The sequence below is a fragment of the Ruegeria sp. YKSF57 genome (genome assembly GCF_059612585.1).
On sequence record NZ_JBXWQW010000026.1, the window covers coordinates 1 to 55,773 of the forward strand.

Consider the following 55,773-nt stretch of genomic DNA (forward strand, 5'->3'; position numbering starts at 1 on the left):
ATGGCGAAACCAGATCGAACAGCAGAGAGCGGGCTTCGTCTACCGTAATCATTTCGCCTCGTAACGACCGGATTTTCCACCATCTTTCAAAAGAACGCGTATACCGCCGATTTCCATCGCCTTATCGACGGCCTTGGCCATGTCATACACGGTGAGCGCGGCTGTCGAAGCAGCCGTCAGCGCCTCCATCTCGACGCCTGTCTGGCCAGATGTCTTGACCGTTGCCTCGATGCGCACGCCGGGAAGTCCAGGGTCCAGCGTCAGTTCGACGGCAACCTTCGTAACCGGCAGCGGATGGCAAAGCGGGATCAGATCCGGTGTTTTCTTTGCCCCCATAATGCCTGCAAGCCGAGCGACACCCAGAACATCACCCTTTTTTGCGCGACCTTCTGAAATGATTTCAAAGGTTTCCTGCGCCATCTTGATGTGAGCTTCGGCTACGGCCACCCGGTCAGTCACCGCCTTGTCCGAGACGTCCACCATATGAGCGTCGCCCTTGCTATCAAAATGCGTGAGTGACATTACATCGTACCTCGCACCAGAGGGTTGGCCAGCAGACTGCGCGTCGCCTCGGCAACATCTTCCTGGCGCATCAGGCTTTCCCCGATCAGAAAGCTGCGCGCACCATAGCGGGCGATATCGGCCAGATCCTCTGGCGTGTTCAGGCCGCTTTCACACACAATCATCCGGTCGACCGGAACAAGTTTCGACAATCTGCGCGTCGTATCAAGAGTGGTCTCAAAGGTCTTGAGATTGCGGTTATTTATTCCGATCAACGGGCTTTTGAGGTCGGTCGCACGCTCAAGTTCCGCCTCATCATGCACCTCGATCAAAACGTCCATGTCCCAATCAAAGGCGGTCTGTTCCAGCTCTGCCGCCTGCCCATCGTCGACCGAGGCCATGATGATCAGAATACAGTCCGCCCCAAGCGCCCGTGCTTCGGCGACCTGATAGGGATCGTACATGAAATCCTTGCGCAATGCGGGCAGGTCACATGCAGCACGTGCCGCCGTCAGGTATTCCTTTGCACCCTGAAAGCTGGGCGTATCGGTCAACACCGACAAACAGGACGCCCCGCCGGCTTCATACGCCTGAGCCAGGGAAGGAGGATCGAAGTCTGCACGGATCAACCCTTTGGATGGACTTGCTTTTTTGATTTCGGCAATCAACCCGTACCCGGATCGGGCCGCAGTTGTCAGCGCCTTGGCGAAACCGCGAACCGCGTCGGCATCACGTGCTTCGGCCTCGACCTCTTGCAGAGATTTTCGTGCTTTGTCAGCGGCAACTTCTTCAAGCTTATAGGCTTTGATCTTGTCCAGTATCGTCTCGGTCATGCGCCTTCCTGTGTAATTCGGGCCAGTGCGGCGGTCTTTTCCTTTGCCTTGCCGCTGTCGATGCTCTCAGCCGCCATGGCAACGCCGTCGCGCAAGTCGCTAACCTTGTCGGCCACAACCAGTGCCGCAGCCGCGTTCAGCAACACCGCGTCGCGATAGGCCGAGGGTGCGCCATCCAGAAGCGCGCGGAAGGCGACTGCGTTCTCCTCTGGCGTGCCGCCAAGGATGTCTTCGAAAGGGTGTACGGCAAGCCCGGCATCTTCGGGATGCAACTCAACATCCTTGACCGCCCCGTCCTCCAACGCGGAAACCCAGCTGACACCGGTAATGGTCAACTCGTCGGTGCCGTCCGAACCGTGAACCAGCCAAGCGCGCTCTGCCCCCAGAACGCCAAGCGTTTCGGCCATGGGGCGGATCAGGTCGCGGCTAAAGGCCCCGGTCAACTGGCGCTTGACGCCTGCAGGGTTGGTCAAAGGACCCAGAATATTGAAGATTGTGCGTGTGCCCAGTTCCTGCCGGGTTGGCATCACATTGGCGATCGACGGATGGTGCATGGGTGCCATCATGAACCCGATCCCGACCTCATTCAACGCTTTTTCAACAACTTGCGGACCAACCATCACGTTGATGCCCAACTGTCCCAACGCATCCGCCGCACCCGATTTCGAGCTGAGATTGCGGTTTCCGTGTTTGGCGACCGTCACCCCCGCGCCAGCTACGACAAATGCGGTGGCCGTCGAGATGTTCAGAGTACCCTTGCCGTCACCCCCGGTCCCCACAATGTCCATCGCGCCCTGGGGCGCTTTTACGGCGTGGCATTTCGCTCGCATCACGGCGGCGGCGGCGGCGTATTCATCCACCGTTTCGCCCCGGGTGCGCATGGCCATCAGCAGGCCGCCGATCTGGCTGGGCGTGGCCTCACCTTCGAACAGGATGGAAAAGGCGGCCTCGGCCTCGGCCCGGGTCAGGGCGCGGTCGGCGGCCGCCCCGATCAGCGGTTTCAGCGCATCGCTCATGCAGGGACTTTCATTTCTTTCAGGAAGTTTTCGAGCAAAGCATGACCATGCTCGGAGGCAATCGATTCGGGGTGGAACTGTACGCCGTGGATCGGCAGTTCCTTGTGCTGAAGGCCCATGATGGTTCCATCTTCGAGCTCGGCGGTGATTTCCAGGCAATCCGGCAGGCTTTCGCGCTCGACCACCAGGGAATGATACCGCGTGGCTTCAAACGGAGAGGGCAGGCCAGCAAACAAACCCTTGCCGGTGTGATGCATCATTCCCATCTTGCCGTGAACGATTTCATGGCAACGCACCACCTTGCCGCCAAAAGCCTGACCGATTGTCTGATGGCCAAGGCAGACGCCCATCAAGGGTGTTCGTGTTTCCGCGGCAGCTTCGGTGAGGGCGAGACAAATGCCTGCCTGATCGGGATCACAGGGGCCCGGGCTGAGCAAAATGCCCGCCGGGTTCATCGCCATCGCCTCCTGTACATCCAGCGCGTCATTTCGGCGCACGACCATCTCGGCGCCCAACTCTCCGAGATAGTGAACGAGGTTGTAGGTAAACGAGTCGTAGTTGTCGATCAGCAGCAGCATCTTGGTACGTGTCTTGACTTGGGCATATTGGGACTGGCGTTGCGGTCCCGGGCCACATTACAATGTTCGGGACATACATGCTCAGGCTTGTGCGGCAGCGTCAAGGGCACTTACGTCCCTTGCATCCGCGCAGGTCAGGGCCGCATAACGCGGTGAAACCGGAATTGGCGACAGACCAGGATAGGGGCAAGCAGAGATGCAAGGTTTTCTGGGAGGGGTTCTAGTAGGCGCGGCCATGCTGGTGGGCGCGGGGGTTTATCTGTCGCTGACGTCTCCGATGGCGCGCAACCCCGAAGTGGGCAGCGTCACACCGGTCCCCGCTTCGGTCGAGCAAGCATCAACAGACGAGACGGTGGACAAGGCCGGGGCGGATGCCGATGTGGTGGAGCTTGCACCGCGCGCTCTGGACCCCGAGCCGGTGGACGACGATAATGTCACGGTTCTCGAAGAGACAGACAAAACGCCGATTTCACGTCCGGAACTTGCAACAGATACCAATGCGATCACCTCGCCGGAGATTTCGACAGACGTCGCCGTAAACGTTGCGCCGGTGGCCCCGGTCGAACCGGTCCAGCCGGCTGCCCTGCCAACATTCCCCCAGCATGACGTCGAGTTGGTTCAGGTTGATGAAAGCCCTGCGCAGCCGTCGCCTGCAAAAGCACCTGAGGTGGCGGAAATTCCGCCGCGACAGAATGATATTCCCGCACCATTGTCTGTTCCGACAGCAGAGACTGAGTTGCCCGAGGCCGACACCGAAGTGGCGGCCCTGCAGCCGGAAAACGCTGAGCCCGACTTTTCTGCAGAACAAATAGAGCCGGAACAACAACCGGTACCTGAAACGCCCGATCTCCCCAAGGTGCGTGAGTTACCGCAGATCGGAGGCGATGATGCGGCCTCTACCGCGTCAGGCGTGGGCACTCCGGTGGTTCCGCTGACTGAACGGGACGACGAACCGCAACAACAGTCCGACGGAGCAACGGCGCAGGAAGCGGCCGGTCCACCGATCGAGGAATATGCCGCTGACTTTGAAAATCCGGGCGGTCGGCCGTTGATGGCAATCGTTCTGATCGACGATATCGGGTCCTTGGGTGCCGAGGCATTGGCGGACTTTCCCTATCCACTTACCTTTGCGATCAGCCCGGTCGATCCGGAAGCCAGTGAAAAAATGGCCCTTTACCGGACGGCCGGTTTCGAAGTCATGATGATGACCGATATGCCACTGGAAGCGACCGCAAAAGATGCCGAGGTTTCGCTGGCGGTCTGGCTTGAAACCTTGCCCGAAACGGTCGGCATTCTCGAAGGCACGTTGACCGGTGTCCAGGGCAACCGGGACCTTGCCGAACAGGTCACGGCCATTGCGGGCGGCACCGGGCGCGGAGTGGTCATGCAGGACAATGGCTTGAACACCGCACAGAAACTTGCGGCGCGTAACGGCGTTCCCTCGGCAGTGGTGTTCCGGGATTTTGACGGTGCGGGTCAAGAGCCCAAGGTGATGCGGCGTTTTCTGGATCAGGCGGCATTCCGGGCCGGGCAGGAAGGTTCCGTGATCATGTTGGGTCGGGTGCGCCCTGACACCATCTCGGCGCTGGTGCTTTGGGGCCTCCAGGACCGCGCGAGCCGGGTTTCTCTGGCGCCGGTCTCAGCGGTTCTGAAAAGCGGGGCCGGGGGGTGATGCAGGGCTGGCGGGTGCTCTCAATTCTTTGGTGAATTCACGGCTCGCAATTCGACGCACAGTGCCGTTGCGCCCGGATCCAATGCAACGTCATCGTTCGGTTCAAGAACGAAGGACCCGGACTTCAGTTTGATACTGCCTATGCCAGCCTGCCCCGAAACCATATACACCCCACAAGGGTGGTCCGGAAAACGCAAACGCTCCGGCCCACTGTGACACGTGACGCGGGGACAAAGCCGGGTGGGGTCAAAGATCAGATTGAAGTTTCGTACCGGCCCACTCCGCAGCCTTCCGCAAAGTTCAATATCACCTGAAAAAGTGAGCGGCGAAAAAGGTGGCGCAGGCAGGTTCCCCTGTACGCCTTCCAAGACCATACCGGCGCCCGAGACAACCGTGAGAATGCGGTGCAGGCCCGGAAAAACCGAAAACGGCCCGTCCCGGTCGACCTCAGCCAGGCTCAGCCGCCAAAGCAGGTGACCGTCCTGATTACCGCGCGCAATTTCATGCGTGATGCCACCACCATTTTTCCACCGCGACGTAACGTACTGATCTGGCGTGAATATCTGCATGCCCAAACCGGATGTCACCGGTTGCCATTACCCGTGAACCGGGACGCGTCTGCAGCAGCGCGGCGGATCGCGTTGGATTTGTGCACGGTTTCCATATATTCCGCCTCGGGGTCGCTGTCATAGACAACACCACCGCCTGCCTGGATATAGAGCTTGCGATCCTTCACGATGGCGGTACGCAGGGCGATGCACATATCCATGTCGCCGCCAGCCGAGAAATAACCGACCCCGCCGCCATAGATGCCGCGCTTTTCCGGCTCCAGTTCGTCGATGATCTCCATCGCGCGCACCTTGGGCGCACCGGAGACGGTGCCTGCAGGCATTCCAGCAAAAAACGCATCCAGCGCGTCTTTGTCCTCGGCCAGTTCACCAACGACGTTCGACACGATGTGCATCACGTGGCTGTAGCGTTCGATGATGAACTTTTCAGTCGGGCGAACTGTGCCGATCCTGGCGACGCGTCCGGTGTCGTTTCGACCCAGATCCAGCAGCATCAGGTGTTCGGCCAGTTCCTTTTGATCCGCCAGCAGATCGGCCTCGAGTGCGCGGTCCTCCTCGGGGGTGGCACCGCGGGGGCGGGTGCCCGCGATGGGGCGGATGGTCACCTCGCTGCCAAAAACCCGCACAAGGATCTCGGGCGATGCACCGATGACCTGAAAGCCGCCAAAGTTGAAATAGAACATGAAGGGCGACGGATTGGTGCGCCGCAGCGAACGGTAGAGCGCAAAAGGAGGCAGCGGGAATTCCTGTGTCCAGCGCTGCGCCGGAACCACCTGAAAGATGTCTCCTGCGCGGATGTATTCCTTGGCCTTTTCGACCGCCTCCATATAGCCGGATTTGGTGAAATTCGACACCGGCGGAGCGACTTCCTGTGCGTCGCCCAGATCACGCGTTTCGGCGGGCATGGCGCGCTCCAGATCGCGAACCGCGTCCATCACCCGCTCGGCGGCCTGGGCATATGCTGCCTTGGCGGTTTGCCCCTCGCTGATCCATGCGGGCGAGACCACCGTGACTTCGCCCTTGACTCCGTCGAGCACCGCCACAACCGAAGGGCGCATCATCACCGCGTCCGGCAGACCCAGCGGATCGGGATTTACGTCCGGCAGATTTTCGACCAGACGCACCATGTCATAACCCAGATAGCCGAACAGACCCGCCGCCGCCTGTGGCAGGTCATCCGGCAGGTCGATGCGACTCTCGGCCAACAGGGCGCGCAGGTTGTCCATCGGGTTGCCGTCCTGCGGATCAAAGGCATCCGCATCAAAGCGGGCCGAACGGTTCAGCGCGGATTGCTGACCATGACAGCGCCAGATCAGGTCCGGTTTCATACCGATGATGGAATAACGCCCGCGCACCTCTCCACCCGTCACGGATTCAAGCATGAAGGCGTCTTTCTGCGCGCCAGTCAGCTTGAGCATCAGCGACACAGGCGTGTCCAGATCCGCGGCCAGCCTGGCATAGACGACCTGATTTTCGCCGGCCTCATAGGCGCGCGCAAAGGTTTCGAAGTCGGGGGTCAGGGCCATGTCAGTCTCGTGTCAGAAATTGGATTGCACGGCATTCAGGGCGCGTTGATCCAGCGTCGGACGCGCGCGGGTCTGAGCGTCGCGCACATAGATGTCAAAGACGTTTTGCGCCAGCGCCTGATTGAGCTGTTCGCCCAACGCCGCACGCATCTGTTTCAGATCATCGGTGTCCGCTGGTGGCAGGACATCGTCAAGCCGCACGATCAGGGCGGTACCGGCGCCAGAAAGCACACGCAGTTCACCCGGCTCCATCTCGAATACCTGATTCATAAAATCGACCGGAGTTCCGTCCAGATAGGCGGAACGGGTCAACCCGTTTTCAACCCGGAACGGCAGGCCGATGGCGGCGAAATCTCCGTCGGTCGCTAGCTGTGCCAGCACCGTGTTCGCCTGCTCTCCAAGAACCTTGGCGGTTTCCGCCTGCACCCACGCAGCTATGACCTTGTCGCGTGCGCTGTCCAGCGGTTCGGGTCTCGGGCCAAGCTCCTCGTCCAGACGCAGCGCAAAGATCGAGCCGTCTTCGAGAAAGGCGATCTCGGGAAAATCACCTTCCTGCACGGCTTCGGCAGCATCGCGGAACCCGTTGTAAGCCGCTACGCCATCGCTGCTTTCTTCGGTCCAGTCAATCTGGCCAAGCTCCATCCCGGTCTCACCTGCCAGCTCCTCAAGCGTTGCTCCGCCCGCCAGCAGGTCATTGATGTCCTCGGATTGCGCCTCTATCTGGCGACGCGCGCGGTCAGCGGCCAGTTCATCGCGCAACTCGGCCTCGGCCTGTTCAAAGGTCACGATCTGTTCGGCCAGTGATCCGTTGATCCGGAACAGCGCCGGGCCGAGATCGGAGGGCAGGGGGCCGACCACTTTGCCGACTTCGGCTGCAAAAACGGTATCGACCGCAGCGCCAAGATCGTCAGCTGTCACGTCGCCCAGATCAATATCGCGTAGTTCCAAGCCTCGATCCTGTACCAGTTGCTCGAAACTCGCACCCCCCACTTCGATCTGGGCCATAGCGCTTTTGGCGGCTTCTTCGTCGCCAAAAACCAGCCGCTCGACCAGGCGGCGCTCGGGCTGGCGGAATTCTGCTTCGCGCTGAGAGTACAGGTTTCGCACCGCATCCTCGTCCACTTCGATCGTGTCCAGCAGCATCTCGGGCGACAGCAGTGCATATGTCAGCCGCTTGGTGCGTGGCAGGGTGAACTGGTCAGGGTTCTCGTCGTAATAACCCTGAACCTGTGCATCGGTCGGCGCAGGAACCGGAGCTTCGAGGTTTTCCGCGCCCAAGGTGGCCATCGTAAAGCTGCGGCGCGCGCCGATGTAATCGACCAGCGTGTCAACCATTGTGTCCGGCATGGTTACCCCTGCCATGACGGCGCCCTGCACCAATGTCCGCGCAGTTTCCTTGCGAATGTCTGCTTCGAACTCCGCCTCGCTCAACCCGACCTGCTCAAGCTGAAAACGATAGGCTTCGCGATCGAAAGATCCGTCGATACCCTGAAAAGCCGGGATCTGAACGATCTCTTTTTGCAGGTTCTCGTCGCCAACCGACACACCCATTTGCGCCACTTCGTTGTCGAGTGAAGCAAGAGCAACGAGACGGGCCAGTGCCAACTGGTCGAGGCCGAGTTCGCGTGCTTGCGACATCTGCATGGGTTGGCCTGTCTGCGCCTCGACCGCGCGAATTTCTCGCTGCAGTTCTCGGGCGTAGGCATCGACCGAGATGGATTCATCCCCGACCTGAGCCACCGTGCGGATCGTGCCGCTGAGGTTGACCGCGCCGAACCCGGCAAGACCCAGCATAAGCAGGCCCATCAGGATCCAGACAAAGGTTTTAGACAAGCTCTTGATGCGCGCGGCCATGATGCCCCCTAGTCTTGCGGCGTTATTCTGCCCTTTTCGTTGCGGCCCTGAATACGACGCGCACTGGCGGGGGGCAAGATCAGAAGGTGACCGCCTGTAACCGCTGGAACAACTGTCCGATCCCGGCCCGATCCAGATTGGCAAACGCGACGCGAACCTGACTTTGGCCCGCGCTGTCGTGGGCAGGCATGAACATGGTGCCGGGCAGCAGCAGAACGCCTGCCTTCCTGACCAGTTCACGTGCCAGTTCGTCTGACGGCATGTCGAAGGGGTGCTCAAGATAGGCGAAATAGGCACCCAGGCCCAGCAATTTCCAGCCTTTATTCTCCAGCGCAGGCATCCCTTCGGTAATCGCGGCACGGCGGTCAAGAATTTCAGCACGTTCACCGGCCAGCCACTGCGACAGGTTCTGCATCCCCCAATGGGCTGCAAACTGACCGATCTGGCTGGGGCAGATCGCAACCGTATCCAGGAATTTTTCGATCTCGGCCAACAAGGCTGGGCTGCTGGCCAAAGCCCCGACGCGATGGCCGGTCAGACGATAGGCCTTGGAGAAGGAATAGAGATGCACCAGCGTTTCGTCCCAGTCGGGGTCGGTGAAAAGGTCGTGCGGTGCGCCGCTGCGGCTGTCGAAATCGCGATAGGTTTCGTCCACCAGCAAGCGAATGCCGTATTCCCTGGCAAGATCGTAAAAGGCGCGCACCAACTCCGCCGGGTATTCGACGCCGCCGGGATTGTTGGGTGTCACCAACGAAATTGCCCGGGTCTTGTCCGTGATCAGCAACCGCGCCTGTTCGGGATCGGGCAGCAAATCATCCCCGGTACGCAGGTCCACCGCGCGAACGCCCGCCATATCAAGCCACATCTTGTGATTGAAATACCAAGGCGTAGGCAGAATCACTTCGTCGCCTTCACCGGTAATGGCGGAAATCGCGGCAGAGAACGCCTGATTGCAGCCGCTGGTGATCGCGACTTGGGTCGCTTTGACAGAGCCGCAATAGTGTTCAGATATCTGACTGGCCAGTTCCGTGCGCAGATCGTCATTGCCCAGAACAGGACCATAAAGGTGGGCGCCATCCTCGTTGATCGCAAACTCGGCCATGGCGCGACGCAATGGTTCGGGTGGAGGGTCGACCGGGGCTGCTTGGCTGACATTGATCAGCGGTCGGTCCGCTGGAAATTCGACCCCTTGTATCCAGCGACGCGCTTCCATGACCGGCGGCGCGAATGTAGCGGCGGTTCGGGTCTGTGTCATTGTGAATCCGTCCTGGAGTGTTTCGGTATGCGCCGATGGTCCAAAAAAACGCGCCCGGTTGGGCGCGTCTCGGTTTCAATCCGTGCCGCGATAGGGCTCGACATATTGCAGGGCCATGTCCCACGGGAAAAAGATCCAGGTGTCCTGGCTTACCTCGGTGATGAAGGTATCCACCATCGGGCGGCCTTTGGGTTTGGCGTAGACGGTTGCGAAATGTGCCTTGGGATACATCTTGCGCACGAGCTCCAGCGTTTTGCCACTGTCCACCAGATCGTCGATGATCAGAACGCCTTCACCATCCCCCATCAAATCGCCATCGGGCGATTTCAGCACTTCGGCTTCACCCTGGGCCTGATGGTGATAGGACTTGACGCTGATCGTGTCGACCGTGCGGATATCCAGTTCTCGGCTGACGATCATCGCGGGCGCCATGCCGCCACGGGTGATTGCCACCACAGCGCGCCACGCGCCGTCATCCGGGCCTTGTCCGTCCAGGCGCCAGGCCAGTGCGCGGGAATCGCGGTGAATCTGGTCCCAGCTTATGTGAAAGCCCTTTTCGTGCGGCAGTCGATCCTTGGCGCTCATGCCGGTTATCCCTTTTCAACATCGGGCGCATCGACGGCCTTCATGCCGACGATGTGATAACCCGAATCCACGTGCAGGTTTTCACCGGTCACGCCGCTGCTGAGATCGCTGAGCAGATAGAGCGCCGACTTGCCTACGTCATCGATTGTTACGTTGCGGCGCAGCGGCGAGTTATACTCGTTCCACTTCATGATATAGCGGAAGTCGCCGATGCCGGATGCGGCAAGCGTCTTGATTGGGCCGGCCGAGATCGAATTGACGCGGATTCCATCCTTGCCCAGATCCTCGGCCAGGTATTTCACCGATGCTTCAAGCGCTGCCTTGGCAACGCCCATGACATTATAATGCGGCATCACCTGTTCGGCACCGTAATATGTCAGCGTTATTGCGCTGCCGCCATCAGTCATCAGCTTTTCGGCGCGCTGCATAACGGCGGTGAAGGAATAGACCGACACGTCCATAGTCAGTTTGAAATTGGCCCGGCTGGTATCGACATATCGCCCGCGCAATTCGTTCTTGTCGGAAAATCCGATGGCATGCACGACAATATCCAGCTGCCCCCATTTTTCACCCAATGCCGAAAAAAGAGCATCGATCGAGTCCTCGTCGCTCACGTCGCAGGGCAGGACAATTTCACTGCCAAGCTGTGCGGCCAGCGGATCGACCCGTTTCTTCAATGCATCCCCCTGGTAAGAGAATGCAAGCTCGGCCCCGGCCTCGGACAAGGCGCGGGCGATGCCCCACGCGATGGATTTGTCATTGGCCAGTCCCATGATGAGGCCGCGCTTGCCGGCCATCAACTGATTTGACATGTTCGGTTCTCCGCCTGTCGTCGCGTTGTGTTGATGTGGTTTATGCCATTGGTCTGATTGCTTCAAGGCCGCTGGCTATTGCTTGAGCGGAGTTCTCGCCGTAGGGTCACCGCCAAGTCGTTCAAGGGGATGGAAATGAGCGAGCGTGATGGCATCTTTGCCGGTGCCGATCCGTTTGAAATAGCGGGCCGGTGGCTGCACGAGGCCGAACAGTCAGAACCGAACGATCCGAACGCGATCGCGCTGTCCACCGTGGATTCGAGTGGCCTGCCGAATGTGCGCATGGTTCTCCTGAAAGATATCGAGCCTGATGCGTTTGTTTTTTATACGAATTATGAAAGCGCCAAGGCGAAGGAACTGGAAACTGCCGGAAAAGCGGCCTTTGTGATACACTGGAAATCACTGCGACGTCAGATTCGCGTTCGTGGAACCATTTCCCGCGAAGAGGGGCCAATGGCTGACGAATACTACGCTTCGCGCTCCCTCAAGAGCAGATTGGGCGCATGGGCCTCGCGCCAGTCGCAACCATTGTCCAGCCGAGCGGCCCTGATGGCAGAAGTGGCGAAGGTGACGGCAAAGCTGGGTCCCAATCCACCGCGCCCTCCGTTTTGGGGCGGATACCGGTTGGTCCCGACTGAAATCGAGTTCTGGGCAGATGGCGCGTTTCGGTTGCATGATCGGTTCGTATGGCGTCGACAGGATATGGTGTCAGAGTGGTTAGTGCAGAGGTTAAATCCATGACGTTTGCGTGTCGTGAAATGCAGAACGCTGAAAAGGCTAGAGTTTTTCAGCTTGAATTTACCAACCAATTCCATACACATCGTCAGCCTATGGGATGGGCAGAAGTCACGTTGGGAAGCAAGTGCCGGAAGATTTGAACAACATGCAACGAGTCCGCGGACACGTAAAATGGTTCGACCCCGCCAAGGGGTACGGATTTGTCGTGTCCGACGCAGGCGGGCCGGATATCTTGTTGCACGTGAACGTACTTAGGAACTTTGGCCAGAGTTCGGTCGCCGACGGGGCGGGCATTGAGATTATGACCCACCGCACCGACCGGGGTGTGCAGGCCGTCGAGGTTGTTGCCATCGCACCGCCCGAACGGGCCGAATCGATGCTGCTTTCCGATTTTGCAGACCTGTCGCCCGATGCGATTGAACAGGCGCCGCTGGAAGCCGCGCGTGTGAAATGGTTCGACAAGGGCAAGGGTTTTGGCTTTGCCAACGTATTCGGTCGTGACGAGGATGTGTTTCTGCATATCGAAGTCCTGCGCCGTTCGGGGCTTTCCGATCTTCAGCCGGGCGAAGCGCTTGCCATGCGGGTGATCGACGGTAAACGTGGTCGAATGGCGGCCCAGGTTCTGGCCTGGGAAGCGGCCGTCGACCATTGATTCCGCGGTGTTGAAGAAACTACTCCTGTTTTTGGGGCTGTTTCTGGCGCTCCGGGCCGAAACCGCGTTGGCGCAATGCGCGCCGACGGTGCTTGACCTCAAGAACGACACCTCTCAGATCCGCTTCAACATCGAACTTGCCGTGACACCTCAGGAACGGTCCAAAGGTCTGATGTTCCGCGAAGAGATGCCGGATCGCTCGGGCATGCTTTTCGTGTTCGACCCGCCGCAACCGGTCGTGTTCTGGATGAGGAATACGTTGATTCCGCTGGATATGATTTTCGTTGATCGAACCGGTATCGTGCAACGGGTTCACGAGAACGCAATCCCCCATGACGAAACCGCGATCTTTGGCGGTGATGACATATATGCGGTGTTCGAAATCAATGCTGGGCTGGCCCGTCGTTATGGAATTTCGCCGGGAACCCGCTTGCGGCACGAAATTTTTTCGGGTGGGCCCGCAATCTGGCCCTGTTAGGTCTTTTCAAATCAGAAACACATCGCTAGGAAGGCGCACGGTCCGGGGCGTGGCGCAGTCTGGTAGCGCACCTGTTTTGGGTACAGGGGGTCGTAGGTTCGAATCCTGCCGCCCCGACCACACTTCAGTCAGAGAGAAGTTCCACCAGTTGCCCGCAGCAGTCGCGCAACTTTTCGATCCAACCTGTCGCTTTCGATCCTGACCCGTGTTACGCCACGATCCTTGCGCGGGATATCCAGAAAAAACTCGGTATCGACCCGATGACCGCCGGATATTTCGGTGACACTCATGCGCATCACGCTTTCCGGCAATTTCTCGGGCGTGCCGTCATATGTGAGGATGAGATAGGCCGTCGTTTGGGGCGGCATCAACTGTCTGCACTCAATTGAGGTGCGGCTGGGGCGAAGAATTCTTTCGCCCGTGTCCGAACATGCGGCCTCGAACGCCCGGATGAGAGATTCGGGGTATTCCGGATAAGAAGCGCTGCGCGATGTCTCTATATCTTGTGGTGCACAGGCCACGATCAAGGTCATGAACAAGGGGAAACAAACTGCGCGCATGGGTCGACGGTCCAATTCAGGTCACAGGTCATCAACCGCGCATGGAACCATCCGCATCGCCAGGCGATAGTGATTCCCGGAACCCTGTCAGAGCCTTCGACGGTATCTGCCACGAACAGTACGCGACATAACCCGACCTGAAAACAAAGAAAAAAATCGCAGAAGGCGTTTGGACACGGTCGTATTGGCCTGTGAACAACTTGTGGAGGAATCGGATACGTCGCCGGGCCGGGCGAGAGTGAATTGGGGGGTCAACAAAAAAGATTCGAATTTGGGCCAAAAATGGCGTTGACCTTCTATGGATATATACGCCAAATTGTGTGGGCCGGATGCGTTGCCACTAAATCTGGTAGGTAATGACCAGAAAGGCAACGGGCAAGGGACGGAAAGCAATTCAAGGAAACGTGTGGTCGGTGATCGACTTCGCGCTGTGAATTTCAGCGCCGGGAATTCTTTGGCGTCTCGAACCGGTTCCCAGGGTGGGCAAGCACCCGCAGGAAGATAATTCGGCCGATCGGTCGGGGACATGTTGATTGAGAAGCTAGGGCGGCGGACATGAAGATTGAAAGAAAATTCACCAAGACCGGTCAGGATGCATATGCGGATCTGGATTTTGTGTCCGCAACCTCCGAAATCCGAAATCCGGATGGCACCATTGTCTTTCGTCTCGACAACATCGAAGTTCCTGCCCGCTGGAGCCAGGTCGCCAGCGATGTGATTGCACAAAAATACTTCCGCAAGGCCGGCGTCCCGTCGCGGCTGAAGAAGGTCAAGGAAAAGGACGTCCCCGAATTCCTCTGGCGTTCGGTGCCGGACGACGGGGCCGAGTTCGAAGGCGAGACATCGTCCAAGCAGGTCTTTGATCGTCTCGCAGGCGCCTGGGCCTATTGGGGCTGGAAAGGCGGCTATTTCTCGACCGAGGACGATGCGCGCGCCTATTTCGACGAGATGCGGTACATGCTGGCGACCCAGCGCGCTGCACCTAACAGCCCACAATGGTTCAACACCGGACTGCACTGGGCCTATGGCATCGACGGACCGGCGCAGGGGCACCACTATGTCGACTACAAGACCGGCAAGCTGACCAAATCGAAATCCGCCTACGAGCATCCTCAGCCGCACGCCTGTTTCATCCAGTCGGTCGATGATGACCTCGTGAACGAAGGCGGGATCATGGATCTGTGGGTGCGCGAGGCGCGCCTGTTCAAGTATGGCTCGGGCACGGGCACCAACTTCAGCCACCTGCGCGCCGAAGGCGAGGCTTTGTCGGGCGGTGGCAAGTCCTCGGGTCTTATGGGTTTTCTAAAGATCGGCGACCGCGCAGCGGGCGCGATCAAATCAGGCGGGACCACCCGTCGGGCAGCGAAGATGGTGATTGTCGATGCGGACCACCCCGACATCGAACAGTTTATCGAGTGGAAAGTGATCGAAGAGCAAAAGGTGGCCTCGATCGTAGCCGGATCGAAAATGCACGAAAAGATGCTGAACGGTATCTTCGAGGCCATCCGCAGCTGGGACGGCACAGCTGATGACGCTTATGATCCCAATACAAACGACAGCCTGAAAACCGCGATCCGCGAAGCGAAAAAGGTCGCGATCCCGGAAACATACATCAAGCGCGTGCTGGATTACGCCAAGCAGGGCCACGACAGCATCGAATTCCCGACCTATGACACCGACTGGGACAGCGAGGCATACAGCTCTGTCTCGGGACAGAACTCGAACAACTCGATCCGCGTCACCAACGCATTCCTGACCGCGGTCGAAAAAGATGCCGACTGGGAGCTGATCAACCGCACCAACGGCAAGGTCGCCAAGACCGTCAAGGCGCGGGATCTGTGGGAAAAGGTCGGCCATGCCGCCTGGGCCTGCGCCGATCCGGGCATCCAGTACCATGACACCGTGAATGAATGGCACACCTGCCCGACAGACGGCCCGATCCGCGGCTCGAACCCATGTTCCGAGTACATGTTCCTTGATGACACCGCCTGCAATCTGGCGTCGATGAACCTGCTGACCTTCCTCAAGGATGGCGTGTTCCAGGCCGACGACTATATGCACGCAGCTCGCCTCTGGACGCTGACGCTGGAAATCTCGGTAATGATGGCGCAGTTCCCGTCCAAGGAAATCGCGCAACTGTCCTATGATTTCCGTACCTTGGGTCTGGGGTACGCCAATATCGGCGGTCTGCTGATGAACATGGGCTACAGCTATGACTCGGTCGAAGGCCGCGCGATCTGTGGCGCGCTGACCGCGATCATGACCGGAGTTGCCTATGCCACCTCGGCAGAGATCGCGGGCGAGTTGGGGCCATTCGCCGGTTACGAACGAAACGCCGATCACATGCTGCGCGTCATCCGCAACCACCGCCGTGCGGCGCAAGGCGTGACCCAGGGTTACGAAAAGCTCGCCGTCAAGCCGGTGCCGCTGGATCATGCCAACTGCCCCGACAAGCGCCTGATTGATCTGGCCATGTCCGCCTGGGACGAAGCGCTGAGCCTGGGCGAGCAGAACGGTTATCGCAACGCGCAGGCCACGGTGATTGCGCCGACGGGCACGATTGGGCTGGTGATGGATTGCGACACCACCGGGATCGAGCCGGATTTCGCGCTGGTCAAATTCAAGAAACTCGCCGGCGGCGGTTATTTCAAGATCATCAACCGCTCGGTTCCCTCCGCGCTTGAGAAACTGGGCTACACCTCGGCCCAGATCGAGGAAATCGTGTCTTACGCCGTCGGGCACGGCACCATCGGCAACGCGCCGGGGATCAACCACACTTCGCTGACAGGCCACGGCTTTGGCCCGAACGAGCTGCGCAAGGTGGACGAAGCGCTGGAATCGGCCTTTGACATCCGGTTCGTGTTCAACCAGTGGACACTGGGCGAAGAGTTCTGCACCGGTGTTCTGGGCATTCCTGCGGCCAAGCTGAACGACCCGACCTTCGATCTGCTCCGCCATCTGGGCTTTACCCGCAAGGATATCGAGGCCGCCAACGACCACGTTTGTGGCACCATGACCCTTGAAGGTGCACCGCACCTGAAGCCCGAGCACTATGCGATCTTCGATTGCGCCAATCCTTGCGGCAAGAAGGGTAAGCGTTTCCTCAATGTCGACAGCCACATCACCATGATGGCTGCTGCGCAAAGCTTCATCTCAGGCGCGATTTCGAAAACGATCAACATGCCGAATGACGCGACCATCGAGGATTGTCAAAAAGCCTATGAGCTGTCGTGGTCGCTGGGGATCAAGGCCAACGCGCTTTATCGCGACGGCTCAAAACTCAGCCAGCCGCTGGCCGCGGCCCTGGTCGAGGACGACGATGAAGCCGCCGAAATTCTGGAAAGCGGCTCGCCTCAGGAAAAAGCGGTGACGCTGGCCGAAAAGATCATCGAAAAGGTGGTGGTCAAGGAAATCATCCGCAGCCACCGCGAAAAGCTGCCGCATCGCCGCAAGGGCTATACCCAAAAGGCGATCGTGGGCGGACACAAGGTGTACCTGCGCACGGGCGAGTTCGAAGATGGTCAGCTTGGCGAAATCTTCATCGACATGCACAAGGAAGGTGCCGGGTTCCGTGCGATGATGAACAACTTCGCCATCGCCGTGTCGGTCGGCCTGCAATACGGTGTTCCGCTGGAAGAGTTCGTTGACGCCTTCACCTTCACCAAGTTCGAACCGGCAGGCATGGTGCAGGGCAACGACTCGATCAAGAACGCAACGTCGATCCTTGACTACATCTTCCGCGAACTGGCGGTCAGCTATCTCGACCGCACCGATCTGGCCCATGTAAAGCCCGAAGGCGCCACCTTTGACGATCTGGGCCGGGGCGAGGATGAAAACGTCTCTAACATTGCCGAGGTTAGTGAAAGTGCGGCTTCCAAGTCACTGGAAGTGCTGAAACAAATCAGTTCGACGGGATATCTGCGCAAGCGGTTGCCGCAAGAACTGGTGGTGTTCAACGGCGGTGCCAGCGCCTTTGGCGGCATGGCTGAGCCGGCGGCCGGGTTCAAGGCGCAGGCGACTGAAACCGTCGTGGTCAGCGAAACCGTGACCGCAACTGGCATGGACGCCCGCACCAAGGCCAAGATGCAGGGATACGAGGGCGACCCCTGCGGCGAATGCGGCAACTACACGCTGGTGCGCAACGGCACCTGCATGAAGTGCAACACCTGTGGATCCACGAGCGGGTGCTCGTGACCCACTAAACTGAATCGCGCCGGCGACGGCGTGTAGGGGCTTGGATCTCCCTCGGTGATCCGGTCCCGACCACACCCGGGATGACAGTCAAGTCCAAGACTTACCCGTGACGCGTCATCCCACTCGGCGGAACATGCCCATGTTCGGCCGGAACAGGGTGGGACGGAATATCGGTCCTTCCCACTCTCACATGGGGCGGGTGCGCTCGCCCTGGACGACGTCCAGGCCGCAGGCAAAAAAACACCGGGCGGTCAATGTAATGAGCCTGGACGGCGAAACTTGAAAAGGGGGCTTCGGCCCCCTTTTTTCTGTTTTCAACCCGAAATGATCGGCCAGATCGCGCCACTTTTCGGTTTTTCCGTAAGGGAAGAATTGCCGACAAGGCCAATCCACCATCAGTTGTGCGGAACGCTGCTGAACGACTCTGGCGGCTTTCGCGGGCTTTGGCTTGAAATTGCCCGCCAAGGGCGTCGGTGCTGACACAGAACGGGATAGGGGGTTTGTTGGCCTCGTCCGGACGTCAACAATTCCTTTTAATCAGGAGAAACCGCAATGACCCTGAAATATCTGGCCGCGCTGGTCGTCAGTATCCCGACCATCGCCTTTGCTCAATCCGGTGCCGATTCCAATGGCGACGGTGTTCTGACAATCGAAGAAGTGCAGGCCGTCTTTCCCGAGATTGGTGCCGATCAATTCTCGACCATGGACGCCAATGGTGACGGCGCGCTGGATCGCGACGAAGTTGCCGTGGCGCAGCAGGCAGGTCTGATACCCGCAACCGACGGGTAACTCACACGCAAATAGGGCAGCCGGATCGCTCCGGCTGCTTCTTTTCAACAGGTTACGACGGCAAGTGAATGTTGAACTTGGCGCGAATGCTTGCGTCCAATGTCGCGTCGAACCGGGCCGGAGACCGCTCGGCAAGGATCGCTTCCTTGCGTGCTATCGCTTTTGCAATAAGGTCGGGCTTGTCGCGTTCCGCCCATTCCTTGGGCGAGGTTCGGTCACCAAGCGCAGGATAGACATAGTCGATCTGCATCCGGCTCAGTGTGGCGTCGGTGCCCAGATAGTGGCCGGGGCCGCCAAGGCAAACTTCGGCCATCTGATCCAGCGCCAGAGTTTCGTCGGTCACTTCGATACCGCGTACACAGCGCAAGGCTTGTCCGATCAAATCGTCGCTCAGAATGAGTGACTCGTGACAAAAACCCAGCAGCGAGGCATGCATGCCTGCCGCCTCATAGACCATGTTCAGCCCCGACAGCCCGGCCATGACGTTCGAACACATCTGCTCCCACCCGGCCTGCATATCGGGCATCTTGGAATCCGACGCCCCCGCAGCCGCTCCGCCGGGCAGGTCATAGAACTTGTGCATCTGCGCGCAGCCCGCGCTCAGCAATGCCTGTTCTCCCGATCCGACCGTCATCGCACCCGTTCGCAAATCCAGCCCGAAAGGCCAGGTGCCAAAGATCGCCGGCGCGCCGGGTTTGACAGCGTTCACATAGACGAGACCCGCCAGGCACTCGGCGGTGGCCTGTGTAATCGCGCCGGCAACTGTCGAAGGGGCGGTCGCACCCGCCATGCCCGCAGACAGCAGCAGCACCGGCATGCCCGCCTTGATGCACTCCTCCATCACCTGACAGCTTTCGGTGGCGAACTTCATCGGTGGCACGACGAAGCAGTTCGAGTTCGACACGAATGGCCGCTCACGCCATTTGTCCTCGCCGCCCGCGATCATGTGCAGCATTTCCATCGCCGGGGCTACATAGCTGGGATCGGTGAACGACGTTCCGACGTGTTTGTACGTTCCCGAACAGCAGGCGTAGATCGTGTTCAGGTCCATCTCGCGATTGTCCAAAATGTCACGACATACCATGGGGCGTTGTACAAAATGGACATTTTCCAGGTTTTCGCAGATCCGCGAAGCATCGTGCAGATCCTGAACGGTCGAGTCGCGATAGTTGCGCCCCTCGACATCCACCATGTGAACCGCAGCGCCCGCAGTGCCATAGTGGACACGGTTGCCCGACAGGTTCAGATCAGTTTTTCCATCGCGACTATAAAGAGTTACCGACCGATTGGCCCTGGCAATCGTGTCTTCGACCAGGGCGCGGGGAAAGCGAATGCGTCCATCGTCGCCCAGGATGCATCCGGCATTCACTAGATAATCGATGCCGCTTTGCGGCGCATCGGCCAGGCCAATTTGTTCCAGAGCGTCCAGCGCCGCACGGTGAATGCGCTCCATTCCCTCTTGCGTCAGAGGTTTCAGCCAGCCGCCTTCCTGACCCGGGCGGACGGGGCGCATATGTTCGGGAAGAGAGGTTGCGCGGGCGGCGCGACGGGCTGCACGGCCACCGCTGCGAGAGGAGCTACGGGATTGATCGTTCATAAATTTTTTCCGTGTAGTGTTGTGGAAGGTGCTGAATAAAAACAGCTTTCACGGCCTTCCACGCGCGGCACGGCCCCGGTCGGCGCCGATCGTCCGACTAACCAAGCAGATTTTCGACTGCTCGCCCTGCATTAATTTCTCCATCCACGCCTGTCAGGACATTAGGCCTATGTGCGCGACTCGATCTGTTCTGTTTGCGACCACGAAATTGGTCGGTTTACAGGAATTTACCCACGGTGATCACCGAATCTGTTATGGTTGAAGCAAGGGTCGGTGATTTGCATCGTTGTATTGAAAGCCTCAGGCAGGTTGCCCACGTAAGTAGTTGAATATTTGGAAAGTACGGCATCACGGTCATGCGATGCCGAGGATCAGAAGGAAGGAAGATGAAAGTCATCTCCGCAGCATTGGCAATCCTGTTGCTCGGTTTTGCCACACCGGCAACGGCTGAGGACTGGACTGGTGTGTATGGCGGATTCAGTTTCGGTTATACGGATGCGGGCGGGCCGGGAAGCCTTGGCGGGAATGACTTCAATTTCGGTCCTCATATCGGCTACGACTACGATTTCGGCAGGTTCGTGGTCGGTGGCGAACTGGAATATAACTATGCCAACATCAATCTGGGTGCCGGGGGTGGGGATATTGACGATATCAGCCGTCTTAAGCTGCGCGGCGGTTATGATTTCGGCTCGGCCCTGGGCTATGTCGTCCTTGGAGCAGCGCGTGCGCATACCTCGGGCAACAGCGATAACGCGGCCGTCTATGGCATTGGCGTTGCATACCCCATCACTGACCGGCTGGTAATCAGCGGCGAGGCGTTGCATCACGACTTCAAGGACTTGAACGGCGCGTCAGGCGATTTTGGGACAAATACCTTCAATCTACGAACTACATTCCGGTTCTGACCTTCTCCGACAATCACACCGCCGCACGTTGTTGCGTCAGCGTGGCGGCGAATCTGCAAACTTGTTCCAGCGAGCGTACAAATGCCGCGTCCTCGATTGTCATTGCAACGCGGATATGCCCTGCTGCGGCTTGCCCAAAGCTCTCTCCGGGCATGACCGCGATTCTGTGGGTGTCCAGCAACGCATTTGCAAAAGATTCGCCACTCAACCCGGTCGCCCGGATATCGAGCATAAGATACATGGCCCCCTGTGATGGCACTGGGAGAATCGCGTTTTGACGCGCCAATATCTCTTGCGCCAAGGCTCTGCGACGCAGGAAAGGGGCCGAAATCTCGTCTTCCAGCTCTTGACCCGCAGCCAGTGCATAGCTGGCTGCGTCCTGTATGAATCCCGGCACGCCGTAAGTCGTGTGTGTGGCAAGGTTAATCAGATGCCCGATAACGTCGCTTGGCCCCACGATCCAGCCGCAGCGTGACCCGGTCATCGCGTGCGATTTTGACATCGACCCGACAACCAGCGTGCGTTCGGCCATACCGGGCAGGGAGCGAGGTGAGACATGTTCACCTTTCCAGACCTGGGTGTCATAGACCTCGTCCGAAATCAGCCATAGATCTCTGGCTTTGCTGACTTCGGCAATCGCATTGATCGTCTCGCGGGAATAAACCACACCGGTAGGATTGTTTGGGGAGTTGATCAGAAGGGAAACGGCGCCTTCTGCCGCGGAATCAATATCCGTTGCTCGGGGTTGGAAGGCGTCTGTGGCGCGGGTCTTGACCGCCTTTGCAACGCCACCCACGCCGCGAATGGTGCCGGGATAGGTTGCGTAATAGGGATCGAGATAGAGAGCCGTATCGCTGGGATTGCAGACCGCAGTGTGGGCGGCAAACAGCGCCGCTTGACCACCCGGTGTGATCAACACGTTGTCTCGTGTCGTCGCCACGCCTGTTCGGGCCTGCACCCGTGCGGCTACGGTATCGCGTAACAACGCTGTTCCCGGCACCATGGCATACCCGGTATGCCCACCAAGCGCCGAATCGTTCATGACCTTTAGTATCGAAGGGTGTGTGCGAATGTCGTGCTCACCGATTGTCAGTTCGGTCACCGATGTTCCCTCGGCAATCATCCGTCGTGACCGATAGAAAACCTCCCAGCCATCCGAACCACCTCCGGTCAGATGAGTAATTCGATGTGACAGTTTCATGATCCGCTCCCTTGGTAATTCGACAGAGAGGGGCAGGACCGCTTTGATTCGTCAATCTCACGAGGACGGATTGGGAAACTCAAAAAAAGATATGCTTGTGTGGTGCCCAGGTTTGATCTTCACAGAGTAGATTTGATTACCATGCGCGATACCGGGATGATGTTGGCAACGGTTTTGAAAGCTTCGATCAACTTGACGGCGTCTGCCAGGTCGGTTTCGATCGATGACGATATCTTGGACGCCTCCTTCATGGTTTTGTGATAGGATTCCGTTTGTTTTTTGATTTTGTCTTCAATTGTCTTGCACTTTTTAACGTCACCTGCCGCATGTGCTTTTTTCAACGCCGTCATGTGCTTTGCGATGATCTTCTCATGCCCATAAATCTGTGTTGTGCAGGTTACTAGAGCACCGCGCTGATTCTCGACTCTGGTAATGGCCGTGTCGAGTTCGTTCAGGTTTTTTTTGACGTCGGTGTCGAATTTCTTTTGTTTCACCCGGAGGTCGATGACCAGCTTGGCGCATTCCTTGTCCAAGTTCTTCACTTCACTGCTGGTGTATTTTGCATTCGCTTCCTTGATTTGCCGCTGCAAGTCGGGCGGCAAGGTATCGAACAGGGGTCCCTTCGTGAACATTGGCAAATTTCCTCGCTCCTGACAAAAGACCTGCTGAGCAGCTTAGCATAGCGGGCAGTAATTCGCATGTTTTGAGCGGCAACTTGATCTGGGCGAACTTGCGAGGTATCCAGAACTCATGAACCGGAGCATTTGCATCATTAGTTGCTGCATTACCTGCTGAACTTTCAGGCGGGCCGGTTTCTTTCGTTTTCATCCCTGAGACAAGTTGCTAAGCCCGCGCCAAGGCGCTTGCGCATGCTGTTGAGGACTAGACCCGATGACCACGATCAAACTGCACAACACCCGGACCCGGAAGAAAGAAGAATTCGTTCCGATCGACCCCGACAATGTGCGGATGTATGTCTGTGGCCCCACCGTCTATGACCGGGCGCATCTGGGCAATGCACGGCCGGTAGTGGTTTTTGATGTTCTCTATCGGTTGCTGCGCCATGTCTATGGCCCTGATCACGTGACCTATGTGCGCAACTTCACCGACGTGGATGACAAGATCAACGCGCGGGCAGCCGAAACCGGACGCAAGATTGGTGACATCACCGCCGAAACGACTCAGTGGTTTCTGGATGATATGGGCCAGTTGGGTGCGCTGGAGCCCGATCACATGCCACGCGCAACCCAGTATATCGGCCAGATGGTCGAGATGATCGAGGTGCTGATCGAAAAGGGCCACGCCTATGCCGCTGAGGGGCATGTGTTGTTTGCAGTGGACTCGTGGAAAGAACATTATGGCAAGCTATCCGGCCGGTCCGTCGACGACATGATCGCGGGTGCTCGGGTCGAGGTTGCGCCCTACAAGAAAAACCCGATGGACTTTGTATTGTGGAAACCTTCGACCGACGACCTGCCGGGTTGGGACAGCCCCTGGGGCCGCGGGCGGCCGGGCTGGCATATCGAATGCTCGGCCATGAGCTATGAGTTGTTGGGGGAAAGCTTTGACATCCATGGTGGCGGCAATGACCTGATGTTCCCGCACCACGAAAACGAAATTGCCCAAAGCTGCTGTGCCCATCCCGAGGGGCGGTTCGCCAATGTCTGGATGCACAACGAGATGTTGCAGGTCGAAGGCAAGAAGATGTCCAAATCGCTGGGTAATTTCTTTACCGTTCACGACCTGCTGGAACAGGGCGTTCCGGGCGAGGTGATCCGGTTCGTATTTCTGTCGACGCACTATCGCAAGCCGATGGATTGGACCGAGAAGAAGGCGCGCGAGGCGGAGCGAACCCTCAGGAAACTCTATGCGCAGGCGGCGCAGGGCACAGGGTTGGGTGAACCACATCCGCAGATCATCGGATGCCTGGCAGAAGACCTGAACACCGCTGGCGCAATCTCTGAGTTGCACCAACTGTCGCTTGCCAACGATGTCGCCACCCTGCGTTATTCGCTTCAGTTCCTCGGGTTAATGGAGGACTGTGTGCCGGATTGGGCTTCTGCCTCGACCATTGATCTTTCGGAACATGAAGCGCGTTTGGCTGAGGCACGGGCCGAAGCGATGGCGAGCAAGGACTTTGCCGAAGTGGACCGTTTGAAAGCGGAATATCTTGCGGCCGGGCTGGAAGTGAGGATGAGCAAGGCCGGCATCGAGCTGGTGCCGGGGCCGGGATTTGATGCCTCCAAGCTGGAGGCGGTGGGATGAGCAGTCTGAACGCCGGGAGGGTTTTAAATGGTTGAACGCCTCTATCTCTACGACACCACCCTTCGGGACGGCCAGCAGACGCAGGGTGTGCAGTTCTCGACGGCTGAAAAGATGCGGATTGCGCAGGCGCTGGATGTTCTGGGCATCGACTATATCGAAGGCGGCTGGCCCGGTGCGAACCCGACCGACAGCGCGTTTTTCGATGCCGCTCCGACCACCAAGGCGCGGTTGACGGCCTTTGGGATGACCAAAAGGTCGGGTCGGTCGGCGGAAAACGACGATGTTCTTGCGGCAGTTATGAATGCGGGTACTCAGGCGGTCTGTCTGGTCGGAAAGGCGCATGACTATCACGTGACTCATGCGCTTGGCATTTCGCTGGAGGAGAATATCGAGAATATTCGGGCCTCGATGGCGCATATCGTGGGGCAGGGGCGCGAGGCGTTGTTTGACGCCGAGCATTTCTTTGACGGCTATAAAGACAACCCGGAATACGCCGTTGCGACCTGTCGCGCCGCGCTGGAGATGGGGGCCCGCTGGGTGGTGCTATGCGATACCAACGGCGGCGCATTACCCTCCGAGGTGGGGCGGATCGTGGCCGAAGTGATTGCTGCCGGTCTTCCCGGTGACCGGCTGGGTATCCACACGCACAACGATACCGAAAACGCCGTGGCCTGTTCGCTCGCGGCCGTGGATTCAGGCGCGCGGCAGATTCAGGGTACTCTGAACGGGTTGGGCGAACGCTGCGGCAATGCCAATCTGACCGCATTGATCCCGACGCTGTTGCTCAAGGAACCTTACGCTTCAACCTTCGAAACCGGTGTGAGCCACGAAGTGCTTGCCGGTTTGACGCGGATCAGCCGGATGCTGGATGAAATCCTGAACCGGGTACCGACCAAACAGGCGGCTTATGTGGGTGCGTCGGCCTTTGCCCACAAGGCGGGCTTGCATGCCAGCGCCATACTCAAGGACCCGTCGACATACGAGCATGTGGACCCCTCGACAGTTGGCAATTCCCGCGTCATCCCGATGTCGAACCAGGCCGGTCAGTCTAACTTGCGAAAACGGTTGAACGAGGCCGGACTGGCGGTTGAGCCAGGCGACTCGGCCCTGGGACGGATTCTGGAGCGGATCAAAGAGCGCGAGGCCGAGGGTTATTCCTATGACACCGCGCAGGCTTCGTTCGAGCTGCTGGCGCGAGAGGAGCTGGGGCAGCTTCCCGAGTTTTTCGAGGTCAAGCGGTATAAAGTCACCGTTGAGCGCCGCAAGAACAAGTACAACAAGATGGTCAGCCTGTCCGAGGCCGTTGTCGTGGTGAAAGTTGACGGTGAAAAGAAACTGTCGGTAAGCGAGTCCCTTGACGAAAATGGCAGCGACCGGGGGCCGGTAAATGCGCTGGCCAAGGCGCTCGCCAAGGACCTGGGACGGTATTCAGAGATCCTGGATGACATGCATCTGGTCGATTTCAAGGTGCGTATCACCCAGGGCGGAACTGAGGCGGTAACGCGGGTCATCATCGACAGCGAGGACGGCAAGGGGCGGCGCTGGTCAACGGTGGGTGTCAGCGCCAACATAGTTGATGCCTCTTTCGAGGCGTTGCTCGAAGCGATCCAGTGGAAACTGGTACGCGATTGTGGCGCGCAGGCAAGCGCGGCGGAGTAGGACGTGACGTTTGACGACGACCTGAACGCGTGCGCCGCGTTGGTGCAACGGGCCGATCCCGATCGGTTTCTCGCGACCATGGCAGCACCGGTCGACGCGCGTCGGGTGCTGTTTCCGCTTTATGCTCTGAACGTCGAGGTCGCCCGCGCGCCTTGGGTCACGCAAGAGCCGATGATTGCGGAGATGCGCCTGCAATGGTGGCGTGACGCCTTGGAAGCAATTGCAAAGGGGAGACCTGTCAAGCGGCACGAGGTGGTGACGCCTTTGGCCTCGATCCTGCCTGCCGATCTGGCCGGGCAAATGGATGAATATGTCGCGGTAAGGCGGTGGGATATATATAAAGATGCCTTTGTGGATGCTGAGCATTTCGCCACTTATCTTGATCACAGCACTGGTACGTTGGTCTGGGTCGCCGCCCGTATACTGGGAGGAGCCAAAGAAGATGTTGTGCGCGACTATGCTTTTGCCACTGGCGTAGCGAACTGGTTTCGGGCCATTCCAGAGCTTGAGGTGCGCGGACGCATCCCTTTGCTGGATGGGACAACGAAAGGTATCCAGACTCTGGCGCAACTGGCTTTGGACCGGTTGCACCGCGCCCGCCAACGTCGTGTTGACGTGTCAACGCAGGCACGACCGGCGCTGTTGTGTGGGTGGCAGTCTGAGGCCATCCTGAAACAGGTGCTGAATGAACCGCGCCGCGTCTCGGAAGGGACCCTTGGCCAAAGCGAGTTTCACCGAAGGGCATCACTGATGTGGGTTGCTTCTACCGGTCGTTGGTAGATCAGTTCCAGCCGCCCGCTTTCATCTCTGCCGAGATTTCCAGCCTGATTTCATCGGAAATCAGGGGCGCGTACTGCCCGACACCAAGGTCGCTGCGCAGCAAGGTACTTGTAGCGTGCACCCCGATCCAGTCGCCGCTGTAGTAGTCAAAAAAGGCGCCCATCGGGTTGGTTCCCATGTACGTTAAGCGAACGTCCAGAATGATCGGTGCCGTCACGTCCCTTATTGTCAGATCACCGGTCAGCCTGAGGGAATCGGCGCCGGTCTGAACTGCGGACGTCGAGACGAAGTTCATTTTGGGGAACGCCGACACCTCAAAGAAGTTCTTGCTTTTCAGATCGTCGTCCAGAGCTGTGACACCTGTCGAAACGCTTGCGGCATCGACCGTGATGGTCGCCATTGTAGCGGCGACGTCATTCGGGTCGAATTCGATTGTTCCTGAAACTCCCGTCCACTCGCCGGATTGTTCGGTTATACCTGCGTGGTTGTAATATACGCGGATTTCCGTGTGGCTTGGGTCGACATGATAGGTTTCAGCAACTGCTGGGCCCGTGAAGGCAAGCGCCAAAAACGACAATGCGGCTTTGTTCATTTCGAACTCCCTGAAATACAGACGGATAATATGATCAGGGTACCTTCCTGATCGTGGTCATCGAAACGAAACTTGGCTATTCACGGATGTTTGATCGGTTTTCGCGTTGCCAAGGCTGGCGGCCGCCCATCCCAAACCGTGATCATAGTCCGGATCACCTTACGGAATCACGGCCGCTCAGCGTCAGCCAGATCAAAGACCCACCTGCCAATGTCAACAACGGCACCATGGCAAGGTTGACCGCTGTCCAGCCTTCGACCGGCGAGCCGCCCGAACAGTTCATCAACCCGCCTGACGACAAGGATGCCAGTGTTACCCCACCGAACACCAGCAGATCATTGAGCCCCTGCATCCGCCCACGCTCATTTATGTCATGTGCGCCAGCCAGCATCGTGGTCGCGCCGATGAACCCGAAATTCCAACCGATGCCCAGCAGGATGAGGGCGACATAGAAGTTACCAAGATTCACACCTTGCAGCGCGACAAGACCGGCGACTGCGAGAATGGCGAGTCCGCTGGAAACGATCTTTTCCACGCCGAAGCGCGCAATCAGATGCCCGGTGAAAAAACTGGGAACGTACATGGCAAGGACGTGGCTGGTCACCACGTCTGCCGCATTGCTTTCAGAGAACCCGCAACCCACGATCGCAAGGGGAGTTGAGGTCATGACGAGATTCATCAGGGCGTAAGACACCATGGCACAAATAACGGCGACGGCGATGCGCGGGGTTCGAAGCAGCTCCAGCCGAGTCCGGCCACGTGGCGCGTCATCAGAAGGTGCCGAAGGCTTGGGGATGTTCAGGAACAGAAACAGCCCGGAGCCGATAACATTCAGCATGATGACCGCAAAATATGTACCGAGAAATGGAACGACATAGGCTTGCGACGTCAGTTTTACAATCTGCGGCCCGATAACCGCTGCAGCCAAGCCGCCTGCCATCACATAAGAAATCGCCTTGGGTCTGAATTCGTCAGAGGCCGTGTCAGCGGCGGCAAAACGATAGAATCCGTGCGCGCTCATATAGACACCGGTCAACAGGCTGCCGCCCAGAAAAACCGGAAAAGAGCCAAGATAAAGGCCATAGGCGCCGACTGCACCGCCCATAGAACCGGCGGTGGCGCCGACGAGAAATCCGGCTTTCCGGCCCCATTTCTGCATGATCGCGGATATCGGTGTGGCCGCCAACATCGAGCCCAGAACGATCAGCGAGATGGGCAGGGTGGCCAAACAAGGGTTGCTGGCAAGAGACTGCCCGGCCAGGCCACCGACAATGAAAACCATTGGCATCTGCGCGCCCAAAATAGCCTGCGCTGCCACCAGAACGAACACGTTCCTTCTGGCAAGGCTGTTGTCTTGATATTGGGCCGCCATTGTCATGGCCAGATCCGTACCGGCGAATCCAAAGGTTCACAAGCGGGTTGAATGTGCTGTGGCGCACCTTAACCTGTGAAACGTTGCGTCCCTTGAAACGGAGTGCCCGGATGAGCACCGGCCGGATAATCGAAACGTCTGATTGCGTCGCCGAAGGGGCGGCCTGGCTGGCGGGTCAATGCCCGCGTATGGCGCGTGCGATGGAACTGACGGGTCCCCTGCCACTACGTCGCAGGCCAGACGGGTTTGCGCAGTTACTGAGCGCGATTGTCAGCCAGCAAGTCAGTGTCGCATCAGCCAACGCGATCTGGATCCGGCTTAGGCAGGCCAGACTCACTGGGCCGCGCAAGATCATGTGGGCGACCGACGACGACTTGCGAAACGCAGGCCTGAGCCGACAGAAGATCCGCTATGCCCGCGCTTTGGCTGAGGCGCGTATAGATTACAACGCCTTACGTTCAGCATCAGATGCGGAAATCATCACAACTCTGACCGAAGTTCCGGGCATCGGAGCCTGGACGGCCGAGATTTACGCCATGTTTTCTCTGGGACGTGCGGACGTTTTTGCACCGGGCGACCTGGCACTTCAGGAGGCTGCGCGCGTTCTTTATGACCTTTCGGAACGGCCAACAGAGAAACAACTGCGGCAAATGGCCGAAGCCTGGTCCCCGTGGCGGTCGGTTGCAGCCCGTGTGTTGTGGGCCTATTACCGCGTGGCGAAGGACAGGGAAGGGATCAGATGACACGGGTTTTGAATGCGGGCCGCAAAGAGCCGGTTTCTGGCAGCACGCGCTCGGCTGTCGTGTTCGTTCACGGATACGGAGCCAATGGGGCAGATTTGCTGGGGCTGGCAGATGTGTTGGGAGAGCATTTGCCGGATACGCTGTTCGTCGCACCTGATGCGCCCGAAACCATTCCGGGGATGCCATTTGGATTTCAGTGGTTTCCGATTCCGTGGATTGACGGCTCGTCCGAGGAAGAGGCGCGTCGTGGCATGGAAATGGCTGTGGAGGATTTCAACGCCTTTCTGGACGCACTTATGGTGGATGAGGATCTATTGCCCGAACAGGTCGTTCTGTTCGGGTTCAGTCAGGGCACGATGATGAGCCTGCACGTGGCGCCGCGCCGCGAAGATCCGGTGGCAGGGATCGTGGCCTTTTCCGGACGGCTGCTGGAGCCCGACATTCTGGTCGACGAAGTGGTCAGCCGGATGCCGGTTCTTCTTGTTCATGGCGATGCCGACGATGTCGTGCCGCCACAATCCCTGCCAGAGGCCGCCGAGGCACTGCAAGGCGCGGGGTTCAAGGAAGTATATGCGCATGTGATGAAAGGCACCGGTCACGGTATTGCTCCGGATGGGCTGAGTGTGGCGTTGGCGTTCATGCGCGACAAGCTGGGCTTGTAATCCGCTGGAGAGGATGAGGGGCGCTGCCCCTCTTGTCCTTTGGGCAATTCACCCCCAGGGTATTTCGAACCAGAAAGAAGCCCGTCTTGCTGGTCATCGTCTTGTCTTTTCGTGGTTGTCCGGTCTTCGTGCGACCGAAGCTGGAAGGGGAAGGGCTTCCCAAGCACCGGGAGCGAGATCATCCAGTGTCCACTCTCCGATACTATACCGGATAAGGCGCAGGGTGGGGTGACCGACGGCGGCGGTCATGCGGCGCACCTGCCGATTTCGGCCTTCACGAAGGGTCAGTTCGATCCAACTGTCGGGCACGGACTTCCTGACCCGGATTGGCGGGTTGCGCGGCCAAAGATTCATCGGCTCTCCGATCAGGCGGGCCTTGGCTGGTCGCGTCAAGCCATCTTTCAGTTCGACCCCCTGTCTCAAAACGGACAATGCGGCGTTGTCGGGAAGTCCCTCGACCTGAACCCAATAGGTCTTGGATGTTTTGTGTTTCGGGTCCGCGATCCGGGTTTGTAGCCTGCCGACATCCGTCAATAGCATCAGTCCCTCGCTGTCCCGGTCGAGACGTCCGGCGGGATAGACGCCAGGCAAGTCGATGAAATCCGACAGGGTCCGGCGCGGCGATGCGACGCTGCCGCGATCGGTGAATTGTGGCAGCACGTCATAGGGTTTGTTGAAGCGGATGAACCAGGACATGATCACTCACATATCCTGCTTAGGGGATACTGGGCAAGCTGTGGATAACTGTCACCCGCTTGTTGCCGAAGTACAGTATTCTTTCTTCGACATATTGTAGAAACTCTGGGCTTGTCAGAGTTTTGACACGATATATAGTCAAGGTAAGGCTGGGGCGGGTGCTCCCCGCTCTGGTGTCACGAACGGGCAGTAGAGAGCGAGGAGCGAGTCTGTGATGGACGGAGACTTCAGGACCGAATTTGTCAGGGAACCCGGTGCGTTGAAACACCATCCGGCGTTGGTTCTGAACGCGGATTATCGGCCTTTATCCTACTATCCCCTGTCACTTTGGCCCTGGCAGGAAGCGATCAAGGCCGCCTGGCTTGACAGGGTGGATATCGTGGCGGAATACGACGAAGTTGTCCGCAGTCCCAGCACAGTGATCCGAATACCGTCGGTGGTTGTGCTGAAAGACTATGTGAAACCTCAAAAGCGCGTGGCCTTCACGCGCTTTAATTTATTTTTGCGCGATGAATTCCGCTGTCAGTATTGCGGTGCAAAAGGGGATCTGACCTTTGATCACGTCGTTCCGCGTGCGGCGGGCGGGGTTACAAGTTGGCAGAATGTGGTAGCTGCCTGCAGTTCATGCAATCTGCGCAAAGGGTCGAAATCGCTCAAACGCGCCGGGATGACATTGCGCAAGCCGCCGCGCCAGCCACAGGCCGAAGAGTTGCGAAATATCGGGCGCAAGTTCCCTCCCAACCACCTGCACGACAGCTGGATGGATTTTCTGTATTGGGATGCAGAACTGGAAGCCTGAAATTGGCGCTATCTGGCGCGGGCGGCTGCAAGCCAGATTGCGGCCAGCCCCATTGAGACAACCGCGTTCCAGCTGGCCATGGATAGCCCAAACAATTCCCACGGCACTTCGTCGCAACGTACCAGTGGCGCCGCCATGATTTGCTCCATCAACTGTTCAGCCGACAGGCCGCCGATGTCTCCGGATGTGCAGGTTGTCGGACCTTCCCACCAACCGCGTTCAACCCCGGTGTGATAAAGCCCGATAACAGCTGTCGTCAGTGCGGCGAACGCACCTGCATAAGGTAAGGAGCGAAGCGAGGGCAGGGCGAGCGCCACGCCGCCAATCAAAAAAGCTGCTCCATGAGGATAGCGCTGCCAGATGCATAGCTTACAGGGAGCCATGCCGCCGAGATGCTGAAACCCCCACGCCCCCAAAAGCATCGCCGCGGACCCGAGTGCGGCTAAGATGATAAGGTTTTTTTTGTTGGTCATAGGTATCTCACCAGCATGAAACCACCGATCAGAAGCACGATAAACAATGTGAAAACCAGACCGAGCCTTTTTTCGATGAAATCTCGGATTGGCTCACCAAAACCCCACAACAGCCCTGCAAGCACAAAGAACCGAAGCGCGCGGGCTAGGATCGAAGTTGCAATGAAAGTTCCAAGTGGCATTCCTGTCCAGCCTGACATGATGGTGATGACTTTGTAGGGGAATGGGGTCACACCCGCAGTCAACACCGCCCAAAAACCGAAATCGTTGAAGCGGGTGTTGAACTCCTCCATCGCCTGAGCCTTGCCCATGGCCTGCAATATTGGCTGGCCGACGCTGTCATAAAAGAAGGCGCCAATGGCATAGCCCAGCAATCCACCAAGAACCGACGCGACCAGGGCGACCGAGGCAATCAGCCAGGCTCGTGAGGGGCGGGCCAGAATCATCGGAATCATCAGCACGTCAGGCGGGATCGGAAAAACCGAGCTTTCTATGAAAGCAACCGCGGCAAGCGCCCACATGGCGTGCGGATGTTCCGCCAGACGAATTGTCCGGTCATAAAGAGAGCGCAGCATCGGGTTTCCGTTTCCACCAATCAATCTCGACTGCAGGGCAAATCATGCGGATCGCGAGCCGTCAACATCTGCAATAGGCAATTGCTGATTTTTGCCTCTGGACCTTCCTCAATTCGGACGCTAATCCAGTGTTCGTGGCCCAAGTGGCGGAATGGTAGACGCAGGGGATTCAAAATCCCCCGCCTTTGCGGGCGTGCCGGTTCGAGTCCGGCCTTGGGTACCATGAAAAGGGGCGCTTCCGAATTGCATCGGAGGAGCCCCTTTTTTTCTTTTGTAAATAAGGGTTTAGTTGTGCTGGTAGTGGCCGCGTCAGCGGCTTGAATCGCCCTGCAAGAAACTCGTCTTAAAGGCGACGCTTGTGATCTTGAAACGTTTTCTCGGACATTCAAAGCCTGCGTTTTTGAGATTGCGCGCGAGTAAACCGTGCCTCAGATAGGCAATTCTCATGCGGCCATATCGAGGGGCTGGACGTCTTCCAGCCCTTCGAAAAAGTGTGCGTAAACTTCCAGCGTGACAGACGGCGTGTGGTGAGTGGAATTATCTTCATCAATCGCATCGGGTTCGGGTGGCGAATCCCGCTGGATCAGTGCAAGGGAATTTCTTGCAGGGTTCGCTCGGACCAATGCGGGATGAGAAAGGTCGTTTGCAGGACCTGCATGCCAGTTTCTAGAAAAATCAGATCAATTTGAGGTTTTCTTGTGTAAGGGCTAGGGACTGGCCCGTGCATTCAACAACCTTTCGGCAAGCTTTTGTTTTTGCCATTTCAGATAGAGCAGATAGCTGAGCCGGTTGGTCTCGGAGCGCTGGATCGGGGACATCGCCTCAAAGTCTTCCAGCGAGATATTCGGCAGAAATGAAAGCTTGAATTCGAGGTATTTCGTCGCGCAACCATGCGCCTCGATTGGGGACAGCACAGTTCTGGTGGCTTTGTTAGCGCAACGGAAGTAGGCCTGAGCCTTATCGCGTGAAGGCACCTCGACCGCGATGCCCGGTGCGCATTCGGTCTTGGTGTAACTGCCGAAACCTGGGGAGTGGCTGCGGCGCGGCGCCGAATTCAGGGACAGTGCTGCGGCGAATGCGATGATGGCGCAGGATGGTACGATTGCGGTAACGGGCAGAGAATCCAGCATCTGTCGTACTTTCGCGGGTTATCTAGGAATGGCATCCAGTCTCGGGGCAGCCGACGCCGGGGGGCAAACGAAATTCCATGAAACCTCATGAAATCAACGGACCCTGAGAGCGCGGGTGTGAACAGGAATAGTGAAAAGACGGGATTTTCGGTGTAATATCACTTCATGCGTCCGGCCTGACAGGAAGGAGCAAGACCCGAGTGAGGTACGTTTTCAGCGAATTCGAAATGGACTTGATGCGCCGTCAACTCTTTAGCGGCGGTCGTAAGGTTTCTCTGCGTCCAAAAAGCTTCGATGTTCTGGCCTTCCTGGTGCGGAGTGCCGGGAAGCCGGTGGAAAGACAGGCGCTTTTGAATGCCGTCTGGCCCGACACTATCGCGTCGGCCGATACGCTGGCCCACAGCATCTGCGATATTCGAGACGCGCTTGGTGACGTGGGTAAGCAGCTTGTGCTGACAATTCCCGGCAAGGGCTATCAGCTGGCAGCCCCCGTCGTGGTGGCCGAAGAGCCGCAAAAGGAATCAGTCAGGTTACAGCACAGGGGAAACAGCAGGTTTCCCGTGATACTGGGAGTACTGGTTGTTCTGGCGGTCATCGCTGCTTTGATGATCCGCAAGTCACCCACTCGAGAGGAAGTTGTACTTCTTGCTGACCCGCCTTCGATCGCTGTCATTCCTTTCAGGAACCTGTCCGGAGACCCCGAAATCGAGCCGTTCGTGGCTGGACTCAGCTCGGATGTCAACGTGGCACTGTCGCGGGTTCCGGAACTGCTGACCATCGCGGAAAACACGGCGGCGCGGTACCGGAACCGGGAAATTGACATTGCGGCTATCGCTGCTGAACTGGGGGTCAGCCATGTCATGACCGGATCGGTACAGCGCGACGGGTCTTCTTTGCGAATCTTTGTCGAGGTTTCTTCGGGCCAGGATGCGTCTACTGTTTGGTCGAGACGGTATGACCGGAACCTGTCGCATTTTCTTGAACTGCAGGATGACATCGTACGTAATGTTCTTGTCGGCTTGCAGATCGAACTGACGCATGGCGATACTGCCGGATATCTCAGTGGCGGAACCAGAGACATCGAGGCGTGGCTGACCAATTTCGAAGCACTGTCGGAAGGCTTCAAGTTTCGCGAAGACAGCAACTTGCGCGCACGACATTTGTATGAAACGGCGGCGCAGCTGGATCCGAATTGGGCCGAACCGCTTGCCGGGCAGGCTTGGACCTATCGTGAAGCATTGCGGCGCGGCTGGTCGCATGACCCGGAGGGAGACAGAAAGAAGTGGCTTAACCTCGCGGAAGCCTGCGCCGAACTGGACCCGGCGAAACACAGCTGTTTCATACAGCTTGGCAACTATTACATCGAGAACGGGCAGGTGGAGCAGGGGCTGGAGCTGAGAGAAATCGCGCTGAAACTCGCGCCCAGCGATCTGTCGGCCCTGTCCGGCCTGGCATGGCAACTGATCCTTGTCGGTGATGTTTCTCGGGGGCTTGAGCTGTTGCAGAGGGCCAAGAAGGTTAGCCCGATCCATCCGCCCTGGCTGCTTGCGACCGAGGCCTATGGCTACCAGATGGTTGGAGAGTTCGACAAAGCCGTCGAGCTGTTCCGGGAGGCGCTGGATCGGGGTGATTTTCCAGACTGGCACGCGAGGCTGGCGGCGGTTTATGTCGAATTGGATGACATGGAAAACGCGAGGCTGCATGGCAGGACATTTGTCGAGAAAAGCCCAGGCAGGACGGTTTCTGACCTGACGAAAATCCTGACGATTCAGGATGCCGAACGCACAGAACACTATTCCGATCTGCTGAGACGGGCAGGGGTTCCGGATTGACAGGGTCTGTTTGCGCGGAGAAGTGCTGGAAAATCGACGGAGACGTTGAGTTCGCAGCGCATAGGAGCATTGTTTTGTCTGTTGGAGAGCTTCGTCGTCTCCAGGTGCCTGGCAGCATCATTGGTCGGACCTAACTCGGCTTGAATCCTGTCACAACGAATTGAGGGGACACCAACAGGTAGGTTCCTCTGTCGAGAGCTCTTTCGATCTGTTCGACAACTTGCTTGATTGAGCCGGCGTCCAGAATTCGGCTTTCCATTGCATATTTGGCCATGTTGTGAACCATACCCAACAGACGGCCATTTACGTCTGCGTTCGCGAAAACCGAAATCTTAATATCGTGAAACCCCGCCTCCGCAAATGTCCGGTACAGCTTTCTGCCCATGTCCGAATTCCGGCAGGCAAAAGACGCAGACTTGACGAAGGCCCGCCACAGATCGTGCTCGACCGGCTCGGCGACCATCATGTACCAATCGCCGTCGATGGCGTGGGTCAGGCCGCCAGGTCTAAGTGCGCGGCGAAACTCCCGCAGGGTTTCAACCGGTTCGTCAACATACATGAGAGTATTGCGGGCGGTTACCCGGTCCAGGGAATTGTCGGCAAGCGGAAGCGTGATCCCGTCGCTATGATGCGTGTGCAGGCGATCGGCGACACCAGCTTGGGTGGCGTTTCGTCTAGCAATTTCAAGAAAGTCGGAGTTGATGTCTATGGCGTGGACCTGGCCCTCATCGCCCACCCGTCGGGCCAATTCTACGGCGATTTTGCCCGGGCCACATCCAAAGTCGGCTACGATTTGGCCTGTTGAAATACCTGCCGGCGCGTAGAGTGTTTCGGCTGCGTTGTCCCATTGGAAGCCGGATTTGTATGCCGACATCCGGTCCTGCTCAATGTGGCGCCAATGCGCTTTGTAGAAAGGCTCACTTGTCAATTTGCAGTTCCTGATTGCAGGACAAGACAATGCCTAGCACGATCAGAGAGCAATGTCTGTCTTGACGGCCAATCGAACACAGATCACAGCCCGTCTGGTACCCAGAATTTCGCTACAGCGTGGCGTTTTTCTCCCGACCTCTGTTTGATCGGCCGAAACCCTTTCTTGGGTCACGGGAACTGTGGCAATGAGATCGGTCAAACCTCTCGTGCCGGTAAGGTTGGCAAGGTCGGGAGGCGGCTTTGGAGCCGTGAGCGGGCGTTTCGTTTGTCGAAAACCGCAATTGCCGTACGAGGTTACCGAATTTCCAGCAAATCCGCCTTTGCCAAACCTTGCAAGACCATCTCTTCGTGGGACGAGTCAGATAAAGACAGTCGTGCCAGCCGGGTTTTGATGGAAAATGACGGGTCAATGGCCTGCAGTTCCTTCCAAATCGCACGCGCTTGGTCGAGTTCGCCAAGGTGCCCCAATGCGGAGGCCAACCAGGCGCGTCCGATATCGGTGTCTTTCACGAGGAAAACACGTTCTCGCAACAGCACCGCAGCGGTTTCGAAGTTGCCTTTCAGGAAATGCGCCATGGCCAGAAACTGCAGGTATTGATGGCGAAATGACGGATCAAGCCGGATAGCGCGCTCAAGATGGTCGATCGCGCCTTCTAGCTTGCCCTGAGCCAGCTCAATTTCGCCCCTAGTGAACCAGCCCAAAGAATAATCGGAGCTTTTCGACATCGCCTTGTCAAGCAGTTCACTCGCTAGGTCCAGCTTTCCCTGCCAGCGCGCGATGACCGCAAAAGCGTGATTGGTCCACAGCCCGTCTGGCCTGATTTTCAAACCTTGTTGGGCAAATACCTCGGCCCTACGCATCGCTTCTTCGGAAGAGGTGCCAGACCAGTGGTTATGGAAATCCAACACATGCATTATTGCGAGAATGGCATGTGCGTCTGCATAATCCGGATCACGGGAAATTGCCCGTTCGCCATAAAAGACCGCCTGCTTCCAGCCGTCAGCGTTCATACCGGGAAAGAACAGAAAACCGCGCATGCGCATGAAGTCTTCGTGGGCCTCTATGTTGGCCGTGCCGACATCTGTGATGTTGGCACGCTCGGTGGAGGTCAGCGAAACCTTTAACGCCTTAACGATTTCAAGCGTCACCTCGTCTTGTACCGCAAAAATGTCGGTCAGGTCCCGGTCGTAGCGATCTGCCCAGACGTGACTTCCGTCTCTGGCATCAATCAGCTGCGCATTGATGCGGACACGTTGCCCGGCCTTCCTAACGCTGCCTTCCAGAACATGGGTAACACCCAGTTCCTGTCCAATGATGCGCAAATCAACGGGCTTTCCCTTGTAGGCAAAGCTAGAATTGCGTGCGATCACCGTCAAACCGGAGACCTTGGACAGATCGGTGATGATGTCTTCACTGATCCCGTCCGAAAAATACTCCTGTTCTGGGTCGCCGGACATGTTGTCCAGAGGCAGGACGGCGATGGAATGGGGTGCGTCGCGAGAGGATGAAGAATTGCGTTGCTTTGCAGGCTGTGCGTCAGTGGCATTCTGCGGATGCCAATGGAACACCCGCAGGGGACGGTCGATATTCTTTACTGAGACAATTCCGCCGTCCTGAAAGGCCATTCCCAAGCGGTCGCCGACGCTTTCCTGTACGACCGAGGAAATGCATATGCCCCCTGGTCGGGCCAGTTGTTCCAGCCTGCTGGCAACATTCACACCATCGCCAAAAATATCGTCGTCCTGAAAGATTATGTCGCCCAGATTGATTCCGATCCTCAGGGTGATGCCCGAGGTGTCATCCAGACCTGCCATCGTTTCCTGAATGTCTTTGCCACATTGCACGGCATCCAGAACACTCAGGAACTCCACGAGGGCACCATCACCCATGAGTTTCACCACGCGTCCGTTGTTGCGGGACACAATCGGAGCGAAAACGATCTTCCGGTGCTGATTGAGTGCGCCCAGAGTCCTTGACTCGTCTTCGGCCATCAGCCGGGAATACCCGACTATGTCCGCGGCAAGGATGGCGGAAAGGCGACGAGGCTGCAAAACGTCGGTCATGACAAAGTCGTATGGCAGTTCTCCACCGCGGTCTAGCCGGGTCTTCTTTCAAACCCGCTTTTCCCGGTTGAAAAGCCAAGGCGTTGCCTTGTCTCTCGTGAACAGCGCTGGATTGAGCTCTGCCCTTTCGTCGTGTCGTTTCCCTGACAAGCATGTTTCGAGTAAAATGAAACCCCAAGGCTGTGGATACTAGCCGAGCATCCGACAAGGGGGAGAATTGCTGTGGAGCGCAGGATTGACCTGAATAATGGCCAAAAGGTCTGGACTAAGACGGTAGGCAGCGGCCCCGGCTTACCGCTATTGCTGCTACATGGCGGGCCCGGGGCCGGGCATGACTATCTCGAACCGCTTGAGGCGCTTGGAGCTGACCGTCCGGTGATTTTCTACGATCAGCTTGGCTGTGGGAAATCGGACAAGCCGAACAACCCCGCGCTATGGACCATTGAACGCTTTTCGGATGAGGTTCAGGAAGTGCGCGATGCCCTTGACTTGGGGCGCTGCCATATACTTGGACAAAGCTGGGGCGGTTGGCTGGGCATTGAATACCTGCTGCGTCACCCGCCGGGTCTGGCCAGTATGGTCCTGGCGTCGACCTCGGCCTCGATTCCGCAGTTTTCGGCGGAATGTGACCGCCTGATTGCGGAACTGCCAGACAAGCACCGAAAGGCACTGCAATACCACGGGCCGCGCGGTGAGTTCGAACATGAGGCCTATGCCGCGGCCGAACAGGTGTTTTATGGCAACCATGTTTGCCGTTTGGAGGAGTGGCCGGACTGCCTTATGCGCTCGGTAGAGAACCTGCACCACAATCAGGTCTACGAGACAATCAACGGCCCGAACGAGTTCACCACCATCGGCAACCTGCGTTACTGGAACCGCATTCCGGATCTCGGTCAGATCAAAATCCCGTGCCTGATCACCTGTGGCCGCCATGACGAACTTGGTCCGAACTGTGCTGAAACCTTGCAAAAAGGCATTCCCAACGCTGAAATGGTGATCTTTGAAGCTTCGGCACATGTGGCGCACATCGAGGAAACGGAAGCCTACATCAGATGCGTGTCGGAGTTTCTGAAACAGCACGATTGATTTGCTGTTTCCCTTAAAAGGAGCGCATGAAAGCCAAAGCGACGATATGAAAAGCGAAGGACCGCGGTCACTGATAGCCATAGCTCGCGGAGAGTATTTTTAGTTTATTGAAGGCTATGCTCGGCCAATGGGCGCATTCCGCCGCTTGGACGCTGCTTTGAATTTTTTTCAAGCAGCGCCAAGCTTGATTCCTGCGGGTCTTCTATCCCAATTGCACCAGCGCATGGCGTTTCTTGCCTGCGCTCAACTTGATCGGCGAGGCTAGGGCGCCTGCGTCGATCATCAGGCCTGCGTCGGTCAGCGGCGTGTCATCGAGGCGGGCGCCGTTTTCGGCGATCAGGCGCTTGGCCTCTTTGCCCGATTTGGCGAGCCCCGATTTGACAATGATCTGCACGATGGACATTCCGTCACCCAACTCTTCGGCGCTGAGGGTGAGGGTTGGCAGGTCGTCGCCCACACCGCCCTTCTCGAACACCTCGCGCGCGGTCGCCTCGGCGGTTGCGGCGGCTTCAGCCCCGTGGCAGAGCGTAGTGACCTCGTTGGCGAGGATGATCTTGGCTTCGTTGATGTCCGAGCCTGCCAGCACACCCAAGCGGGCGCATTCCTCGACCGGCAGCTCGGTGTAAAGCTTGAGAAAGCGGCCTACGTCGGCATCGGTGGTGTTGCGCCAGAACTGCCAGAATTCGTAAGGCGAACGCATGTCGGCGTTGAGCCAGACTGCACCGTCCTGGGACTTGCCCATCTTCTTGCCGTCCGAGGTGGTTAGCAACGGCGAAGTGAGGCCATAGACCTCATGGTCGATCACCCGGCGGGTCAGGTCGATGCCGTTGACGATATTGCCCCACTGATCCGAACCGCCCATTTGCAGGATGCAGCCGTAACGGCGGTTCAACTCCATGAAGTCATAGGCCTGGAGGATCATGTAGTTGAATTCCAGGAAGCTGAGCGATTGTTCGCGGTCGAGGCGGGATTTCACGCTCTCGAAGCTAAGCATCCGGTTTACGCTGAAATGCCGCCCGATATCGCGCAGGAAATCGAGATAGTTCAGGTCGTCCAGCCACTCGGCATTGTTGAGCATCAGCGCGGCGTTTTCGGCGCCGCTGTCATAGTCGATATAGGCGGCAAAGACCTTGCGGATGCCAGCGATATTGCCGTCAATCTGGTCCGGCGTGAGTAGCGGGCGTTCATCGGCGCGAAAGGATGGGTCACCCACCTTGGTGGTGCCGCCGCCCATCAGTGTGATCGGCTTGTGCCCGGTCTTTTGCAGCCAGCGCAGCATCATGATCTGGATCAGGCTGCCCACGTGAAGCGACTTGGCGGTGGCGTCAAAGCCGATATAGCCCGGCTGGCATCCCTTGATCAGCGCCTCGTCGAGACCCTGGTAATCGGTGCAGTCGGCGAGAAAGCCGCGCTCCATCATCACCGCGATGAAATCCGATTTGGGATGGTAGGTCATGTCTTGCCTCGGGTTGGAATTGCGGGGCAACTTATAGAGAGCAATCCGGAAAGTGGAAACCGGTTTTCGGGGCAAAATGCGTGCGTATTCGGGGCTTCGTCAATCGAAAGGAAAAGGCCATGAGCAGGGCCATCAGCAAGACAGGGCCGGTGCGGGCGCTGGGGGCGATGTCGGGAACGTCGATGGACGGGATCGACGTGGCCGTGGTCGAAACCGACGGGCACCAGATCAAAGCGTTCGGGCGAAGCGGATACAGGGCCTATACCCCGGACGAACGCGTCGTTTTGCGCGCCGCGATGGGTCAGTGGAAGGGCGACGATGTCGAGGCGGCGGAAATGCTGGTGACTTTGCTGCATGCCGAGGCGTTGGCCGGGTTCGCAGATGTCGCTCTGGTGGGGTTTCACGGCCAGACACTGGTGCATGATCCGCAGGGCAAGGGCACCTTGCAGGTGGGTGACGGAGCTGCGCTTGCCGAAAGACTGGGAGTGCCGGTGGTGTGGGATTTCCGCTCGGACGATGTGGCGATGGGTGGCGAGGGCGCGCCGCTGGCGCCGTTCTTTCATTTCGCCTGCGCCAAATGGTTCGACGCTGGCCAGCCCTTGTGTTTTCTCAATCTCGGCGGGGTCGGCAACCTGACCTATGTGGACCCGTCCTTTGCCCGACCCGAGGAGAAGGGCGCGCTGTTGGCCTTTGATACCGGGCCCGCAAATGCGCCGGTTGATGACCTGATGCAGGCGCGATTCGGTCTGGCAATGGACCGCGATGGCGCGGTAGCGTGCAAAGGGACGGTCGAAGAAGGCATTCTGGAGCGGGCCCTGGCCGAGCCCTTCTTTGCCCGCATTCCACCCAAGTCGCTTGATCGCAACGATTTCGCTCGGATGGCGGCGCTGGTCGACCCCCTGGCCGACGCTGATGCGGTGGCAACACTGACGGCGTTGTGTGCGGCGAGCGTGGCGCAGGGGATGGACCATTGCCCGAAACCGCCGGCGCGCGTTCTGGTCACCGGCGGCGGGCGGCACAACCCGGTATTGATGCAGATGCTGCGAGTGTCGATAGATTGCCCGGTTGAACCGGTTGAGGCGGTGGGGCTGAATGGCGACATGCTCGAGGCGCAGGCTTTTGCCTATCTGGCGGTGCGTGTGGCGCGGGGGCTGCCGACCTCCTGTCCGGGCACGACCGGTGTCAAGGCGCTGGTGGGGGGCGGGATTGTCAGCGTTCCAGAGCACTGAGGTAGTCGGAAGTGAACTCTCCGTACCCGTGCGAGGTCGAAGTCAGATGTGTCCGCGTGAAGGTGTGAAAGGCGGGCAACTGGTGAAACGGCACATTCGGAAAGGCATGGTGCTCGGCATGATAGGGCATGTTCCAGGCCAGGAACCGAACGATCCGGTTGGTGAAAGTGGTGCGCGAGTTTTCCAGCATGTTGGAGACGGCCGGGCATAGCCCGTGTTCGGCCAGCAGGTAGGCGCGCAAAAACGGTTGACCCACCAGAACCGGCAGAACCCAGAGCCACAGGAGCACAGGAGAGGTCAGAAGGCTGAGCGCTGCCAGCGCATAGAGCACCAGTAGACCCTGCGCCTCGTGCCGCATTGCCGGGTGTCGGCGTTGCGGCAAATAGGGCGCGTCGATCCGGCCGATGGCGTTCTGCACCAGCACTTTGGCCATGCCCGTCCAATAAAACCAGCCGCTGAGATAGACGATTAGGCTGCCGCGGCTACGGGGCCGTGGTCTGCCAGCCAGTTCCGGATCCCGGTCGGGATCGTTGGTCCATTTATGATGGGCCAGATGAAAATAGCGAAACCAGGTGAAGGGCAAGGCGATGAGCAATCCCGCCGCATGCCCAACCGCCTCGTTCATCCAATCGGTGCGAAATGGCGTTTTGTGGGTGCATTCGTGGCTGAGCGTGAAGAGAAACACCAGCAACAGGCCCTGCGGAAGAATCAGCAACGGCCAAAGCGGAACCTGCAAGAATATACCTGCCGTCGTCACAGCCAGAGCCGTAAGATAGAGCGCCAGATGCCTCAACCCGGCCCGGTCCGAGCGTTGCTGCAGCGCCGCTTTGGTTTCGGCGGGAAGGGAAGAGATCAGGTCGCTATGGTCCATGGCTCATAGTCGCAATGCGGAGGGCTCGGTCAAGTACGTCATTTCGCCAAGGGCGCTGCCCCTCTTGCCCTTCGGGTAAAAAACCCCGGGGAGTTTGAGGGACTGCGTCCCTCATAAATATAAGAATAAAAGCGCGCCAAAGGCGCTCAATTTGACGGGATGTCGAAACCGGGTGCGGCGAGTTCGAAGCCGCTGAATTCAAAGCCGGGTGAAACGGTGCAACTGACCAGTGTGAAATCGCCAGTGCTGCGGGCTGCCTGCCAGTGGTTTTCGGGTACGATCAGTTGCGGTGCTCCGTTTGTCAGGTCAGGGGTCAGCAGGTGGTCGGTAGCGGGGCCTGTTTCGGTGGCGCTTACAGACAGGGTCAGCGGTGCACCCGCGTGGTAGAGCCAGATTTCCGTCGCGTCGACCTTGTGCCAGTGGCTGCGTTCGCCGACCTGGAGCAGAAAGTAGATGCAGGTGCCAGTTGCGCGGCCGGGATTTCCGGCGCGCCAGGTTTCGCGGAACCAGCCGCCCTCGGGATGGCGTTGCAGGTTCAGGCGGTCGATGATCTCGTGCGCGGTCATTGAGACTCCGTGGTATTTTGCGCGATTATGCCGGGGGTTGATCGCTGAGGCTATGGCAATTCCGTGCGCGAAGCATATGTTCGGGCCATGACCCTGACGATCCCCTTCGACAACACCTATGCCCGTTTGCCTGGCAGTTTTTATGCGCGGCTGGCGCCGCAACGGGTGCGCGCGCCACGGTTGATTGCTTTCAACGAAGATCTGGCGCGGATCATGGGCATTGTGCCTGGTGAGGTCGACGAAATGGCGCAGGCCTTTGCCGGCAACGTTCTGCCCGAAGGGGCAGAGCCGCTGGCGCAGCTCTATTCCGGGCATCAGTTCGGGCATTACAATCCGCAACTGGGCGACGGGCGCGCCTTGTTGCTGGGTGAGACGGTCGGAGCCGACGGGGTGCGCCGTGACATTCAGCTGAAGGGATCGGGCCGAACGCCGTTTTCGCGGCAGGGCGACGGGCGGGCGTGGCTGGGGCCGGTGCTGCGCGAATACGTAGTGTCCGAGGCGATGCACAACCTGGGCATTGCGACCACGCGGGCGTTGGCTGCGGTCGAGACCGGAGAGGTGGTGCTGCGCGAAGGGCCGATGCCCGGCGCAGTGTTGACGCGGGTGGCACGGAGCCACCTTCGCGTGGGGACGTTTCAGGTGTTTGCCGCGCGTGGCGATATCAACGGTTTGAGGCGGCTAACCGATTATACCATTGCACGGCATTACCCTCAGGTAGAGGGGCCGATGGGATTGCTGCGCGCTGTTCGGGACGCGCAGGCGCGGTTGATCGCACAATGGATGAGCGTAGGGTTCATTCACGGGGTGATGAACACCGATAATTGCTCGATCGCCGGGGAAACCATAGACTATGGTCCCTGCGCGTTCATGGACAGCTATCATCCCAACACGGTTTACAGTTCGATCGATCGGACAGGGCGCTATGCCTATGCCAATCAGCCCGATATCGCCGTATGGAACATGGCGCAACTTGCCACCGCGTTGATACAGCAGATGGAGGACCGGGAGGTGGCGGTGGAGGAGGCGACGGAGATCGTCCACGATATGCCTGGGGCGATCGAGGGAAACTGGCTGCGGCTGTTCCGTGCCAAGGTTGGGCTTGCGACGGAAGAGGCAGGGGATATGGAACTGATCGGAGATCTGCTGACAAGGATGGCACAGAACCAGGCGGATTTCACAAATACATTCCGGGCGTTGGGGACTACTGTGGCGCGGGACCAGTTCGCCGATCCGACGGCCTATGACACCTGGATCAAGACATGGGGCGCGCGCGTAGAGAGAGAGGAAGGCGTGGCGAATCGGTTGGTGGAGGCCAATCCGGCCTTCATTCCGCGCAACCACCGGATCGAGCAGATGATCGAAGCGGCGGTGCGGGGTGATTGCGCGCCGTTCCATCGCCTGAACGATGTGTTATCGCGCCCTTATCAGGATCAGCCCGAGAACCGGGACCTCACCCGTCCGCCGACCGAGAGCGAAGTAGTGCATGCGACGTTCTGCGGAACCTGACATGCGGGGTGGGGTTGCGCATTGCGGTGACGGCGGCGATGCTCAGGGCATTCTGCCGGTCCGAGAGACAATGACCAAAACCGCGACCCTTCGCATTGCGAGTTACAACATCCAGAAATGTGTGGGCCTCGATCTGCGCCGCCAGCCGCAGCGCATCCTTAAGGTGCTGGACAGGCTGGGGGCCGATATCGTGGTGTTGCAGGAGGCCGACAAGCGCCTACCACCTCGTCCCGCCGCGCTGCCGCATTTCATGCTGGAAGAGGCCGGTTGGCAGGTAGCCGATCTGGGCGGCGCGGGCAGCCTGGGATGGCATGGAAATGCGGTGATCTGGCGCGGCGCGGGTATCACCGTGCATCGGACCGGCCATCACGATCTGCCGGGTCTGGAGCCGCGCGGCGCGGTGCGGGTGGAGTTCGAGACCTCGATTGGCCCTTTGAGGGTGCTTGGCATGCATCTGGGTCTGATGTCGCGATGGCGGCACCGGCAGGTGGTACACATGCGCCAGGACAGCCACAGGCTGGAGGCGATGCCGACTGTCTGGGCGGGCGATTTCAACGAATGGTCGCGCCACCCGGTACTAGATCATCTGGTTCCGGACATGCGCTTTCTGCCACCTATACCAAGCTTCCCGGCCGCGCAGCCGCTGGGGGCGCTGGACCGGATCGCGCTGGGTCCGGGGCTGGAGGCAAGGGCGCACGGGGTCTGTTCCGACCGGCCCGCGCACATCGCTTCGGACCATTTGCCGGTCTGGGCGGATCTGGGTGTTGCGCGCCCAGGGTCGTCTTGAATCCGCCGGTCTCCGGAGATTCTGACGTGATCGTCAAGGCTGAATGCGTGAAGTTCGTCAGCGTTGGATCGTGTGGACCCATCTCTGGTTGGAATGGCCCATTGGTTTCCCGGGTATTCTTGCCGTTTCCGAAGCTCCGCTCATGCTACCAGAAACCCTTGTGCCCTTCGGCAACCTCGTCCTCGATTTCGGAGTAGGGGCCACGGGTTTCCACAAGGCGCTGGCCCGCGGTGAATACCGCCTCGCAGGGCAAGTCCAACGTCAGGTTTTCGGGATTGTTGCCAGTCAATACCGCCAGACGCTTTTCGGTCATGCCATAGACGACTGTGCCAATCCCTGCCCAATAACAGGCCCCGGCGCACATGCAGCAAGGTTCGACCGATGTGTATAATGTGCATTTTTCAAGGAATTCCGGATCGTATTGACGGCTCGCTTTGCGTGCGACATTCAATTCGGCGTGCCCGACCCCCTTGTCATCCCCATAGCTGTTGCCGGAGCGGATGAGGATTTCACCGTGCGGGTCGACCAATGTTGCGCCGAACGGATGATTGCCTGAAGCGCGGCTTTGCTTTGCTATCCGGATTGTCTCGCGCAAATGCCGAAGATCGCGTTCCTTCATGTCGCCCTCCTGACGGTTGAAATCACCAAGTTCAAACAACTCTTCTTGTGACATTATCAGTGTTTGCGCGCATTTGAGCGTGCTTTCATATTCGTTGTGTGGAGACTTTCGAAAGGTTCCTTGTCAAAGTTCAGAATCCTAGTCGACGCAGGCTCGTAATTGGAGTTCGTACTTTTCAATCACGGCGCGACAGCCGGTGTGCCGGATCCATCTTGACGGCAGGCCTTGTGGTCAAACTGATCAGGCTAGGCAACCAATGTTGACGTCTTCCTGCGCCGGTGTGCCGCAAAACCCGGTGGCAGTACGGGCGCGAACGTATTATGACGGAACTCCAAAGACCGATGGGGACTGGTAATGTCGGACACGATCATCGCCCGATGCGAGGCCAAGGGCCTGCGTATGACCGGCCAGCGCCGGATCATTGCCCGAGTGCTGGAGGACAGCGACGATCATCCGGATGTGGAAGAGCTTTACGCCCGCGCCTCGGCGCTTGACTCGGGGATCTCGATCGCCACGGTCTATCGCACTGTAAAGCTGTTCGAGGAGTCCGGAATTCTGGATCGGCTGGAATTCGGCGATGGACGGGCGAGGTACGAGGATGCCGAGCGTGACCATCATGATCATCTGATCGACCTGAATTCGGGTGAGGTGATCGAGTTCGTCGATCCCGAGATCGAGGTGCTGCAGGAAAAGATCGCGGCCCGGCTGGGGTACAGGCTCAAGGGGCACAAGCTGGAACTATACGGGGTGCCGGTCAAGAAATCCTGACGGCGAAGGGCGCTGCCCCCCCTCTTGCCCTGCGGCAATTCACCCCAGGGTATTTCAAACCAGAAAGAAGCAGGTGCGCATCACGGATTGCGATGGTGTGCGTCACGTCTTTTGATGGCGCGCGCCGGGATTTTGCTTGCCGGGATAGCGATCTTGGGGTTTGGGTGGCGGTGTCACCGGGCAGGTTGGTCGCCCGGCTTTCAGGGAACGCGCATGAACAACGTCAACGGCATCTTGCTGGTCGTGGCCTCGATGGCCTTTTTTACGCTTGAGGACATGTTCATCAAGCAGTTGTCGGGCGCGGTGCCGACTGGGCAGATCATGATCGTGTTGGGTGTCTTTTGTTCGACTGCCTTTCTGGTTATGGCGTTCGTGGGGCGCAAAAGGGTGTTTCTGCGCGAGGCCTGGGCGCCTCTTCCACTTGTTCGGGCGGCCTCGGAAGCGGTGGGGGCATTATTCTTCATCACCGCCTTGTCGCTGGTCGACCTGTCGACGGTGGCGGCAGTTTTCCAGGCCCTGCCACTGACGATTACGATGGGTGCGGCATTATTCATGGGCGAGCAGGTGGGCTGGCGTCGCTGGTCTGCTATTTTTGTCGGACTTATCGGCGTGCTGATGATCATCCGCCCCGGTTTCGAGGGGTTCGAGCCCGAATCCCTGTTTGTCGTGGCCACTGTCGTCGCCATTGCCGCGCGTGATCTGATTACACGGGTGATCGATGCGAAGGTGCCCTCGGTCGTGGTAGCTTCTCAGGCTTATTTGGGGCTGATCTTTGCTGGTGTGGCGCTGATGCTGTTCTCGGGGCAGTCCGTGGCGCCGTTGGAGAGCGTGCAGATCGGGCCGTATTTCGGCGCCGTCGTCTTTGGGGTGCTGGGCTATTATGGCATCGTCAGCGCAATGAGGATCGGAGAGGCCTCGGCAGTCACGCCGTTTCGGTACACCCGGCTGGTATTCTCCATTCTGGCAGGCATGCTGGTGTTCGGAGAGCAGCCTGATGCCTGGACGCTGGCCGGGGCGTCTCTGATCATCCTGTCCGGGCTTTATACTTTTTTCCGCGAACGCAAACTGGCACGCAAAATGGCATTGGCGGCGGTCTGAACTGCGGCTTGCTGTCTCAGATCCGGAACGCTCCTGAAGATGTTGGCGCAAACAGTGAAATGTTAGCCCTAAACCACGGGAAATTGGAGCGTTAGCGATAACGGAGGCGGTTTACAATCTGCCCGGCAGTGCTATGACGCTGACAACTCTAGCCATCGTCAGGAACCGATTTCATGAGCACCATCATCGATATTCACGCGCGCGAAATTCTCGACAGCCGGGGCAATCCAACCGTTGAGGTGGACGTGATCCTGGAAGACGGCACCATGGGCCGCGCCGCCGTGCCTTCGGGCGCGTCGACCGGAGCTTATGAAGCGGTGGAAAAGCGTGATGGCGACAAGGCACGTTACTTGGGCAAGGGCGTGCTGGAGGCAGTCGCGGCCGTCAATGGCGAGATTGCCGAGGAACTGGTCGGCTTTGATGCCACCGAACAGGTGGCGATCGACAGTGCGATGATTGAGCTGGACGGTACCGAGAACAAGGGCCGTCTGGGCGCCAATGCGATTTTGGGTGTTTCGCTTGCGGTGGCGAAGGCGGCCGCCGATTTCACCACCCAGCCGCTTTACCGCTATGTGGGCGGCTCATCGGCCCGCGTTCTGCCGGTGCCGATGATGAATATCATCAATGGCGGCGAGCATGCCGACAACCCTATCGACATTCAGGAATTCATGATCATGCCGGTGAGCGCGGGCAATATCCGTGACGCTGTACGCATGGGATCGGAAGTATTCCACACGTTGAAGAAAGAGTTGTCGACCGCCGGGCTGGCGACTGGCGTAGGCGACGAAGGAGGATTTGCCCCCAATATCGCTTCGACCCGCGAGGCGCTGGATTTCATTCTCAAGTCCATTGAAAAGGCCGGGTACAAGCCCGGCGAGGAAATCTATCTGGCGCTGGATTGTGCCGCGACCGAGTATTTCAAGGATGGAAAATACGTGCTGTCGGGTGAAGGCAAGACCCTGTCGAGCGAGGAGAACGTGGCCTATCTGGCGGCCTTGGTGCAGGACTATCCGATTATTTCGATCGAGGACGGGATGTCGGAGGATGACTGGGATGGTTGGAAGGCACTGACCGACGAATTGGGCGGCAAGGTGCAGCTGGTGGGGGACGATCTGTTCGTGACCAATCCGGCGCGCCTGGCCGAAGGGATCGCGAAGGGCTGCGCCAATTCGATGCTGGTGAAGGTGAACCAGATCGGGTCGCTGACCGAGACGCTGAAAGCGGTCGATATGGCGCATCGCGCACGGTACACCAACGTGATGAGCCACCGTTCGGGCGAGACCGAGGACGCCACCATTGCAGATCTGGCTGTCGCCACAAACTGCGGCCAGATCAAGACCGGTTCGCTGGCGCGATCGGACCGGCTGGCCAAGTACAACCAGCTTATCCGGATTGAGGAAAGCCTGGGCGAGGTGGCTGAATACGCTGGGCGGTCGATTCTGCGCTGAGGCGCTTGGATCGGCTGGAAAGTTCTGGCCAGCCGTTCATTTCAGGGTACTCTGGCCGGGTCGTTCGATAGGGATGGCCCGATCATGATTCAGGCATTGATCTTTGACGTATTCGGCACGTGCGTGGACTGGCGCAAGTCGGTCGCGCGCGAGGTGGCCGAGCATGTGCCGCAGGTGGACGCCGCAGCGTTCGCGACGGCGTGGCGGGCGGAATATGATTCAGCGATGGCCCGAGTTCGGCGAGGCGCTCGGGGATATGTACCGCTGGACGACCTGCATCTGGAAAATCTGATGCGCGTGTGTGGTGCGATGGGGGTCCATTTGGTGAAGCCGCTGGCGCTGAACGCGGCGTGGGAAAGGCTCGACCCTTGGCCGGATGTGGTTGAGGGGCTTCAGCTGTTGCAGCGGGACCGGATAATCGCGCCTTGTTCCAACGGCTCGATTGCGCTGATGACGCGGTTGGCACGCTATGCCGGGTTGCCGTGGGATTGTATTCTGGGGGCCGATCTGGCGCGGGACTACAAACCCAAGGCGGAGGTCTATCTGAAGAGTTGCTCCGCGCTGCGACTGCCGCCCGAACGGGTAATGATGGTGGCGGCACATAACAGCGATCTGCATGCGGCCCGGACAGCGGGACTGTTGACCGGGTTCGTGCCGCGCCCGACCGAGCATGGGGTGGGACAGGTCACCGACCTGGAGCCTGACAACGACTGGGACATCGTGGCGGCCGATTTCATCGATCTGGCCGAACAGGTGCGGGTGCATGGATAGGCGGGTTTTGTCGGTATCGCTGGCGGAGGGCGACCGGGATCTGGCCGCGATCCGGCTGCTTTGCCGAGACTATCGTACGCTGCTTGACGAACGCTGGTCGGATGTGCCGGCCTTTCTGGATCGATACTGTAACGAACAGACCTTCGAGAACCTGTTGCGGCGGCTGCCTGAACTGCATGCACGCCCAAAGGGGGCGCTGTTCGTGGCACGGTTGCAGGACCGTGTCGTGGGATGCGCGATGACGCATGCGGTCGGGGCAGGAGTCTGCGAGATAAAGAGGGTGTACGTATCGGACGTGGCGCGCGGTCACGGTGCGGGTCTGGCCTTGTTCGAAGCGGCGATGAATCAGGCGCGCGAGGATGGCTATGTGCGGATGGTGCTGGACACGACCACGCGGCTGACCGAGGCGATTGCCCTTTATCGTAAGCTGGATTTTGTGGAAGTGGAGCCATTCTATACCCCGGACGCGGATCTGGAGGAGCACCTGATGTTCTTTGGGCGAGAGCTTTGAGCGGGATGCGACATCAAGGCAGGGTCTATTTCCTTGGAAGTGTTCACGGATTTCTCGCGAAAACTTGAATATGTGTGAACGAGGCTACATCTTTTTCGAATAGGGTCCGCTTTGATGGAGCCAGATCTTGGAAAGGGAAAACGATGTCTTTCAGAAAAGGAACTCTTGTTCTGACAGTGATCTCCCTGGGAGTTCTGGCGGCCTGCACAGGGGAAAGCAGTTACAATACCTGTTGCACCTATTACGGGGGGCGCTGAGCGGGCAGCGCGATTTGACCAGCCCGCAGGGGTTCAGTTTCAGAAGGGGAAGGCAATGACGTTGAACAGGCAGTTTTTGGTTCTTGCGGTGATGGCAATGGCGGTTCTGTCGGCGTGCACCGAACCGGATACATACCCGGTGACCGGTGAAAAGGCGTCGGCGAATGATTGGGTGAGAGAGGACTTTGGCAGCGCTTATTACGGGCGCTGAGGGAGGACCGGTCAGAGCTTGCGGCTCATCAGCATGTAGGTTTCTCGCGGAGTGAAGCCGGTGCGGCGGTAAAGCCCCTGGGCTTTTTCATCGTGACGGTCGACTTCGAGATGCAGGGCTCTGAGGCCACCGGCGGCAAGCGCCTTGGGCAGTTCCAGCAGCACCTCGGTAGCGATGCCGCGTCCGCGCACGGCGGGGCGGATATAGATCTCATCGACGAACCCGTCCATGCCGCCAAACTCGACCGACCAGCCGAAGGTGATGATGATGTAGCCCAGTGGCGCGCGCGTCGGGCCGATCAGGTAGACGCAACCGTGCGGTATGCCCTGAAGCAGCGGCATCAGGGCAGTGCGGCGGTCTTTGTCGTCGCCTTGCAGGCCCATTTCGGCGTGGAAGGCAGAGACCAGCCCCATCAGCCGGTCGACGTCATCGGGACGGGCGAGGCGGAGTGCTGCGGTCATAACCGGGCCAGTCGTTCGGTGAGCAGGTGAAAGAAGCCTTCGGCATCGAGATCGCCCATGAAGGTGGCATTGGGCGCGCGGTCGGTCACGCCCCACCAGTCGGCCACGGTCATGCCGCGGGTCAGATCGGATTGGGTTTCAATCTCGACGTTGATATAGCGGCCTGTGAACAGCTCGGGCCGGATCAGCCAGGCGGTAACGCAGGGATCGTGCAGCGGCGCGCCGGAGGAGCCGTATTTTTCCTTGTCGAACCGTTCGAAGAAATCGGTCATCTCGGCCACGGCAATGCCGACCGGGGTGGAGAGCGCCCGGAAGGCGTCGTTGCGTGGCTTGGTGACCAGTGCCTTGTGAGTTACATCAAGTGGCATGACGACGATCGGAGCGCCGGATTTAAAAACGATATCAGCTGCTTCGGGATCGACGTAAATGTTGAATTCCGCCGCCGGGGTGATGTTGCCGACCTCGAAATAGGCACCCCCCATCAGCACGATTTCCTGTACCCGATTCACGATGTCTGGGGCTTTTTCAAAGGCGGTAGCGATATTTGTAAGCGGACCCAACGGACAAAGCGTGACGGTCCCTGGCGCGTGCGCTCTTAAGGTATCGATGATGAAATCGACGGCATGACCTTCGACCAAGGGCATTTTCGGGTCGGGCAGGTCGGGGCCGTCGAGGCCGGTCTTGCCATGCACATGCTCGGCGGTGACCAGCGTGTGTTTCAGTGGCCGGTCACAGCCCGCATAGACCGGAACCTGGGGCTGTCCTGCCAGTTCGCAGATGATGCGGGCGTTCTTGGCGGTCAGCGAAAGCGGCACGTTCCCGGCAACGGCGGTGAGGCCAAGCACATCGATCTCGTCTGGGCTGGCCAGCGCCAAGAGGATGGCGACGGCGTCGTCCTGGCCCGGATCGGTGTCGATGATGATCTTGCGCGGGGTCATGAAGCCTCTCTGAGGTTCGGAAAACCGGACAGTCGCAAGCAGGGCCTGCCTTGTCCAGCAGGTTTATGCCTTGCGGCGTTCCTGGGCGGGTTCGGCCCGCGGGAGTTTGCCGTTTTCGGCGTGTTCGGCATGTTTGACCTCGTCCCAGAGCGCGTCCATCTCGATGAGCGTGCTTTGTTGCGGGGTCTTGCCGCGTTCGGCCAGTCGCGCTTCGACCTTCGCGAAGCGGCGGGTGAACTTGGCGTTGGTGCGGCGCAGGGCGGCTTCGGGTTCGATGCCCAGATGACGGCCCAGATTGACCATCACGAACAGCAGATCGCCGAATTCGTCCTCGAGCGCGTCTGCATCCATGCTGTCGCGGGCCTCTTCAAGTTCGGCCGCCTCTTCGGTGATCTTGGCCAGCACGTGGCTGGCGTCGGGCCAGTCGAAACCGACGCGGGCCGCGCGTTTCTGCAGCTTGTAGGCGCGCAAAAGGGCGGGCAGGTTGGAGGCGACGCCGTCCAGCGCGCCTTTCTGTTCCTTGCCTGCGCGCTCTGCGGCCTTGATCGCCTCCCAGTCGCGGGTCTGCTCTTCGGCGGACTTGTCACGAGATTCGTTGCCAAAGACATGCGGGTGGCGATCGACCATCTTGTCGGACATGGTGCGCACCACATCCTGAAAGTTGAAATGTCCGGCCTCTTCGGCCATGCGAGCATGAAACACCGACTGGAACAGCAGGTCGCCCAATTCGCCTTTCAACTCGTCCCAGGCTTCGCGCTCGATGGCGTCGGCGACCTCATAGGCTTCTTCGATGGTATAGGGGGCGATGGTGGCGAAATCCTGCTCGATATCCCACGGGCAACCAGTTTTGGGATCGCGCAGGCGGCGCATGATTTCGACCAGCCGTTCGATCCCGGCGTCCGGGTCATGGATCAGCGGATTATCAGCCATTGCGAACCCCTTCGTTCCAGTGTCAGATGCATCCATCTCGCAGCTTGGATCAGGAGTCCACCCTTTATGCCTGTCGTGAACCGTATTGCAGAGTTTGCCGCTGACATGGCCGAATGGCGCAGGTACCTGCACGCCAACCCGGAACTGGGATTGGATTGCCATGAAACGGCGGCGTTCGTGGTCGAGCGTTTGCGCGAGTTTGGAGTGGACGAAATCCATGAAGGCATTGCGCGCACCGGGGTGGTGGCAATCATCAACGGGGCCGAGCCGGGGCCGACCATTGGGCTGCGCGCCGATATGGATGCGCTGCCGATCATCGAGGAGACAGGGCTGGACTATGCCTCGAAAACCTCCGGCAAGATGCATGCCTGTGGTCATGACGGGCACACGGCTATGCTTTTGGGGGCCGCACGTTATCTGGCTGAGACGCGCAGGTTCTCAGGTCGTGCCGCACTGATCTTTCAGCCAGCCGAAGAGGCGGGAGGTGGTGCGGGTGTGATGGTCGATGAAGGCATCATGGACCGGTTCGACATTTCCGAGGTCTATGCTTTGCATAACGCGCCCGGAAACGAGGTCGGGTCATTCTATACCACACCCGGCCCGATCATGGCGGCCGTTGACACTTTTCACATCCATGTCAAGGGCAGGGGCGGGCACGGTGCGATGCCGCACGAGACCCGCGACCCGGTGATGGCGGCCTGCGGCATCGCTCAGGCGATACAGACGATCGTGAGTCGCAACAATTATGCACTGGACGATCTGGTGGTTTCGGTCACACAGATCCACACGGGCACCGTTGATAACGTGATCCCCGAGACCGCCTATATCAACGGCACCGTACGGACTTTTGACCCGAAAGTGCAGAAGATGGTGATGGAGCGGATGGCGCAGATCGTGCAGGGGCAGGCGGTCAGCTATGGGGTCGCGGCCGAGCTGGACTATGAAGTGGGTTACCCCGCGACCATCAACGATGAGGACAAGACATTGTTTGCCGCTGAAATCGCGCGCGAGATTGCCGGTTACGGGCGCGTAGTATCGCATGGCGAGCGTGAGATGGGGGCCGAGGATTTCTCCTACATGCTTCAGGCTCGGCCTGGGGCGTATCTGTTCCTGGGGCAGGGTGACAGCGCAGGCCTGCATCATCCGAAATACAACTTCAACGACGAGATCGCGCCGGTGGGTGCGTCTTTCTTTGCGAGGATCGTGGAGAGGGCGCTGCCGGTGGCTTGACGTTTTCGTGCGTCGCCATCCCGCCGGGAACCAAGGCAAGGACCAGCAATCAATGGCACTGGAAGATTCAAAAACTCAGGTGGATGAAGCGTTCACCAATCCGGAACTCAAGGGGTTGTCCTTTGAAAACACGTTTGGCGGGG

The 55,773-nt window shown here is 58.7% G+C and carries 56 protein-coding genes and 2 tRNA genes (1 of these 58 only partly in view); 28 read left to right on the forward strand and 30 right to left on the reverse strand.

Translation table 11 applies throughout. The features are described from left to right. Positions 1-48 precede the first annotated feature (48 nt). The 4 genes from moaC to AC2FLX_RS12400 are packed head-to-tail and all read right to left on the reverse strand — an operon-like array spanning position 49 to position 2,928. Positions 49-522 carry a cyclic pyranopterin monophosphate synthase MoaC gene (gene moaC / locus AC2FLX_RS12385; RefSeq protein WP_480750459.1) on the reverse strand — a complete coding sequence of 158 codons (474 nt, stop codon included), beginning with the start codon at positions 520-522 and terminating at the stop codon, positions 49-51. Further along, positions 522-1,334: an indole-3-glycerol phosphate synthase TrpC gene (trpC, locus tag AC2FLX_RS12390; RefSeq protein ID WP_480750460.1), complete on the reverse strand. Its 813-nt coding sequence runs from the start codon at positions 1,332-1,334 to the stop codon at positions 522-524. The genes moaC and trpC overlap by 1 nt, the downstream gene beginning before the upstream one ends. Next, positions 1,331-2,350 (reverse strand): anthranilate phosphoribosyltransferase, encoded by a 1,020-nt coding sequence (trpD, locus tag AC2FLX_RS12395; protein WP_496748432.1) that lies wholly within the window; start codon positions 2,348-2,350, stop codon positions 1,331-1,333. The genes trpC and trpD overlap by 4 nt, the downstream gene beginning before the upstream one ends. Continuing rightward, on the reverse strand, positions 2,347-2,928 hold the full coding sequence (locus AC2FLX_RS12400) for an anthranilate synthase component II (RefSeq protein WP_480750462.1): 582 nt from the start codon (positions 2,926-2,928) through the stop codon (positions 2,347-2,349). Before AC2FLX_RS12400 ends, trpD begins: the two co-directional genes overlap by 4 nt. Positions 2,929-3,124: 196 nt before the next feature. Between AC2FLX_RS12400 and AC2FLX_RS12405 the strand changes: the two genes are divergently transcribed. Next, complete coding sequence (locus AC2FLX_RS12405; protein WP_496811063.1) at positions 3,125-4,600, forward strand: divergent polysaccharide deacetylase family protein; 1,476 nt, start codon at positions 3,125-3,127, stop codon at positions 4,598-4,600. A gap of 20 nt (positions 4,601-4,620) precedes the next feature. Here AC2FLX_RS12405 and AC2FLX_RS12410 read toward each other — a convergent pair whose 3' ends face one another. From AC2FLX_RS12410 to fabI, 6 genes are all read right to left on the reverse strand, one after another. Continuing rightward, positions 4,621-5,169, reverse strand: coding sequence for a HutD/Ves family protein (locus AC2FLX_RS12410; protein ID WP_496748708.1), 549 nt, complete (start codon positions 5,167-5,169; stop codon positions 4,621-4,623). Positions 5,170-5,183: 14 nt separating this feature from the next. Beyond that, on the reverse strand, positions 5,184-6,695 hold the full coding sequence (trpE, locus tag AC2FLX_RS12415) for an anthranilate synthase component I (protein ID WP_496811064.1): 1,512 nt from the start codon (positions 6,693-6,695) through the stop codon (positions 5,184-5,186). A gap of 12 nt (positions 6,696-6,707) precedes the next feature. Next, on the reverse strand, positions 6,708-8,549 hold the full coding sequence (locus AC2FLX_RS12420) for a peptidylprolyl isomerase (RefSeq protein ID WP_496811065.1): 1,842 nt from the start codon (positions 8,547-8,549) through the stop codon (positions 6,708-6,710). Positions 8,550-8,628: 79 nt separating this feature from the next. Beyond that, positions 8,629-9,804 carry an aminotransferase gene (locus AC2FLX_RS12425; RefSeq protein ID WP_496811066.1) on the reverse strand — a complete coding sequence of 392 codons (1,176 nt, stop codon included), beginning with the start codon at positions 9,802-9,804 and terminating at the stop codon, positions 8,629-8,631. A gap of 75 nt (positions 9,805-9,879) precedes the next feature. Then, positions 9,880-10,389: a xanthine phosphoribosyltransferase gene (gpt, locus tag AC2FLX_RS12430; RefSeq protein ID WP_480750468.1), complete on the reverse strand. Its 510-nt coding sequence runs from the start codon at positions 10,387-10,389 to the stop codon at positions 9,880-9,882. 5 nt (positions 10,390-10,394) lie between these two features. Further along, positions 10,395-11,201: an enoyl-ACP reductase FabI gene (gene fabI / locus AC2FLX_RS12435; RefSeq protein WP_496811067.1), complete on the reverse strand. Its 807-nt coding sequence runs from the start codon at positions 11,199-11,201 to the stop codon at positions 10,395-10,397. 135 nt (positions 11,202-11,336) lie between these two features. Between fabI and pdxH the strand changes: the two genes are divergently transcribed. From pdxH to AC2FLX_RS12455, 4 genes are all read left to right on the forward strand, one after another. After that, positions 11,337-11,942: a pyridoxamine 5'-phosphate oxidase gene (pdxH, locus tag AC2FLX_RS12440; RefSeq protein ID WP_480750470.1), complete on the forward strand. Its 606-nt coding sequence runs from the start codon at positions 11,337-11,339 to the stop codon at positions 11,940-11,942. Positions 11,943-12,063: 121 nt separating this feature from the next. Next, positions 12,064-12,591 (forward strand): cold-shock protein, encoded by a 528-nt coding sequence (locus tag AC2FLX_RS12445; RefSeq protein WP_480750471.1) that lies wholly within the window; start codon positions 12,064-12,066, stop codon positions 12,589-12,591. 10 nt (positions 12,592-12,601) lie between these two features. Continuing rightward, positions 12,602-13,069, forward strand: a complete 468-nt coding sequence (locus tag AC2FLX_RS12450; protein ID WP_496811068.1) for a DUF192 domain-containing protein — start codon at positions 12,602-12,604, stop codon at positions 13,067-13,069. A gap of 43 nt (positions 13,070-13,112) precedes the next feature. Beyond that, a tRNA-Pro gene (locus AC2FLX_RS12455) sits at positions 13,113-13,189 on the forward strand. An 8-nt stretch (positions 13,190-13,197) separates the two neighbouring features. Here AC2FLX_RS12455 and AC2FLX_RS12460 read toward each other — a convergent pair. Beyond that, a complete protein-coding gene (locus tag AC2FLX_RS12460; RefSeq protein WP_480750473.1) occupies positions 13,198-13,437 on the reverse strand; it encodes a hypothetical protein in 240 nt (79 codons plus the stop codon). 747 nt (positions 13,438-14,184) lie between these two features. Between AC2FLX_RS12460 and AC2FLX_RS12465 the strand changes: the two genes are divergently transcribed. After that, complete coding sequence (locus AC2FLX_RS12465) at positions 14,185-17,823, forward strand: vitamin B12-dependent ribonucleotide reductase (protein WP_480750474.1); 3,639 nt, start codon at positions 14,185-14,187, stop codon at positions 17,821-17,823. A gap of 186 nt (positions 17,824-18,009) precedes the next feature. Here the strand turns inward: AC2FLX_RS12465 and AC2FLX_RS12470 are convergent, their stop codons facing one another. Further along, complete coding sequence (locus tag AC2FLX_RS12470; protein ID WP_496811283.1) at positions 18,010-18,288, reverse strand: hypothetical protein; 279 nt, start codon at positions 18,286-18,288, stop codon at positions 18,010-18,012. A gap of 87 nt (positions 18,289-18,375) precedes the next feature. On the opposite strand from AC2FLX_RS12470, the gene AC2FLX_RS12475 reads away from it, so the two are divergent. Then, positions 18,376-18,612: an EF-hand domain-containing protein gene (locus tag AC2FLX_RS12475; RefSeq protein WP_480750475.1), complete on the forward strand. Its 237-nt coding sequence runs from the start codon at positions 18,376-18,378 to the stop codon at positions 18,610-18,612. A 52-nt stretch (positions 18,613-18,664) separates the two neighbouring features. On the opposite strand, the gene AC2FLX_RS12480 is transcribed toward AC2FLX_RS12475, so the two are convergent. Beyond that, complete coding sequence (locus AC2FLX_RS12480) at positions 18,665-20,209, reverse strand: trimethylamine methyltransferase family protein (RefSeq protein ID WP_480750476.1); 1,545 nt, start codon at positions 20,207-20,209, stop codon at positions 18,665-18,667. A 386-nt stretch (positions 20,210-20,595) separates the two neighbouring features. Between AC2FLX_RS12480 and AC2FLX_RS12485 the strand changes: the two genes are divergently transcribed. Beyond that, entirely contained in the window at positions 20,596-21,114 is a 519-nt protein-coding gene (locus AC2FLX_RS12485) for an outer membrane protein (RefSeq protein ID WP_496811284.1), read from the forward strand. Positions 21,115-21,127: 13 nt separating this feature from the next. On the opposite strand, the gene AC2FLX_RS12490 is transcribed toward AC2FLX_RS12485, so the two are convergent. Next, positions 21,128-22,315 (reverse strand): pyridoxal phosphate-dependent aminotransferase, encoded by a 1,188-nt coding sequence (locus tag AC2FLX_RS12490; RefSeq protein ID WP_496811285.1) that lies wholly within the window; start codon positions 22,313-22,315, stop codon positions 21,128-21,130. Between the two features lie 119 nt (positions 22,316-22,434). Next, on the reverse strand, positions 22,435-22,953 hold the full coding sequence (locus tag AC2FLX_RS12495; protein WP_496875437.1) for a hypothetical protein: 519 nt from the start codon (positions 22,951-22,953) through the stop codon (positions 22,435-22,437). Positions 22,954-23,206: 253 nt separating this feature from the next. Between AC2FLX_RS12495 and cysS the strand changes: the two genes are divergently transcribed. From cysS to AC2FLX_RS12510, 3 genes are read left to right on the forward strand one after another with little or no spacing between them, the layout of a single operon-like run. Continuing rightward, the gene (gene cysS / locus AC2FLX_RS12500) at positions 23,207-24,580 is read left to right on the forward strand and encodes a cysteine--tRNA ligase (RefSeq protein ID WP_496811287.1); all 1,374 of its coding nucleotides are present in this window, start codon (positions 23,207-23,209) and stop codon (positions 24,578-24,580) included. A gap of 27 nt (positions 24,581-24,607) precedes the next feature. After that, a complete protein-coding gene (gene cimA / locus AC2FLX_RS12505; protein WP_496811288.1) occupies positions 24,608-26,239 on the forward strand; it encodes a citramalate synthase in 1,632 nt (543 codons plus the stop codon). Positions 26,240-26,242: 3 nt separating this feature from the next. Next, the gene (locus tag AC2FLX_RS12510) at positions 26,243-27,019 is read left to right on the forward strand and encodes a squalene/phytoene synthase family protein (RefSeq protein WP_496811289.1); all 777 of its coding nucleotides are present in this window, start codon (positions 26,243-26,245) and stop codon (positions 27,017-27,019) included. A 1-nt stretch (position 27,020) separates the two neighbouring features. On the opposite strand, the gene AC2FLX_RS12515 is transcribed toward AC2FLX_RS12510, so the two are convergent. Beyond that, positions 27,021-27,611, reverse strand: a complete 591-nt coding sequence (locus AC2FLX_RS12515) for a YceI family protein (RefSeq protein WP_496811290.1) — start codon at positions 27,609-27,611, stop codon at positions 27,021-27,023. Positions 27,612-27,765: 154 nt separating this feature from the next. Then, positions 27,766-28,989, reverse strand: coding sequence for an MFS transporter (locus AC2FLX_RS12520; protein WP_496811291.1), 1,224 nt, complete (start codon positions 28,987-28,989; stop codon positions 27,766-27,768). Between the two features lie 104 nt (positions 28,990-29,093). Between AC2FLX_RS12520 and AC2FLX_RS12525 the strand changes: the two genes are divergently transcribed. Further along, positions 29,094-29,726 (forward strand): DNA-3-methyladenine glycosylase family protein, encoded by a 633-nt coding sequence (locus tag AC2FLX_RS12525; protein ID WP_480750485.1) that lies wholly within the window; start codon positions 29,094-29,096, stop codon positions 29,724-29,726. Further along, complete coding sequence (locus AC2FLX_RS12530; RefSeq protein ID WP_496811292.1) at positions 29,723-30,388, forward strand: alpha/beta hydrolase; 666 nt, start codon at positions 29,723-29,725, stop codon at positions 30,386-30,388. Before AC2FLX_RS12525 ends, AC2FLX_RS12530 begins: the two co-directional genes overlap by 4 nt. 93 nt (positions 30,389-30,481) lie before the next feature. On the opposite strand, the gene AC2FLX_RS12535 is transcribed toward AC2FLX_RS12530, so the two are convergent. Then, positions 30,482-31,084 (reverse strand): pseudouridine synthase, encoded by a 603-nt coding sequence (locus AC2FLX_RS12535; protein ID WP_480750487.1) that lies wholly within the window; start codon positions 31,082-31,084, stop codon positions 30,482-30,484. Between the two features lie 214 nt (positions 31,085-31,298). Between AC2FLX_RS12535 and AC2FLX_RS12540 the strand changes: the two genes are divergently transcribed. After that, a complete protein-coding gene (locus AC2FLX_RS12540) occupies positions 31,299-31,883 on the forward strand; it encodes an HNH endonuclease (protein ID WP_480750488.1) in 585 nt (194 codons plus the stop codon). Positions 31,884-31,891: 8 nt separating this feature from the next. Here the strand turns inward: AC2FLX_RS12540 and AC2FLX_RS12545 are convergent, their stop codons facing one another. Together AC2FLX_RS12545 and AC2FLX_RS12550 are read right to left on the reverse strand one after the other, a co-directional pair. Continuing rightward, positions 31,892-32,356, reverse strand: coding sequence for a disulfide bond formation protein B (locus AC2FLX_RS12545; RefSeq protein ID WP_496811293.1), 465 nt, complete (start codon positions 32,354-32,356; stop codon positions 31,892-31,894). Further along, a complete protein-coding gene (locus tag AC2FLX_RS12550) occupies positions 32,353-32,931 on the reverse strand; it encodes a YqaA family protein (protein WP_480750490.1) in 579 nt (192 codons plus the stop codon). The genes AC2FLX_RS12545 and AC2FLX_RS12550 overlap by 4 nt, the downstream gene beginning before the upstream one ends. Before the next feature lie 137 nt (positions 32,932-33,068). Here AC2FLX_RS12550 and AC2FLX_RS12555 point away from each other — a divergent pair. Next, a tRNA-Leu gene (locus AC2FLX_RS12555) sits at positions 33,069-33,154 on the forward strand. 484 nt (positions 33,155-33,638) lie between these two features. On the opposite strand, the gene AC2FLX_RS12560 is transcribed toward AC2FLX_RS12555, so the two are convergent. Continuing rightward, entirely contained in the window at positions 33,639-34,061 is a 423-nt protein-coding gene (locus tag AC2FLX_RS12560) for a hypothetical protein (protein WP_496811294.1), read from the reverse strand. Between the two features lie 200 nt (positions 34,062-34,261). Between AC2FLX_RS12560 and AC2FLX_RS12565 the strand changes: the two genes are divergently transcribed. After that, a complete protein-coding gene (locus AC2FLX_RS12565; protein WP_496811295.1) occupies positions 34,262-35,893 on the forward strand; it encodes a winged helix-turn-helix domain-containing protein in 1,632 nt (543 codons plus the stop codon). A 130-nt stretch (positions 35,894-36,023) separates the two neighbouring features. Here the strand turns inward: AC2FLX_RS12565 and AC2FLX_RS12570 are convergent, their stop codons facing one another. Both AC2FLX_RS12570 and AC2FLX_RS12575 read right to left on the reverse strand, forming a co-directional pair. Beyond that, positions 36,024-36,767: a methyltransferase domain-containing protein gene (locus AC2FLX_RS12570; RefSeq protein ID WP_496875438.1), complete on the reverse strand. Its 744-nt coding sequence runs from the start codon at positions 36,765-36,767 to the stop codon at positions 36,024-36,026. A gap of 350 nt (positions 36,768-37,117) precedes the next feature. Then, a complete protein-coding gene (locus AC2FLX_RS12575) occupies positions 37,118-38,887 on the reverse strand; it encodes an adenylate/guanylate cyclase domain-containing protein (protein WP_496811470.1) in 1,770 nt (589 codons plus the stop codon). A 222-nt stretch (positions 38,888-39,109) separates the two neighbouring features. Here AC2FLX_RS12575 and AC2FLX_RS12580 point away from each other — a divergent pair, with 222 nt between their 5' ends. Beyond that, positions 39,110-39,973: a proline iminopeptidase-family hydrolase gene (locus tag AC2FLX_RS12580; RefSeq protein ID WP_480750495.1), complete on the forward strand. Its 864-nt coding sequence runs from the start codon at positions 39,110-39,112 to the stop codon at positions 39,971-39,973. Between the two features lie 202 nt (positions 39,974-40,175). On the opposite strand, the gene tyrS is transcribed toward AC2FLX_RS12580, so the two are convergent. Further along, a complete protein-coding gene (gene tyrS, locus AC2FLX_RS12585; RefSeq protein WP_480750496.1) occupies positions 40,176-41,429 on the reverse strand; it encodes a tyrosine--tRNA ligase in 1,254 nt (417 codons plus the stop codon). Between the two features lie 119 nt (positions 41,430-41,548). Here tyrS and AC2FLX_RS12590 point away from each other — a divergent pair, with 119 nt between their 5' ends. Next, entirely contained in the window at positions 41,549-42,658 is a 1,110-nt protein-coding gene (locus AC2FLX_RS12590) for an anhydro-N-acetylmuramic acid kinase (protein ID WP_496875439.1), read from the forward strand. On the opposite strand, the gene AC2FLX_RS12595 is transcribed toward AC2FLX_RS12590, so the two are convergent. Together AC2FLX_RS12595 and AC2FLX_RS12600 are read right to left on the reverse strand one after the other, a co-directional pair. Next, positions 42,639-43,529 (reverse strand): fatty acid desaturase, encoded by an 891-nt coding sequence (locus AC2FLX_RS12595; protein WP_496744414.1) that lies wholly within the window; start codon positions 43,527-43,529, stop codon positions 42,639-42,641. The genes AC2FLX_RS12590 and AC2FLX_RS12595 overlap by 20 nt on opposite strands. A gap of 146 nt (positions 43,530-43,675) precedes the next feature. Beyond that, positions 43,676-44,095, reverse strand: coding sequence for a cupin domain-containing protein (locus AC2FLX_RS12600; RefSeq protein ID WP_480750499.1), 420 nt, complete (start codon positions 44,093-44,095; stop codon positions 43,676-43,678). An 87-nt stretch (positions 44,096-44,182) separates the two neighbouring features. Between AC2FLX_RS12600 and AC2FLX_RS12605 the strand changes: the two genes are divergently transcribed. Both AC2FLX_RS12605 and AC2FLX_RS12610 read left to right on the forward strand, forming a co-directional pair. Continuing rightward, positions 44,183-45,601, forward strand: coding sequence for a protein adenylyltransferase SelO (locus AC2FLX_RS12605; protein WP_480750500.1), 1,419 nt, complete (start codon positions 44,183-44,185; stop codon positions 45,599-45,601). 70 nt (positions 45,602-45,671) lie between these two features. Next, complete coding sequence (locus AC2FLX_RS12610) at positions 45,672-46,388, forward strand: endonuclease/exonuclease/phosphatase family protein (protein WP_480750594.1); 717 nt, start codon at positions 45,672-45,674, stop codon at positions 46,386-46,388. Between the two features lie 145 nt (positions 46,389-46,533). Here AC2FLX_RS12610 and AC2FLX_RS12615 read toward each other — a convergent pair whose 3' ends face one another. After that, complete coding sequence (locus tag AC2FLX_RS12615; RefSeq protein WP_496810127.1) at positions 46,534-47,007, reverse strand: nucleoside deaminase; 474 nt, start codon at positions 47,005-47,007, stop codon at positions 46,534-46,536. Positions 47,008-47,361: 354 nt separating this feature from the next. On the opposite strand from AC2FLX_RS12615, the gene AC2FLX_RS12620 reads away from it, so the two are divergent. From AC2FLX_RS12620 to AC2FLX_RS12645, 6 genes are all read left to right on the forward strand, one after another. Continuing rightward, positions 47,362-47,775, forward strand: coding sequence for a Fur family transcriptional regulator (locus AC2FLX_RS12620; RefSeq protein WP_480750502.1), 414 nt, complete (start codon positions 47,362-47,364; stop codon positions 47,773-47,775). A gap of 213 nt (positions 47,776-47,988) precedes the next feature. Further along, on the forward strand, positions 47,989-48,873 hold the full coding sequence (locus AC2FLX_RS12625) for a DMT family transporter (RefSeq protein ID WP_496810126.1): 885 nt from the start codon (positions 47,989-47,991) through the stop codon (positions 48,871-48,873). A 173-nt stretch (positions 48,874-49,046) separates the two neighbouring features. Then, positions 49,047-50,321: a phosphopyruvate hydratase gene (eno, locus tag AC2FLX_RS12630; protein WP_496744409.1), complete on the forward strand. Its 1,275-nt coding sequence runs from the start codon at positions 49,047-49,049 to the stop codon at positions 50,319-50,321. A gap of 84 nt (positions 50,322-50,405) precedes the next feature. Then, positions 50,406-51,092 (forward strand): haloacid dehalogenase type II, encoded by a 687-nt coding sequence (locus AC2FLX_RS12635; RefSeq protein ID WP_496810125.1) that lies wholly within the window; start codon positions 50,406-50,408, stop codon positions 51,090-51,092. After that, the gene (locus AC2FLX_RS12640; RefSeq protein WP_496810124.1) at positions 51,085-51,603 is read left to right on the forward strand and encodes a GNAT family N-acetyltransferase; all 519 of its coding nucleotides are present in this window, start codon (positions 51,085-51,087) and stop codon (positions 51,601-51,603) included. The genes AC2FLX_RS12635 and AC2FLX_RS12640 overlap by 8 nt, the downstream gene beginning before the upstream one ends. A 312-nt stretch (positions 51,604-51,915) precedes the next feature. Further along, complete coding sequence (locus AC2FLX_RS12645) at positions 51,916-52,071, forward strand: hypothetical protein (RefSeq protein WP_480750507.1); 156 nt, start codon at positions 51,916-51,918, stop codon at positions 52,069-52,071. A gap of 11 nt (positions 52,072-52,082) precedes the next feature. Here the strand turns inward: AC2FLX_RS12645 and AC2FLX_RS12650 are convergent, their stop codons facing one another. The 3 genes from AC2FLX_RS12650 to mazG form a co-directional block, all read right to left on the reverse strand. Then, on the reverse strand, positions 52,083-52,532 hold the full coding sequence (locus tag AC2FLX_RS12650) for a GNAT family N-acetyltransferase (protein WP_496810123.1): 450 nt from the start codon (positions 52,530-52,532) through the stop codon (positions 52,083-52,085). Continuing rightward, positions 52,529-53,470, reverse strand: coding sequence for a nucleoside hydrolase (locus AC2FLX_RS12655; protein WP_496810122.1), 942 nt, complete (start codon positions 53,468-53,470; stop codon positions 52,529-52,531). Before AC2FLX_RS12655 ends, AC2FLX_RS12650 begins: the two co-directional genes overlap by 4 nt. A gap of 63 nt (positions 53,471-53,533) precedes the next feature. Beyond that, positions 53,534-54,400: a nucleoside triphosphate pyrophosphohydrolase gene (gene mazG, locus AC2FLX_RS12660; protein ID WP_496810121.1), complete on the reverse strand. Its 867-nt coding sequence runs from the start codon at positions 54,398-54,400 to the stop codon at positions 53,534-53,536. Between the two features lie 66 nt (positions 54,401-54,466). Between mazG and AC2FLX_RS12665 the strand changes: the two genes are divergently transcribed. Both AC2FLX_RS12665 and speB read left to right on the forward strand, forming a co-directional pair. Beyond that, positions 54,467-55,630, forward strand: a complete 1,164-nt coding sequence (locus AC2FLX_RS12665; RefSeq protein WP_496810120.1) for a M20 aminoacylase family protein — start codon at positions 54,467-54,469, stop codon at positions 55,628-55,630. A 52-nt stretch (positions 55,631-55,682) separates the two neighbouring features. Beyond that, positions 55,683-55,773, forward strand: the beginning of a protein-coding gene (gene speB, locus AC2FLX_RS12670) for an agmatinase (RefSeq protein ID WP_480750512.1). Its footprint extends 872 nt past the window's final position; 91 of the gene's 963 nt are visible here — the first part of the coding sequence; its start codon is at positions 55,683-55,685; its stop codon lies off the right edge, out of view.

Excerpts from the sequence above, each read along its gene's own strand:
- mazG (WP_496810121.1), bottom strand. The coding sequence starts at position 54,400 with ATGGCTGATAATCCGCTGATCCATGACCCGGACGCCGGGATCGAACGG.
- AC2FLX_RS12605 (WP_480750500.1), top strand. The coding sequence starts at position 44,183 with ATGACCCTGACGATCCCCTTCGACAACACCTATGCCCGTTTGCCTGGC.
- AC2FLX_RS12570 (WP_496875438.1), bottom strand. The coding sequence starts at position 36,767 with ATGTCGGCATACAAATCCGGCTTCCAATGGGACAACGCAGCCGAAACA.
- AC2FLX_RS12645 (WP_480750507.1), top strand. The coding sequence starts at position 51,916 with ATGACGTTGAACAGGCAGTTTTTGGTTCTTGCGGTGATGGCAATGGCG.
- AC2FLX_RS12480 (WP_480750476.1), bottom strand. The coding sequence starts at position 20,209 with ATGAACGATCAATCCCGTAGCTCCTCTCGCAGCGGTGGCCGTGCAGCC.
- AC2FLX_RS12405 (WP_496811063.1), top strand. The coding sequence starts at position 3,125 with ATGCAAGGTTTTCTGGGAGGGGTTCTAGTAGGCGCGGCCATGCTGGTG.
- AC2FLX_RS12545 (WP_496811293.1), bottom strand. The coding sequence starts at position 32,356 with ATGACCAACAAAAAAAACCTTATCATCTTAGCCGCACTCGGGTCCGCG.
- AC2FLX_RS12560 (WP_496811294.1), bottom strand. The coding sequence starts at position 34,061 with ATGCTGGATTCTCTGCCCGTTACCGCAATCGTACCATCCTGCGCCATC.
- moaC (WP_480750459.1), bottom strand. The coding sequence starts at position 522 with ATGTCACTCACGCATTTTGATAGCAAGGGCGACGCTCATATGGTGGAC.
- AC2FLX_RS12620 (WP_480750502.1), top strand. The coding sequence starts at position 47,362 with ATGTCGGACACGATCATCGCCCGATGCGAGGCCAAGGGCCTGCGTATG.
- AC2FLX_RS12595 (WP_496744414.1), bottom strand. The coding sequence starts at position 43,529 with ATGGACCATAGCGACCTGATCTCTTCCCTTCCCGCCGAAACCAAAGCG.
- AC2FLX_RS12610 (WP_480750594.1), top strand. The coding sequence starts at position 45,672 with ATGACCAAAACCGCGACCCTTCGCATTGCGAGTTACAACATCCAGAAA.
- AC2FLX_RS12525 (WP_480750485.1), top strand. The coding sequence starts at position 29,094 with ATGAGCACCGGCCGGATAATCGAAACGTCTGATTGCGTCGCCGAAGGG.
- cysS (WP_496811287.1), top strand. The coding sequence starts at position 23,207 with ATGACCACGATCAAACTGCACAACACCCGGACCCGGAAGAAAGAAGAA.
- AC2FLX_RS12540 (WP_480750488.1), top strand. The coding sequence starts at position 31,299 with ATGGACGGAGACTTCAGGACCGAATTTGTCAGGGAACCCGGTGCGTTG.
- AC2FLX_RS12475 (WP_480750475.1), top strand. The coding sequence starts at position 18,376 with ATGACCCTGAAATATCTGGCCGCGCTGGTCGTCAGTATCCCGACCATC.
- AC2FLX_RS12590 (WP_496875439.1), top strand. The coding sequence starts at position 41,549 with ATGAGCAGGGCCATCAGCAAGACAGGGCCGGTGCGGGCGCTGGGGGCG.
- AC2FLX_RS12650 (WP_496810123.1), bottom strand. The coding sequence starts at position 52,532 with ATGACCGCAGCACTCCGCCTCGCCCGTCCCGATGACGTCGACCGGCTG.
- AC2FLX_RS12490 (WP_496811285.1), bottom strand. The coding sequence starts at position 22,315 with ATGAAACTGTCACATCGAATTACTCATCTGACCGGAGGTGGTTCGGAT.
- AC2FLX_RS12665 (WP_496810120.1), top strand. The coding sequence starts at position 54,467 with ATGCCTGTCGTGAACCGTATTGCAGAGTTTGCCGCTGACATGGCCGAA.
- trpE (WP_496811064.1), bottom strand. The coding sequence starts at position 6,695 with ATGGCCCTGACCCCCGACTTCGAAACCTTTGCGCGCGCCTATGAGGCC.
- pdxH (WP_480750470.1), top strand. The coding sequence starts at position 11,337 with ATGAGCGAGCGTGATGGCATCTTTGCCGGTGCCGATCCGTTTGAAATA.
- AC2FLX_RS12400 (WP_480750462.1), bottom strand. The coding sequence starts at position 2,928 with ATGCTGCTGCTGATCGACAACTACGACTCGTTTACCTACAACCTCGTT.
- gpt (WP_480750468.1), bottom strand. The coding sequence starts at position 10,389 with ATGAGCGCCAAGGATCGACTGCCGCACGAAAAGGGCTTTCACATAAGC.
- AC2FLX_RS12575 (WP_496811470.1), bottom strand. The coding sequence starts at position 38,887 with ATGACCGACGTTTTGCAGCCTCGTCGCCTTTCCGCCATCCTTGCCGCG.
- eno (WP_496744409.1), top strand. The coding sequence starts at position 49,047 with ATGAGCACCATCATCGATATTCACGCGCGCGAAATTCTCGACAGCCGG.
- cimA (WP_496811288.1), top strand. The coding sequence starts at position 24,608 with ATGGTTGAACGCCTCTATCTCTACGACACCACCCTTCGGGACGGCCAG.
- AC2FLX_RS12535 (WP_480750487.1), bottom strand. The coding sequence starts at position 31,084 with ATGTCCTGGTTCATCCGCTTCAACAAACCCTATGACGTGCTGCCACAA.
- AC2FLX_RS12460 (WP_480750473.1), bottom strand. The coding sequence starts at position 13,437 with ATGCCGCCCCAAACGACGGCCTATCTCATCCTCACATATGACGGCACG.
- AC2FLX_RS12635 (WP_496810125.1), top strand. The coding sequence starts at position 50,406 with ATGATTCAGGCATTGATCTTTGACGTATTCGGCACGTGCGTGGACTGG.
- AC2FLX_RS12485 (WP_496811284.1), top strand. The coding sequence starts at position 20,596 with ATGAAAGTCATCTCCGCAGCATTGGCAATCCTGTTGCTCGGTTTTGCC.
- AC2FLX_RS12425 (WP_496811066.1), bottom strand. The coding sequence starts at position 9,804 with ATGACACAGACCCGAACCGCCGCTACATTCGCGCCGCCGGTCATGGAA.
- AC2FLX_RS12625 (WP_496810126.1), top strand. The coding sequence starts at position 47,989 with ATGAACAACGTCAACGGCATCTTGCTGGTCGTGGCCTCGATGGCCTTT.
- AC2FLX_RS12465 (WP_480750474.1), top strand. The coding sequence starts at position 14,185 with ATGAAGATTGAAAGAAAATTCACCAAGACCGGTCAGGATGCATATGCG.
- AC2FLX_RS12420 (WP_496811065.1), bottom strand. The coding sequence starts at position 8,549 with ATGGCCGCGCGCATCAAGAGCTTGTCTAAAACCTTTGTCTGGATCCTG.
- AC2FLX_RS12550 (WP_480750490.1), bottom strand. The coding sequence starts at position 32,931 with ATGCTGCGCTCTCTTTATGACCGGACAATTCGTCTGGCGGAACATCCG.
- AC2FLX_RS12655 (WP_496810122.1), bottom strand. The coding sequence starts at position 53,470 with ATGACCCCGCGCAAGATCATCATCGACACCGATCCGGGCCAGGACGAC.
- AC2FLX_RS12615 (WP_496810127.1), bottom strand. The coding sequence starts at position 47,007 with ATGAAGGAACGCGATCTTCGGCATTTGCGCGAGACAATCCGGATAGCA.
- AC2FLX_RS12530 (WP_496811292.1), top strand. The coding sequence starts at position 29,723 with ATGACACGGGTTTTGAATGCGGGCCGCAAAGAGCCGGTTTCTGGCAGC.
- trpD (WP_496748432.1), bottom strand. The coding sequence starts at position 2,350 with ATGAGCGATGCGCTGAAACCGCTGATCGGGGCGGCCGCCGACCGCGCC.
- AC2FLX_RS12515 (WP_496811290.1), bottom strand. The coding sequence starts at position 27,611 with ATGAACAAAGCCGCATTGTCGTTTTTGGCGCTTGCCTTCACGGGCCCA.
- tyrS (WP_480750496.1), bottom strand. The coding sequence starts at position 41,429 with ATGACCTACCATCCCAAATCGGATTTCATCGCGGTGATGATGGAGCGC.
- fabI (WP_496811067.1), bottom strand. The coding sequence starts at position 11,201 with ATGTCAAATCAGTTGATGGCCGGCAAGCGCGGCCTCATCATGGGACTG.
- AC2FLX_RS12410 (WP_496748708.1), bottom strand. The coding sequence starts at position 5,169 with ATGCAGATATTCACGCCAGATCAGTACGTTACGTCGCGGTGGAAAAAT.
- trpC (WP_480750460.1), bottom strand. The coding sequence starts at position 1,334 with ATGACCGAGACGATACTGGACAAGATCAAAGCCTATAAGCTTGAAGAA.
- AC2FLX_RS12640 (WP_496810124.1), top strand. The coding sequence starts at position 51,085 with ATGGATAGGCGGGTTTTGTCGGTATCGCTGGCGGAGGGCGACCGGGAT.
- AC2FLX_RS12600 (WP_480750499.1), bottom strand. The coding sequence starts at position 44,095 with ATGACCGCGCACGAGATCATCGACCGCCTGAACCTGCAACGCCATCCC.
- AC2FLX_RS12520 (WP_496811291.1), bottom strand. The coding sequence starts at position 28,989 with ATGACAATGGCGGCCCAATATCAAGACAACAGCCTTGCCAGAAGGAAC.